Source organism: Microbispora sp. H10830, assembly GCF_014161375.1.
In the GTDB taxonomy this organism is placed as follows: Bacteria; Actinomycetota; Actinomycetes; order Streptosporangiales; family Streptosporangiaceae; genus Microbispora; species Microbispora catharanthi.
In genome coordinates, this window is record NZ_JABBWX010000021.1 from 57672 (window position 1) to 113300 (window position 55629).

Annotated in this window: 56 protein-coding genes and 1 riboswitch (2 of these 57 running past the window's edge); of the genes, 30 read left to right on the forward strand and 26 right to left on the reverse strand. The window is 72.1% G+C overall.

Translation table 11 applies throughout. From position 1 onward, the window contains the following. From HHX35_RS44135 to HHX35_RS37150, 4 genes are all read left to right on the forward strand, one after another. Positions 1-758 carry the 3' portion of a DUF6537 domain-containing protein gene (locus tag HHX35_RS44135; RefSeq protein WP_259405755.1) on the forward strand. It extends 517 nt beyond the left edge of the window, so only the last 758 of its 1275 coding nucleotides appear in the window; its start codon lies off the left edge, out of view; it ends in the stop codon at positions 756-758. Then, a complete protein-coding gene (locus HHX35_RS37140; RefSeq protein ID WP_182903292.1) occupies positions 755-1894 on the forward strand; it encodes an acyl-CoA dehydrogenase family protein in 1140 nt (379 codons plus the stop codon). Before HHX35_RS44135 ends, HHX35_RS37140 begins: the two co-directional genes overlap by 4 nt. 313 nt (positions 1895-2207) lie before the next feature. Next, a complete protein-coding gene (locus tag HHX35_RS37145) occupies positions 2208-3449 on the forward strand; it encodes an MFS transporter (protein WP_310739556.1) in 1242 nt (413 codons plus the stop codon). A 135-nt stretch (positions 3450-3584) separates the two neighbouring features. Then, positions 3585-4160, forward strand: a complete 576-nt coding sequence (locus tag HHX35_RS37150; RefSeq protein ID WP_310739557.1) for an NAD(P)H-dependent oxidoreductase — start codon at positions 3585-3587, stop codon at positions 4158-4160. A gap of 18 nt (positions 4161-4178) precedes the next feature. Here the strand turns inward: HHX35_RS37150 and HHX35_RS37155 are convergent, their stop codons facing one another. Genes HHX35_RS37155 through HHX35_RS37170 form a run of 4 tightly spaced genes read right to left on the reverse strand, consistent with a single transcriptional unit; the run spans position 4179 to position 7331 of the window. Continuing rightward, positions 4179-4904 carry a VOC family protein gene (locus HHX35_RS37155; RefSeq protein WP_182903295.1) on the reverse strand — a complete coding sequence of 242 codons (726 nt, stop codon included), beginning with the start codon at positions 4902-4904 and terminating at the stop codon, positions 4179-4181. Next, complete coding sequence (locus tag HHX35_RS37160) at positions 4904-5530, reverse strand: HAD-IA family hydrolase (protein ID WP_182903296.1); 627 nt, start codon at positions 5528-5530, stop codon at positions 4904-4906. The genes HHX35_RS37155 and HHX35_RS37160 overlap by 1 nt, the downstream gene beginning before the upstream one ends. 47 nt (positions 5531-5577) lie before the next feature. Further along, entirely contained in the window at positions 5578-6729 is a 1152-nt protein-coding gene (locus HHX35_RS37165; protein ID WP_182903297.1) for an FAD-dependent oxidoreductase, read from the reverse strand. Continuing rightward, positions 6726-7331 (reverse strand): TetR/AcrR family transcriptional regulator, encoded by a 606-nt coding sequence (locus HHX35_RS37170; RefSeq protein WP_182903298.1) that lies wholly within the window; start codon positions 7329-7331, stop codon positions 6726-6728. Before HHX35_RS37170 ends, HHX35_RS37165 begins: the two co-directional genes overlap by 4 nt. Positions 7332-7528: 197 nt before the next feature. On the opposite strand from HHX35_RS37170, the gene HHX35_RS37175 reads away from it, so the two are divergent. After that, positions 7529-8410 carry a DMT family transporter gene (locus tag HHX35_RS37175; RefSeq protein ID WP_220506322.1) on the forward strand — a complete coding sequence of 294 codons (882 nt, stop codon included), beginning with the start codon at positions 7529-7531 and terminating at the stop codon, positions 8408-8410. A 181-nt stretch (positions 8411-8591) separates the two neighbouring features. Beyond that, positions 8592-9263: a lytic polysaccharide monooxygenase auxiliary activity family 9 protein gene (locus HHX35_RS37180; RefSeq protein WP_205825434.1), complete on the forward strand. Its 672-nt coding sequence runs from the start codon at positions 8592-8594 to the stop codon at positions 9261-9263. Between the two features lie 121 nt (positions 9264-9384). On the opposite strand, the gene HHX35_RS37185 is transcribed toward HHX35_RS37180, so the two are convergent. Further along, positions 9385-10959, reverse strand: a complete 1575-nt coding sequence (locus HHX35_RS37185) for a M28 family metallopeptidase (protein WP_182903299.1) — start codon at positions 10957-10959, stop codon at positions 9385-9387. A gap of 194 nt (positions 10960-11153) precedes the next feature. Next, on the reverse strand, positions 11154-12002 hold the full coding sequence (locus tag HHX35_RS37190; protein WP_259405742.1) for a D-alanyl-D-alanine carboxypeptidase family protein: 849 nt from the start codon (positions 12000-12002) through the stop codon (positions 11154-11156). 279 nt (positions 12003-12281) lie between these two features. Between HHX35_RS37190 and HHX35_RS37195 the strand changes: the two genes are divergently transcribed. Beyond that, positions 12282-13436: a steroid 3-ketoacyl-CoA thiolase gene (locus tag HHX35_RS37195; RefSeq protein ID WP_182903301.1), complete on the forward strand. Its 1155-nt coding sequence runs from the start codon at positions 12282-12284 to the stop codon at positions 13434-13436. A 133-nt stretch (positions 13437-13569) separates the two neighbouring features. Here the strand turns inward: HHX35_RS37195 and HHX35_RS37200 are convergent, their stop codons facing one another. Beyond that, complete coding sequence (locus HHX35_RS37200) at positions 13570-14643, reverse strand: acyl-CoA dehydrogenase family protein (protein ID WP_182903302.1); 1074 nt, start codon at positions 14641-14643, stop codon at positions 13570-13572. 38 nt (positions 14644-14681) lie between these two features. Here HHX35_RS37200 and HHX35_RS37205 point away from each other — a divergent pair, with 38 nt between their 5' ends. The 3 genes from HHX35_RS37205 (at position 14682) to HHX35_RS37215 (ending at position 17835) form a co-directional block, all read left to right on the forward strand. Next, entirely contained in the window at positions 14682-15845 is a 1164-nt protein-coding gene (locus HHX35_RS37205) for an acyl-CoA dehydrogenase family protein (RefSeq protein ID WP_182903303.1), read from the forward strand. Between the two features lie 80 nt (positions 15846-15925). Beyond that, on the forward strand, positions 15926-17185 hold the full coding sequence (locus tag HHX35_RS37210; protein WP_182903304.1) for a C39 family peptidase: 1260 nt from the start codon (positions 15926-15928) through the stop codon (positions 17183-17185). 59 nt (positions 17186-17244) lie between these two features. Continuing rightward, positions 17245-17835, forward strand: coding sequence for a TetR/AcrR family transcriptional regulator (locus HHX35_RS37215; protein ID WP_139572162.1), 591 nt, complete (start codon positions 17245-17247; stop codon positions 17833-17835). Here HHX35_RS37215 and HHX35_RS37220 read toward each other — a convergent pair. After that, the gene (locus HHX35_RS37220; RefSeq protein WP_182903305.1) at positions 17821-19506 is read right to left on the reverse strand and encodes an alpha/beta-hydrolase family protein; all 1686 of its coding nucleotides are present in this window, start codon (positions 19504-19506) and stop codon (positions 17821-17823) included. The genes HHX35_RS37215 and HHX35_RS37220 overlap by 15 nt on opposite strands. Positions 19507-19653: 147 nt before the next feature. Here HHX35_RS37220 and HHX35_RS37225 point away from each other — a divergent pair, with 147 nt between their 5' ends. After that, positions 19654-20550, forward strand: coding sequence for an LLM class F420-dependent oxidoreductase (locus HHX35_RS37225; RefSeq protein WP_310739558.1), 897 nt, complete (start codon positions 19654-19656; stop codon positions 20548-20550). An 8-nt stretch (positions 20551-20558) separates the two neighbouring features. Beyond that, positions 20559-20996 carry a nuclear transport factor 2 family protein gene (locus HHX35_RS37230; RefSeq protein ID WP_182903306.1) on the forward strand — a complete coding sequence of 146 codons (438 nt, stop codon included), beginning with the start codon at positions 20559-20561 and terminating at the stop codon, positions 20994-20996. A 154-nt stretch (positions 20997-21150) separates the two neighbouring features. Here the strand turns inward: HHX35_RS37230 and HHX35_RS37235 are convergent, their stop codons facing one another. The 3 genes from HHX35_RS37235 to HHX35_RS37245 are packed head-to-tail and all read right to left on the reverse strand — an operon-like array spanning position 21151 to position 22809. Further along, complete coding sequence (locus HHX35_RS37235; protein WP_259405743.1) at positions 21151-21414, reverse strand: nuclear transport factor 2 family protein; 264 nt, start codon at positions 21412-21414, stop codon at positions 21151-21153. Beyond that, positions 21411-21935 (reverse strand): nuclear transport factor 2 family protein, encoded by a 525-nt coding sequence (locus HHX35_RS37240; protein WP_182903308.1) that lies wholly within the window; start codon positions 21933-21935, stop codon positions 21411-21413. The genes HHX35_RS37235 and HHX35_RS37240 overlap by 4 nt, the downstream gene beginning before the upstream one ends. Beyond that, complete coding sequence (locus HHX35_RS37245) at positions 21928-22809, reverse strand: LLM class F420-dependent oxidoreductase (RefSeq protein ID WP_182903309.1); 882 nt, start codon at positions 22807-22809, stop codon at positions 21928-21930. The genes HHX35_RS37240 and HHX35_RS37245 overlap by 8 nt, the downstream gene beginning before the upstream one ends. Positions 22810-23002: 193 nt before the next feature. Between HHX35_RS37245 and HHX35_RS37250 the strand changes: the two genes are divergently transcribed. Continuing rightward, positions 23003-23893: an IclR family transcriptional regulator gene (locus HHX35_RS37250; RefSeq protein ID WP_204053160.1), complete on the forward strand. Its 891-nt coding sequence runs from the start codon at positions 23003-23005 to the stop codon at positions 23891-23893. Positions 23894-23964: 71 nt separating this feature from the next. Here the strand turns inward: HHX35_RS37250 and HHX35_RS44900 are convergent, their stop codons facing one another. From HHX35_RS44900 to HHX35_RS37270, 4 genes are all read right to left on the reverse strand, one after another. After that, positions 23965-25515: a DUF222 domain-containing protein gene (locus HHX35_RS44900; RefSeq protein WP_182903310.1), complete on the reverse strand. Its 1551-nt coding sequence runs from the start codon at positions 25513-25515 to the stop codon at positions 23965-23967. Continuing rightward, complete coding sequence (locus HHX35_RS37260) at positions 25516-25884, reverse strand: hypothetical protein (RefSeq protein WP_182903311.1); 369 nt, start codon at positions 25882-25884, stop codon at positions 25516-25518. A 68-nt stretch (positions 25885-25952) separates the two neighbouring features. Then, complete coding sequence (locus HHX35_RS37265) at positions 25953-26216, reverse strand: VOC family protein (RefSeq protein ID WP_182903312.1); 264 nt, start codon at positions 26214-26216, stop codon at positions 25953-25955. Beyond that, entirely contained in the window at positions 26189-26761 is a 573-nt protein-coding gene (locus HHX35_RS37270) for a flavin reductase family protein (protein WP_182903313.1), read from the reverse strand. The genes HHX35_RS37265 and HHX35_RS37270 overlap by 28 nt, the downstream gene beginning before the upstream one ends. A gap of 231 nt (positions 26762-26992) precedes the next feature. Between HHX35_RS37270 and HHX35_RS37275 the strand changes: the two genes are divergently transcribed. The 7 genes from HHX35_RS37275 (at position 26993) to HHX35_RS37305 (ending at position 34658) form a co-directional block, all read left to right on the forward strand. Further along, entirely contained in the window at positions 26993-27859 is an 867-nt protein-coding gene (locus HHX35_RS37275; protein ID WP_182903314.1) for an alpha/beta fold hydrolase, read from the forward strand. Then, positions 27856-29529, forward strand: a complete 1674-nt coding sequence (locus HHX35_RS37280) for an FAD-binding protein (protein WP_310739560.1) — start codon at positions 27856-27858, stop codon at positions 29527-29529. The genes HHX35_RS37275 and HHX35_RS37280 overlap by 4 nt, the downstream gene beginning before the upstream one ends. Then, a complete protein-coding gene (locus tag HHX35_RS44905; protein ID WP_310739561.1) occupies positions 29526-30593 on the forward strand; it encodes a ferredoxin--NADP reductase in 1068 nt (355 codons plus the stop codon). The genes HHX35_RS37280 and HHX35_RS44905 overlap by 4 nt, the downstream gene beginning before the upstream one ends. A 130-nt stretch (positions 30594-30723) precedes the next feature. Beyond that, complete coding sequence (locus HHX35_RS37290; protein WP_182903316.1) at positions 30724-31527, forward strand: 2-keto-4-pentenoate hydratase; 804 nt, start codon at positions 30724-30726, stop codon at positions 31525-31527. 10 nt (positions 31528-31537) lie between these two features. Beyond that, positions 31538-32431 carry an acetaldehyde dehydrogenase (acetylating) gene (locus HHX35_RS37295; protein WP_182903317.1) on the forward strand — a complete coding sequence of 298 codons (894 nt, stop codon included), beginning with the start codon at positions 31538-31540 and terminating at the stop codon, positions 32429-32431. A gap of 11 nt (positions 32432-32442) precedes the next feature. Then, entirely contained in the window at positions 32443-33465 is a 1023-nt protein-coding gene (dmpG, locus tag HHX35_RS37300; protein ID WP_182903318.1) for a 4-hydroxy-2-oxovalerate aldolase, read from the forward strand. 8 nt (positions 33466-33473) lie between these two features. Beyond that, a complete protein-coding gene (locus tag HHX35_RS37305) occupies positions 33474-34658 on the forward strand; it encodes an acyl-CoA dehydrogenase family protein (RefSeq protein ID WP_182903319.1) in 1185 nt (394 codons plus the stop codon). A 45-nt stretch (positions 34659-34703) separates the two neighbouring features. Here HHX35_RS37305 and HHX35_RS37310 read toward each other — a convergent pair whose 3' ends face one another. Together HHX35_RS37310 and uppS are read right to left on the reverse strand one after the other, a co-directional pair. After that, positions 34704-36164: an oxygenase MpaB family protein gene (locus HHX35_RS37310; protein ID WP_220506323.1), complete on the reverse strand. Its 1461-nt coding sequence runs from the start codon at positions 36162-36164 to the stop codon at positions 34704-34706. Further along, the gene (gene uppS / locus HHX35_RS37315; RefSeq protein WP_182903321.1) at positions 36161-36886 is read right to left on the reverse strand and encodes a polyprenyl diphosphate synthase; all 726 of its coding nucleotides are present in this window, start codon (positions 36884-36886) and stop codon (positions 36161-36163) included. The genes HHX35_RS37310 and uppS overlap by 4 nt, the downstream gene beginning before the upstream one ends. Before the next feature lie 355 nt (positions 36887-37241). After that, a riboswitch (cyclic di-AMP (ydaO/yuaA leader) is annotated at positions 37242-37388 on the forward strand. 12 nt (positions 37389-37400) lie between these two features. On the opposite strand from uppS, the gene HHX35_RS37320 reads away from it, so the two are divergent. After that, entirely contained in the window at positions 37401-38123 is a 723-nt protein-coding gene (locus HHX35_RS37320) for a glycoside hydrolase family 25 protein (protein WP_182903322.1), read from the forward strand. A 60-nt stretch (positions 38124-38183) separates the two neighbouring features. On the opposite strand, the gene secD is transcribed toward HHX35_RS37320, so the two are convergent. Next, positions 38184-40430: a protein translocase subunit SecD gene (gene secD / locus HHX35_RS37325; RefSeq protein WP_182903323.1), complete on the reverse strand. Its 2247-nt coding sequence runs from the start codon at positions 40428-40430 to the stop codon at positions 38184-38186. Positions 40431-40463: 33 nt separating this feature from the next. Next, a complete protein-coding gene (locus tag HHX35_RS37330; protein WP_182903324.1) occupies positions 40464-40937 on the reverse strand; it encodes a hypothetical protein in 474 nt (157 codons plus the stop codon). A gap of 238 nt (positions 40938-41175) precedes the next feature. Between HHX35_RS37330 and HHX35_RS37335 the strand changes: the two genes are divergently transcribed. The 7 genes from HHX35_RS37335 (at position 41176) to HHX35_RS37365 (ending at position 46762) form a co-directional block, all read left to right on the forward strand. Further along, a complete protein-coding gene (locus HHX35_RS37335; RefSeq protein ID WP_182903325.1) occupies positions 41176-41547 on the forward strand; it encodes a hypothetical protein in 372 nt (123 codons plus the stop codon). Between the two features lie 339 nt (positions 41548-41886). After that, entirely contained in the window at positions 41887-42207 is a 321-nt protein-coding gene (locus HHX35_RS37340; RefSeq protein ID WP_182903326.1) for a TraR/DksA C4-type zinc finger protein, read from the forward strand. Further along, positions 42204-43034, forward strand: coding sequence for a rod shape-determining protein (locus tag HHX35_RS37345; RefSeq protein WP_182903327.1), 831 nt, complete (start codon positions 42204-42206; stop codon positions 43032-43034). Before HHX35_RS37340 ends, HHX35_RS37345 begins: the two co-directional genes overlap by 4 nt. Continuing rightward, the gene (locus HHX35_RS37350) at positions 43021-43359 is read left to right on the forward strand and encodes a TraR/DksA family transcriptional regulator (protein WP_182903328.1); all 339 of its coding nucleotides are present in this window, start codon (positions 43021-43023) and stop codon (positions 43357-43359) included. Before HHX35_RS37345 ends, HHX35_RS37350 begins: the two co-directional genes overlap by 14 nt. Positions 43360-43608: 249 nt before the next feature. After that, positions 43609-44523, forward strand: coding sequence for a VOC family protein (locus tag HHX35_RS44910; RefSeq protein WP_182903329.1), 915 nt, complete (start codon positions 43609-43611; stop codon positions 44521-44523). Between the two features lie 11 nt (positions 44524-44534). Continuing rightward, a complete protein-coding gene (locus HHX35_RS37360) occupies positions 44535-46016 on the forward strand; it encodes an FAD-dependent oxidoreductase (protein ID WP_182903330.1) in 1482 nt (493 codons plus the stop codon). Beyond that, positions 46016-46762 (forward strand): SDR family NAD(P)-dependent oxidoreductase, encoded by a 747-nt coding sequence (locus HHX35_RS37365; RefSeq protein ID WP_182903331.1) that lies wholly within the window; start codon positions 46016-46018, stop codon positions 46760-46762. Before HHX35_RS37360 ends, HHX35_RS37365 begins: the two co-directional genes overlap by 1 nt. 26 nt (positions 46763-46788) lie before the next feature. On the opposite strand, the gene HHX35_RS37370 is transcribed toward HHX35_RS37365, so the two are convergent. From HHX35_RS37370 to HHX35_RS37380, 3 genes are read right to left on the reverse strand one after another with little or no spacing between them, the layout of a single operon-like run. After that, entirely contained in the window at positions 46789-48567 is a 1779-nt protein-coding gene (locus tag HHX35_RS37370; protein WP_182903332.1) for an ABC transporter ATP-binding protein, read from the reverse strand. Next, entirely contained in the window at positions 48564-50306 is a 1743-nt protein-coding gene (locus HHX35_RS37375) for an ABC transporter ATP-binding protein (protein WP_182903333.1), read from the reverse strand. The genes HHX35_RS37370 and HHX35_RS37375 overlap by 4 nt, the downstream gene beginning before the upstream one ends. A gap of 1 nt (position 50307) precedes the next feature. After that, on the reverse strand, positions 50308-50898 hold the full coding sequence (locus HHX35_RS37380) for an NADPH-dependent FMN reductase (protein ID WP_182903334.1): 591 nt from the start codon (positions 50896-50898) through the stop codon (positions 50308-50310). Positions 50899-51010: 112 nt separating this feature from the next. Here HHX35_RS37380 and HHX35_RS37385 point away from each other — a divergent pair, with 112 nt between their 5' ends. Beyond that, a complete protein-coding gene (locus tag HHX35_RS37385) occupies positions 51011-51763 on the forward strand; it encodes a TetR/AcrR family transcriptional regulator (protein WP_182903335.1) in 753 nt (250 codons plus the stop codon). Between the two features lie 51 nt (positions 51764-51814). Here HHX35_RS37385 and HHX35_RS37390 read toward each other — a convergent pair whose 3' ends face one another. The 3 genes from HHX35_RS37390 to HHX35_RS37400 are packed head-to-tail and all read right to left on the reverse strand — an operon-like array spanning position 51815 to position 54029. Further along, on the reverse strand, positions 51815-52612 hold the full coding sequence (locus HHX35_RS37390) for an SDR family oxidoreductase (RefSeq protein WP_182903336.1): 798 nt from the start codon (positions 52610-52612) through the stop codon (positions 51815-51817). Next, positions 52609-52863 (reverse strand): ferredoxin, encoded by a 255-nt coding sequence (locus HHX35_RS37395; RefSeq protein WP_182903337.1) that lies wholly within the window; start codon positions 52861-52863, stop codon positions 52609-52611. Before HHX35_RS37395 ends, HHX35_RS37390 begins: the two co-directional genes overlap by 4 nt. Then, positions 52860-54029 carry a Rieske 2Fe-2S domain-containing protein gene (locus tag HHX35_RS37400; protein ID WP_310739563.1) on the reverse strand — a complete coding sequence of 390 codons (1170 nt, stop codon included), beginning with the start codon at positions 54027-54029 and terminating at the stop codon, positions 52860-52862. The genes HHX35_RS37395 and HHX35_RS37400 overlap by 4 nt, the downstream gene beginning before the upstream one ends. A gap of 172 nt (positions 54030-54201) precedes the next feature. On the opposite strand from HHX35_RS37400, the gene hsaA reads away from it, so the two are divergent. Then, positions 54202-55368: a 3-hydroxy-9,10-secoandrosta-1,3,5(10)-triene-9,17-dione monooxygenase oxygenase subunit gene (gene hsaA, locus HHX35_RS37405; protein ID WP_182903339.1), complete on the forward strand. Its 1167-nt coding sequence runs from the start codon at positions 54202-54204 to the stop codon at positions 55366-55368. 101 nt (positions 55369-55469) lie between these two features. Here hsaA and HHX35_RS37410 read toward each other — a convergent pair whose 3' ends face one another. Further along, positions 55470-55629: the end of an FAD-binding protein gene (locus tag HHX35_RS37410; protein WP_182903340.1), read on the reverse strand. The gene runs 1385 nt beyond the window's last position; the window shows 160 of its 1545 coding nt (coding positions 1386-1545); its start codon lies beyond the right edge, outside the window; its stop codon occupies positions 55470-55472.

The window sequence follows — 55629 nt, forward strand, 5'->3', positions numbered from 1 at the left end:
GGCGCGCCGCCGCGCTGGACCGCGAGGCCGTGTTCCGGGCCGCGATCCCTCCGGCCGTGCCCGCCGTCCCGATCGACGCCGCCGCCCTGCACGAGGCGGCGGGAACCGGGGCGATCGAGGAGACGCTCGCCGTACGCGTCGCCGATCTGACCGGCTACCAGAACGCGGCCTACGCCCGCTCGTACGCGCGGGAGGCGCGCCGGGTGGCCGAGCTGGCCGCCGAGCGGGCGGGGGAGGAAGCCGGGGCGCGCATCGGGCTCGCGTACGCCCGGGGGCTGCACAAGCTGATGGCGTACAAGGACGAGTACGAGGTCGCCCGGCTGCACCTCGACCCGGTGGAGCGGGCCCGGCGCGAGCGGGAGTTCGGCCCCGGCGCCGCCGTGTCGGTGCTGCTGCACCCGCCGCTGCTGCGGGCGATGGGCCTCAAGCGCAAGATCAGGCTGCGCCGGTCCGCCGGCGTCGTGTTCCGCGGGCTGCGGGCCGCCCGCGTGCTGCGCGGCACCGCGTTCGACGTGTTCGGGCACGCCGCCGTCCGCAGGGTGGAGCGTACGCTGGTCGTGGAGTACCGCGAGCTGGTGACGCGCGCGCTCGACCGGCTCACCCCGGCGACCGCCGCGGTCGTCGCCGAGATCGCCGCCCTGCCGGACCTGATCCGGGGGTACGAGGACATCAAGCTCGCCCGTGTCGCGGAGTTCCGCGACCGCGCCGCCACCCTGCTCGCCGAGCTGAACGAGCCCGCCCTCCAGGAGTCATCGTGACCGTCGACCGTCTGCTGCCCGGCCCGGACGCCCGGGACCTCATCGAGCTGACCCGTGAGATCGCCGACAAGGAACTCGCCCGCCGCGTCGACGAGCACGAGCGCGCGGAGACCTACCCCGAGGGGCTGTTCGCCACGCTCGGCGCCGCCGGGCTCCTCGGCCTGCCCTACCCGGAGGAGTACGGCGGAGGCGGGCAGCCGTACGAGGTGTATCTCCAGGTGATCGAGGAGCTGGCCGCGCGGTGGGCCGCGGTCGCGGTCGCGGTCAGCGTGCACACGCTGTCCTGTCTGCCCCTGGCGGTGTACGGCACGCCGGAGCAGCGGGAGCGCTGGCTGCCGGACATGCTCGCCGGGCGGCTGATCGGCGGCTACAGCCTGTCGGAGCCCCAGGCCGGGTCGGACGCCGCGGCTCTGGCCTGCAAGGCCGAGAAGACCGAGGGCGGCTACCGGATCACCGGCACCAAGGCGTGGATCACCCACGGCGGCCGGGCGGACTTCTACGCGCTGTTCGCCCGCACGGACTCCGGCTCGCGCGGCATCTCCTGCTTCCTCGCCCCTGGCGCCGCCGAGGGCCTGACCTTCGGCCGCCCCGAGGAGAAGATGGGCCTGCACGCCGTCCCCACCACGACCGCCCACTGGGACGGCGTGCTGATCGACGCCGAGCGGCTCATCGGCGCGGAGGGCCAGGGCCTGCCCATCGCCTTCGGCGCACTCGACTCCGGCAGGCTGGGCATCGCCGCCTGCGCCGTCGGCCTCGCCCAGGCCGCGCTCGACGAGGCCGTCGCGTACGCCAAGGAGCGCGAGGCGTTCGGCAAGAGGATCATCGACCATCAGGGGCTCGGCTTCCTGCTCGCCGACATGGCCGCGGGCGTGGACTGCGCCAGGGCGACGTATCTCGACGCGGCCCGCCGCCGCGACGCCGGCCTGCCGTACAGCAGGCAGGCCAGCGTCGCCAAACTCGTCGCGACCGACACCGCGATGCGGGTCACCACCGACGCGGTCCAGGTCTTCGGCGGATACGGCTACACGCGCGAGTTCCGCGTCGAGCGCTACATGCGCGAGGCCAAGATCATGCAGATCTTCGAGGGCACCAACCAGATCCAGCGCCTGGTCATCAGCAGGCACTTGGCCAAATAGCCCCTGACATGCTCGAACCCCGCTCCCCTCTGCTGGGAAGCGGGGTTCTCTGTCTCGGGGCCGGGCCCTAGACGCTCACTGTTCCGGTCGCTGTTCCGTAAGGACGTCGGAACCGACGAGAGACGACGAGAGCCGGCCACAGTCGTAATGCCTGCTCGGGCTCGGCCCTGACCCGGCGGCGAGCAGAAGTCCTGGACGAAGTGATCCTAACTGTACGACGGGGAGACGCCATGGCATAGTAACCACCAAACGTCTTTAGGGGGTTGCCGATATGGATGACGTGCTCGACGCGCGGGTACCGCAAAGGGAGCCGGTGCGGCGGACGACACGGGCCGCCACACCTGACCGCAGCACTCGCAACACCGCGGTCCTGGTGGCCTTCACCGCCATCACGAACCTGGCCGACGGCGTCACCAAGGTCGTCCTGCCGCTGGCGGCGATCCCGCTCACCGATTCGCCCGCACAGGTGGCGGGGGTCGGCCTCACCCTCACCCTCCCGTGGCTGCTGATCGCACTGCACGTGGGCGTACTGGTGGACCGCTTCGACCGCCGCCGCCTGCTGTGGCTGGCCGACGGCGCCCGGATCCTCGTCGTCGCCGTCCTCCTGACCCTCGCCCTGCGCGACGCGGTGACCCTCCCCGCCCTCTACATCGCGGGTCTCGTCCTGGGCGTCGCCGAGGTCGTCGCCCTCACCTCCGCCGCGACGCTCGTCCCCTCCGCGGTCGTCCCGGCCGCGCAGGAGCGGGCGAACGCCTGGCTGGCAGGCGCGGAAACCGTGTGCAACGAGTTCTGCGGGCCCTTCGTGGGCGGGCTCCTGGTCACCGCCGGCACCGGTGTGGCGCTGGGCTGGACCGGCGCCGGCTATCTGATCGGCACGCTGATCCTGGTCCTCCTCGTCGGCCGTTTCCGGCCGCGCCAGGACGACGCGCGGCCGACCGGCTCGGTCAACCAGCGCATCGCGGAAGGCATCCGTTTCCTGTGGCGGCAGCGCGTGCTGCGGCTGATGGCGCTCGCGCTGACCGTTCTTTGTGCGTGCTGGGGGGCATGGCTCGCCCTCATGCCCCTGGTCGCCACCTCGCTCATGCACCTCGACGCCCGGGAGTACGGCATCCTGGTCAGCGCGCTCGGCGTGGGCGGCCTGGTCGGAGCGCTCACGGTCACCGGCGTCAACCGGCTGCTCGGCCGCCGCTGGTCGATGTTCGCCGACCTCGTCGGCACCGTGGCCATGGTGGCCGCCCCGGTCTTCTCCACGAACCTGTGGGTGGTGGCCACCGGCGCCTTCCTCGGCGGCATGGGCGGCATCCTGTGGTCGGTGAACGCGCGCACCATCAGCCAGCGCCTCGTCGACAGCTCCATGCTCGGCCGGTACCACGCCGCGGCCAGGCTCTTCAGCTGGGGCGCCATGCCGCTGGGGGCCGGGCTGGTGGGCCTCCTCGCCGAGTGGTTCGGCATGCGGACGGCCTTCACGGTCTTCGCCGTGGCCGCCCTGCTGATCATCATTCCGTTCCTGCGGACCATGACATCCGAGGCGTTGTCGGAGGCCGACACCGCGTGACCGACACCGCGTGACCGGCATCGCCGGCACCCGATACGCGGCGGGTTGTGAAGGGGCATGCCGAGTCGGTCGCCGTCTCGATCACGGCGTACTGTTGAGCGGGTTATTTCCGCTTATGACTGTTTTGGGGGAATTGTGGCAAAGCCCGTTCTGCAGATCGTCATCGCGAGCACCCGCCCGGGCCGCGCGGGGCTACCGGTCGCGGAGTGGTTCCACGAGCGCGCGGTGGCCCAGGACGCCTTCGAGGTCGAGCTCGTCGACCTGGCCGAGGTGAACCTGCCGTTCATGGACGAGCCCAACCACCCCCGGCTCCGGCAGTACGTCCACCAGCACACCAAGGAGTGGAGCGCCACCATCGAGCGCGGCGACGCGTTCGTGTTCGTCACGCCGGAGTACAACTACGGCTTCAACGCCGTGCTGAAGAACGCCATCGACTACCTGCACCAGGAGTGGCAGTACAAGCCGGTCGGGTTCGTCAGCTACGGCGGCGTCGCGGCGGGCACGCGGGCGGTGCAGATGCTCAAGCAGGTCGTCACCACGCTGAAGATGGTGCCGGTGTTCGAGGCGGTCTCCATCCCCTTCGTCGCCCAGCTCCTCGACGAGGAGGGCCGGCTGCAGCCCAACGACGTGATGAACACGGCGGCGGACACGATGGTGGCCGAACTGGCCCGGCTCGCCACCGCGCTGCGGCACCTGCGCCCCGCAGCCTGATAACTGCCGCCTGATCACTCAGGAGAGCAGGGTGCCGGTCTCCGGATCCCGCTCGGTGAGGCAGTAGACGCCGCCGGCCGGGTCGCGCATGACGATCCAGTGCCGCCCCCGCGTCACGACCTCCGCGCCGTGCCGCTCGTGCAGTGCGCGAGCGGCTTCGGGATCGGCACAGGCCAGGTCGACGTGGGCCGACCGGCCGGGCCCCTCGCCGAGCCGCTGCAGGAGAATCCGCACCGGCGTCCCCGGCATCGTCAGCGCCGTGAACTCGGGCACCGATCCCCGGCGCGGGGGCCACCCGGTCAGCGCCGCCCAGAACGCCGTCTCCTCCTCGTACGCGTCGGGCGCGATGTCGAGGCTGACCTGGTCGAGGCGGGTGCCGGCGAACACGGGCGGCCGCCGCGCCGCACCTTCCCACGCGACGAGGCAGAACGCCCTGCCCTCGGGGGAGTGCAGCACGGCCCAGTCGCCGTGGTCGGCCGCGACGGCGGCGCCGAGCGCCTCGGCCCCGGCGACGGCGGCCCGGACGTCGTCCACCTCGAGATCGAGATGGGCGCCGCCTTCGCCGCCCACCGCCTGGAGCTTCACGCAGGCGTCGCCGGACTCGGGCAGCAGCGTGGCGAACTCCCCGTCGTCGCCTCGGCGGGGAGACAGACGCGTGCCGGTGATGGCGGTCCAGAACGCCGCGGCATCCTCGAACCGCTCGCGCGGCCGGTCCACGAAGGCAAGCACTCGCCGCACCGCCATCAGAAAGCCTCCTCGAACAGCGGGAACAGCGCCGTCTCCAGGTCCGCCGGGGCGCGGAAGACGACCCCGGTCATGCCGAGCACTTTTGCCGCGTCGACGTTCTCGGCCCGGTCGTCGACGAACAGGCACCGCCCCGGCGGCACGCCCGCGTGCCGGGCGGCGATCTCGAAGATCCGCGGATCGGGCTTGGCCACCCCCACGTCGTAACTGCTCACGACGTGGTCGAAGGCGTCGTGCAGCTCCAGCTCGCGCAGGTGGGCGGCCAGTTCCGAGGTGGCGTTGCTGACGAGCACGACGGGGACGCGGGCCCGCGCCCGCGTGAGCAGCGCGAGCACCTCCTCGTCCGCCCAGGTGCGGGCGGCCAGCCAGTCGGCGGTCAGCGCGCTCGCCCGCGCGGCCGAGCCCACCAGCCCGGCGAGGACGGGAACGGCCGAGGCCAGCCACTCCTCGCGGGTCACCAGCCCGGTCAGGGCCGGCACCACCAGCGCCGACTCGCCGGTCACCCGGGCCACGGTCCCCGGTTCCACCCCGTACGTCCGCTCGATCTCCGCCTGCTGCTCAAGATCCTGGAATTTCAGGACGCCGTCGAAGTCGCACAGCACCGCGTCGAATGCTCTGGTCGCCACGGTCCGAGCCTACGACCGTCACCCGCCGGGCCGGGAGGACCTCCGGGTCAGGTGATGAGGCGGTGACCGCCGGGGCTGAAGGAGTTCATGAAAAGCCGGTCGGCTCCGGGGAGGGAGGCCAGCCGCAGCAGCCAGTCGCGGGCCGTGATGCGCAGGCGGCTGGACGGCGCCATCCAGGGGAGGAAGCGGCGGCCGAACGCCTGGACGTCGGTGGCGACCGGCCGCATGCGTGCGGCGTACCGGTCGAGCGCGGGGGACAGGTCGCCTGAGGAGGCCGCGCGAAGCTCGCCGGCGAGCACCCACGCCGCGGCCACCGCGAGGGACGCGCCGTGCCCGGCGAACAGGGAGACCGCCTGGCAGGCGTCGCCGAGCAGGACCACGCGGCCGCTGCTCCACTGGGGGGCCTCGACCTGTGTCACCTGGTCGTAGTACAGCTCCGGCGGCTCCGGGCACCTGGGGAGCACCTCGGGCAGGATCCAGCCGAGGTGCTCGAAGTGCCGGCGCAGCGAGGCGGCCGGGTCGGCGGGAACGGCGGGGTCGGGCTCGTGACGCAGGAACAGCAGGGCGAGCCGGTTGCCGCCCACCGCGTAGGCCCCGGCCATCAGATGCGGCACGGTCAGCATCCGGTAGCGCGGGCCGACCCGCCGGCTGAGATCCTCATCCTCGACCACGTACGCGGCCACGTGGTGGCCGAGATAGCGGAGGAAGCGCTCCTCGGGACCGAAGACCAGCTCCCTGACCCGTGAGTGCACGCCGTCGGCGCCGACCAGCAGGTCGGCCTCGTGCCGGGTGCCGTCGGTCAGTTCCACCTCGACGCCCCCGGCGTCCTGCCTGACGGCCGCGACCGTCGTGCCGTACCGGACCGGCGCGCGGACCTGCTCGGCGAGCACGTGGGCGAGGTCGCCCCGCAGCAGGCTGACCACCTCGGCGAATCCCGCCTTGACGGCGAGACGGCTGGTCTGCCGTCCGGAGCCGTCGACGTAGCCGATCTCGTCGACGGGGTGACGGACCTCCTCCAGCCGGGGGCGCAGCCCCATCCGCCCGGCCGCCTCCAGCCCGGGGCCGTAGAAGTCGATCATGTATCCGCCCTCGCGGAACGCCGGGGCGCGCTCGACCAGTTCGACGTCCCAGCCGGCGCGTTCCAGGTGCCACGCCAGGGCCGTTCCGGCTATCCCGGCACCGCAGACGATCGCTCTCATGTTCCTCCACCTTCTTCGTGTCCGTCCGTACGCACCATCGCCCGCAGCGGCCCGGCCAGAGCGGTGAGGTCGAGGTCGGGGTCGAGCCCGCGGTGCAGCACCAGGCCGTCCACCGCCGCGACGAGGACCGCGGCGGCCGCCTCGGCGTCACCGGGGCGGCCGGCGTAGTGGCCGCGTTCGCGCAGCCAGGCGGCGACGCGGGCGCGGGAGTCGGCGACGATCTCGTGCAGCCGGTCGCGGAGATCGGGCAGCCGGGCGGCCGCCAGGTACATCTCGACGATCAGCAGGGAGGCGGGGTCGGTTCCCGTGTAGCGGGACAGCTCGCCCAGCAGCCACTCGACGCCGGTCTCGGGATCGGGCTGCTCGGCCAGCCGTCCGGTCAGCTCATCCAGCATCGCGCGCGCGATCCCGGTCGAAGCCGCGATCAGCAGATCGGGCAGCGACGCGAAGTGGTAGTGGACGACTCCGGGGGCGACCCCGGCCCGCTCGGCCACCATCCGCGTGCTGACGCCGCCCCAGCCGACCTCGGCGATCAGGGCCGCCGCCGCGCCGAGCAGCCGTTGCCGCGTGGTCCTGCCCCGGTCCGCGGACGCCTCCGCCATCTCTCTCGTGCTCCGTTCAGTTCTCGTACGACCGACTTGGGCGTTTGCCTTGGGCGGCCGACTTGGACGATTGCCCAAAACCATACCACCGGACATGAGGCCGCCGTCGCGGGGGATGGGCGGATACATGGGAGACCCGGCCGCCGAGGGGAGTGACCGATCATGATGCCGAGGGCTCCGGGGGGCGGGGTGCCGCCGTGATCGTCACGGTGGTTCTCGGTCTCGCGGCCGCGGCCCTCCTCGGCCTGGGCTGGGTCGCGCAGCAGCACGTCGCGTACACCGAACCGCTGGGCGAGATGCTGCACGTGCGCCTGCTGTTCGACCTGGCACGCAAGCCGGTGTGGCTGGCCGGGATCGCCGCCATGGTCGGCGGGCAGGTCCTCGGGGCGCTGGCCCTGAGACGTGCCGACGTGGCCTCCGTGGAGCCGCTTCTGGCGACCAACCTGATCTTCGCCCTCGCCGCGGCGGCCCTGTTCTATCAGGAGCGCCTGGGCCCGGGGGAGTGGCTGGGCGCGGTGCTGGTCAGCGGCGGTGTGGCCGCCTTCCTCGTGGCGGGCCGTCCCCAGGGCGGCGGGATGCCGGCGTCGGGCTCCGTGGTGTGGATCGCCGTGCTGGTCGTGGCGGGAGTGGCCGCGGGCATGGTCGCCGTGGCGCTGCGGGCGCCCCTGCAGACCAAGGCGATGCTGCTCGCCGCGGCCGCGGGGGCGTTGTACGGCCTGCAGGACGCGCTGACCCGCGGGTCCCTGCTGACTCTGGCGCATGGACCGGCGGCGCTGTTCACCTCGTGGGAGCCCTACCTGCTGCCCGTGATCGCGGCGACCGGCATCCTGCTCAACCAGAGCGCTTTCGACGCCGCGCCGCTGCGGATCTCGCTGCCCGCCACCACCGCGACCGAGCCGATCGTCGGCATCGTCCTGGGAGTCGTGATCTTCAATGAGCGCCTGCGTGTCGATCCCCCGGCTCTCGCGGGGGAGGTCGGCGGCCTGGTGGCGCTCGTGGTGGGCATCGTCATCCTCGGCCGCTCGCCGTTCCTGGCGAAGTCGGAGCAGGGGCCGCAGGCCCCTCGCGACCGCGGGTGAATGAAACGTGCACGGTGATCCAGTCCTCCGGAGGAGGAATCCGCAGGTGAGGAATTTCCGCCTCATGACCATCGTTGGTCGGGTAGCCGAACAAAGATCGGTCAACTATCGTCACTGACGAAGTCTGGGAGCGCTCCCCATCTGGCCCGGAATCCCCCCACCGGAAGATGGAGACCCAACAGTGCACGCGCATTCACATCCCCGGATCCGCCGCTGGGCCCTGCGTATCACGGCCCTGCTGACCGCGTCGGTCGCCTGCCTGGTCACCTGGGCGGGCGCCGCCTCCGCCCACGGCTCGATCGTGGACCCGGCCTCCCGCAACTACGGCTGCTGGCAGCGCTGGGGGAGTGACTTCCAGAACCCGGCGATGGCCCAGCAGGACCCGATGTGCTGGCAGGCGTGGCAGGCCGACACCACCGCCATGTGGAACTGGAACGGCCTCTACCGCATGAACCTCGGCGGCAACTTCCAGGCCGCGATCCCCGACGGCCAGCTGTGCAGCGGCGGCCACGCGGAGAACGGCCGCTACAGCGCCATGGACGTCCCCGGCGCGTGGAAGGCGACCGACGTCCGCAACAACTTCACGATCAAGCTGTGGGACCAGGCCGGCCACGGCGCCGACTACCTGCTCGTCTACGTCACCAAGCCGGGCTTCGACCCGACCCGGCAGGCGGTCGGCTGGAACGACCTGCAGTTGCTCACCAAGACCGGCAAATACGCCCCCGGCCAGTACTACTCGGTCAACCTCAGCACGTCTGGCCGCAGCGGCCGGGCCGTGGTCTACACGATCTGGCAGGCCTCGCACATGGACCAGACGTTCTTCTTCTGCAGCGACGTCAACTTCACGGGCTGACGACCCCGTGAAACGGGCCCCGCCGGACGACGTCCGGCGGGGCCCGCGTGCGGCTACCGCGTTCGGATCAGCGCGGGGATCACTGTGCGGGGATCACTGTGCGGGGATCACTGGGCGGGGATCACTGGGCGGGCACGCCGTGCGCCTCGCCCACGTGGGTCGCGGCGGACCCGGCGGCGACCGCGGTGGTGCGCGCGGCGGCCGCGGCGGTGCGGTTGTCCGGACCGGGCAGGTTCCGGCTGAAGGCGTAGACGGCCGCGGCGGTGGCGATCGCGCCGGTGTTCAGCGCGAGGGCCTTGTCGTCGATGTTGGCGATGGTGTCGCAGGCCTGGTGATAGCAGGAGTCGTACGCCTGGCCGGCGGTGCCGCCGAACATCGCCTGCTCCTCGGGTGTCTTGACGCCCTCGGCGCCGGTGAACGTCCCGCCGGACGGGATCCCGGCGTCGATGAACGGCCCGTAGTCCGACCGTCCGTCGAAGTCGGTGCCGTTGTGGCCCTGACGGAGCGTGTCGAAGTACTTCTCGAAGAGCCTCTCGATCTCGCCGGAGCCATCGGGACCGGGACCGGCGCCGGTGGCGTCGGAGTCGTCACCGTCATAGATCTTCAGGGCGTAGTTCGGGGAGGCGACCATGTCGAAGTTCAGGTACAGCTTGATCTTCGCCAGGTCGGCCGGGGACAGGCTCGCGACGTAGTGCTCGGAGCCGAGCAGGCCCAGCTCCTCCGCGCTCCAGAAGGAGAAACGCAGCTTGTTCCTGGTCGGGATCTTGCCGAACGCGGTGGCGACCTCCAGGATCGCGGCGCTGCCGGAGCCGTTGTCGTTGATGCCGGGCCCCGCCAGCACGCTGTCCAGGTGCGCGCCGAGCTGCACCACCTTGTTCGGGTCGCCCCACCGCGAGTCGGCGACGACGTTGTGGGTCTTACGGATCTCGCTGGTGGTGTCGGTCTTCACGTGCACTGTGGTTCCGGCGGCCGACAGTTCCTGGCCGACCGCGAAGCTCACGCCCACGGCGGGGATGTGCACGGTGGGCTCGCCCAGCGTGCCCTGAAGGGTATCGGTGCGCCCGGGCTGGCCCTCGTTCATGATGATCACCGCGGACGCGCCCGCGGCCTGCGCGTTCTCGGCCTTCACCTGGAAGGTGCAGGTGCCGCGCTGCACCAGCGCGACGGCGCCCGCCGGGAAGCCGGCGAAGTCGGCGGCCTCGCAGCCGGAGGTCGACGTGTTGGGCGTGGGGCCGGGAGGCAGCACGAGGTCGACGTTCTGGACGGCCGCGGTGACGTCTCCCGACCCGGAGTAGGTCATCGTGGCGAAGTCGCCGACGCTGCTGCCGTCCGGCGGGGTGGGCGCGTACGTCTTGGGGGAGGGCGCGGTCCGCTGCAGGACCGCGACGGAGTTCTCCTTGAAGAACGGGAAGTCGAACTCCTGCAGGGTCACCGTGTAGCCGGCCTTCTTCAGCACCCCGGCGACGTAGTCGCGGGAGGCCGCGAAACCGGGAGTGCCGGCGGCGCGGGTGCCGCCGTTGGCGTTCGCGATGTCCTGCAGCTTACTCAGGTGCTTCTTCACCGCCGACGCGACCACCGTCTGCGCGATGTGGGCGGGGTCGGGGTCGGCGTTCGCCGGCGCGGCCGGCAGGAGGGGAAGTACGAGGGCGGACGCCGCGGTGGCGACGGCGGCCCGCATGCCGAGCGAGGCACGCATTGGGCTCTCCTTCGGGTCCAATGACGGTCCGAACGGTCCAGCAGTCAGGCCCCCCGATGGACACTGATCGGGAACCTAACGGGGTTTGACCGATCCGGGAAGGCTCTGTTTTCTGGCCCGCGGGGGTATTGCGCGGGCCCGCCTCGCCGTATGCAGAGCCGTATGCCGAGCCGTATGCCGGGTTGTACGCAGGCTCAGCGGCCGGAGTCGGTCGCCCAGTCGAGCAGCGTCTCGGCGGTGTCCCAGCGGCGGTTGGCGACGTCCTCGCCGAGGATGATCCCGATCAGCCGGTGGCCGTCCCGGTCGGCCGCGAACGCCAGGCAGAACCCGGCGGCGTTCGTGGAGCCGGTCTTCACACCGATCGCGCCCGGCAGGCCGAGCATGTGGTTGGTGTTGTACCAGTCGTACCGGCCGTCCTCGGTCGAGTGCCGGCTGGTCGAGGTGACCTTCTTGAAGACCGGGTTCCGCAGCGCGATCTCCGCGAGCCTGGCCTGGTCGCGTGCCGTGGAGTAACCGTCGCCGTGGGACGTCGGGAGTCCGTCGGCGTTGACGTACAGGGTGTCGTTCAGGCCGAGTTCGCGTGCGGCGGCGTTCATCTTGTCCACGAAACCGGGCACGCCGGGGCCGTACACGCGGGCCAGGGCGTGCGCCGCGTCCGCGCCCGAGGGGAGCAGCAGGGCGTACAGCAGTTCGCGGACCGGCAGGGTGTCGCCGGCCTCCAGGTCGGCCGTCGAGCCGTCGTTGTCCCAGGCGTACTCGAGGTCCTGCCGCTTGATCGTGACCTGGTCGTCGAGGTTCGCATCCCGCAGGACGATGTAGGCGGTCATCATCTTGGTCAGGCTGGCGACCGGCAGACGCTCACCGGCCTGCTTGTCCAGCAGGTCCTGCCCGGTCGTGGCGTCCCACAGATAGACGGCCCGCCCGTGCACGTGCGGCGCCGCGTACGCGTGCGCGGAAAGGTGCTGCGCCAGGCCGGGAGCCGCCAGGGCGGGAGACGCGAGAACCGGCGACGCCACCCCCGTGACCAGGGCAAAGGCCGCCATGGAGACACCAAGAGAAAGCTTCCGAGCGAACATGCGAATCAGCGTGCCATGACTATTCGGGCTTTTCGGACGAAACTTCGCAAAATATCGGCAAAGCGCCTGGGCTTATGTGACATATGAAGTTTTGTGTGGCATGTCGGGTAATCGGCCGTGACCTGCCCAGGGTGCGCCGCCGGTTCCGCTGACCGGGATCGCGCTTGGCCGAGACGGCGGGGGGAGGGACACCATGAGCCCCAGACCCCGATCAACCCAGATTCCGACCCGCGAACGGGAGAGCGCATGGGAACTCCGGTCATCGTCGACGCCGCGCGTACGCCGTTCGGGCGCCGGGGCGGATGGCTCTCCGGGCTGCACGCCGCCGAGTTGCTCGGCGTGGCGCAGCGCGGGGCGCTGGAGCGCCTCGGCCTCGACCCGCACCTGGTCGAGCAGGTCGTCGGCGGCTGCGTCACCCAGGCAGGGGAGCAGTCCGGCAGCGTCACCCGTACGGCCTGGCTGCACGCGGGCCTGCCGGAGGAGACCGGGGCCACCACCATCGACAGCCAGTGCGGGTCGGCGCAGCAGGCGGTGCACCTGATCGCCGCGCAGATCGCGGCGGGCGTGATCGACGTCGGCATGGCCTGCGGCATCGAGGTCATGTCCCGGGTGCCGCTGATGGCCAACGTCGGCGAGGGCGCCGGCCGGCCCCGGCCCGACTCCTGGGACCGCGACATGCCCGCCCAGTACGTGGCCGCCGACCGGATCGCCCGCCGCCGGGGCTTCACCCGCGAGGGACTCGACGCCTTCGGGCTCCGCTCCCAGGAGCGGGCCGCGCGGGCGTGGGCGGAGGGCAGGTTCGACGGGCAGATCATCCCGGTGACCCTGCCCGCCGACCCTCCCGGCGGTGACGGGCCCGCGACCGTCACGAGGGACCAGGGGTTGCGCGAGACCAGCACGGAGGCACTGGCCGGTCTCAAGCCGATCCTGGAGGGCGGCCTGCACACCGCGGGCACCGCCTCTCAGATCTCCGACGGCGCGAGCGCGGCCGTGCTGATGGACGAGGAGCGGGCCCGTGAGCTCGGGATGCGCCCGCGCGCCCGCATCGTGGCCCAGTGCCTGGTCGGCGCGGAGCCCGAGTTCCTGCTCGACGGCCCGGTCAGGGCGGCGGAGAAGCTGCTCGCCCGCACCGGCATGAAGATCGCCGACATCGACCTTTTCGAGGTCAACGAGGCGTTCGCCTCGGTCCCCATGTCGTTCGCGCAGGTCCACGGCGTCGATCAGGACCGGCTCAACGTCAACGGCGGCGCGATCGCGATCGGTCATCCCGTCGGGGCGACCGGCATCCGCCTCATCGCCGCCGCGATCGGCGAACTGGAGCGGCGCGACCACGAGACGGCGATGGTCGCCATCTGCGCAGGCGGCGCGCTGGCCACCGGCGCGATCATCCAGCGGGTCTGACCGAGCCCCCGGTCGAGCCCCGGTCGAGCCCCCGGTCGAGCCCCGGTCGCGACGCGAAGACGCGCCCCGCGCTGCCCTCCATTCCGCTACGCGTGCCGGCTGTCTCAAGCGCCTCTGACGACGGCCGGCCCGGTCAGCCGCCGAGTACGGCGGGGGCGAGGCGGGCGCGGTGCCAGGCGGCGTCGCCGAACAGCTTCGCCGCCGAGTGGGCCCGCTTGAAGTACAGATGCGCCTCGTGCTCCCAGGTGAAGCCGATGCCGCCGTGCAGCTGGATGGTCTCGGCCGCAACCGTGGAGAACGCCTCGGCGCAGTACGCCTGCGCCGCCGCGGCCCGCACCGGCAGGTCGGCGGCGTCCTCGGCGAGCGCGCGGGCCGCGTCGTAGCTGACCGACCTGGCCGACTCGACCAGCACGTACAGGTCGGCCAGGCGGTGCTTGACCGCCTGGAACGAGCCGATCGGGCGGCCGAACTGCTCCCTGGTCTTCACGTACTCCAGCGTGATCTCCAGGCAGCGCGACGCCCCGCCGAGCTGTTCGGCGCTCAGCGCGGTCGCGGCAACGGCGAGCAGGCGCTCCAGCACGCGGGGCCCGTCGGCGGTGAGGAGCCGCGCCGGGGCGCCGTCGAAGACCACGCGCGCCTGCGGCCGGGTCCGGTCCAGCGTCACCAACGGCTCGACCCGGACGCCTGGGGCGCCGGGCTCGATCGTGTACACGCCGAGACCGCCCTCGGGGGTGGCGGCGGGCACGATGAACAGGTCGGCGCGTGCGCCATCGAGCACATGTTCCTTGACGCCCGTGAGCCGGCCGTCCGCCACGCGGGCGCGGATCGCCCCCGGGTTCCACGTCCCGCTCTCGGCCCAGGCCAGCGCGGCGACGCGGCCGCCGCCGGCGATGCCGGGCAGGTCGGCGGTCGCGCCGCACGCCAGCAGCGCGTCGGAGGCGAGGACGGCCGAGCCGAGGTAGGGCACCGCGGCGAGCGCGCGGCCCAGCTCCTCGCACACCACGTGGGTCTCTGCGTACGAGAAGCCCGCCCCGCCGTGCTCCTCGGGGACGGCCAGGCCGAAGGCCCCCACCTGGTCAGCGAGCAGCCGCCAGACGGTCTCGTCGTACTCCGGCGTCGCGTCGGGCGCCGGGCGGGCCGGGGGATTGCGCTCGAGCAGGGCGCGGACGGTGCGCCGCAGCTCCTCCTGCTCCTCGGTGATGAACATAGCAGTCATTCTAACAACTGTTTGGTAGAGTGTCAGGTGTGAACAGGAGCGAGACGTTCAGGGCAGAGGTGCGGGCCTGGCTGGAGGGCAACCTGTCGGGCGAGTTCGCCGGCGCCCGGGGGCTGGGCGGGCCCGGCCGCGAGCACGAGGCGTTCGACGTGCGGCTGGCCTGGGAGCGGCACATGGCCGAGGCCGGCTGGACCTGTCTGGGCTGGCCCGAGCAGTACGGCGGGCGGGGCGCGAGCGTCGAGGAACAGGTCGTCTTCCACGAAGAGTACGCGCTGGCCGGCGCGCCCGCCCGGGTCGGCCACATCGGCGAGAACCTGCTCGGCCCGACGATCATCGCGTTCGGCACCGGCGAACAGCGCGCCCGCTTCCTGCCCCCGATCGTGGCCGCGCGGGAGCTGTGGTGCCAGGGCTACTCCGAGCCGAACGCCGGCTCCGACCTGGCCAACGTGCAGACCCGCGCAGAGCTGGACGGCGATCGCTGGCGGGTCACCGGCCAGAAGGTGTGGACTTCCCTGGCCATGGAGGCCGACTGGTGCTTCGTGGTCTGCCGCACCGAGCCGGGCTCGGCGCGTCACCGCGGCCTGTCCTACCTGCTCGTGCCCATGCGGCAGGACGGGGTGGAGATCCGGCCCATCGTCCAGATGACCGGGACGAGCGAGTTCAACGAGGTGTTCTTCGACGGCGCGGTGACGGACGCCGCGAACATCGTGGGCGCGCCCGGCGACGGCTGGAAGATCGCCATGGCGACGCTCGGCTTCGAGCGCGGCGTGGCCACGCTCGGCCAGCAGGTGGGCTTCCGCCGCGAACTGGAGGCGATCATCGCGCTGGCCCGCAGGACGGGCGCGGTCGACGACCCCCTGCTGCGCGACCGGCTCGTCCGCTCCTGGATCGGGCTGGAGGTCATGCGGCTCAACGCCGTCCGCACGATGGCCGGCATCGCGGCGGGCGCGCCGGGCCCGGAGTCGTCCATCTCCAAGCTGGTGTGGGGCGTGTGGCACCGCGAGCTCGGCGAGCTGGCCATGGACGTGCTCGGCGCGGCCGGCATGGTCGCCGACGGCCCGCCGTACGACCTGAGCGACGAGCAGCGGCTCTACCTGTTCTCCCGGTCCGACACCATCTACGCGGGCTCGAACGAGATCCAGCGCACCGTCATCGGCGAGCGCGTGCTGGGCCTGCCCCGCGAACCCCGGTAGCGGATACGTATTCCTGCCGATGTGCCGGACGGGCCGCGGTCTCTACCGTCGAGGGCGCCGACGAGACCCCGAGGTGAGCCATGCGCGTGCTGACCGCGTTCCTGTCCGCCCTTCTGATGACCTCCTCCCTCACTGTGACCTCCACGGCCGCCGAGGCCGTCACCAAACCCCCGCCGTCCGCCGTCGACGTCGTCTACCAGCGGGCCCACTTCGGCCCTGGCGTGCGGGAGGGCGTCAAGGCGGGCAACACCCTGTCCTTCGCCGCCCCCGTGGGCACGATCTCCTACAGCGACGCACTCGGCACCAAGACCTGGGAGTACGCCCGGTGGACCGCCCCCGAGCGGCCCATCGGATTCGCCGCCACCGAGCTGGTGGCCTCCTGGAACGCCGACGTGCCCGCCGGCAGCTGGCTGCAGGTCGAGATGCGCGGCCGCCACGCCGCCGGGCAGACGAAGTGGTACGTGCTCGGCCGCTGGGCGTACGGCGACGAGGACATCCGCCGCACGTCGCTGTCCGGGCAGCGGGACGCCGACGGCACCGTCTCGGTCGACACGTTCGTGGCCGCGGCGGGCAAGGCGATCACCTCCTACCAGCTGCGCGTCACGCTGTACCGCGCGCCGGGCTCGGCTGTGAAGCCGGTCGTGCGCGAGCTCGGCGCGATGGCCTCCGCCGTGCCCGACCGGGCGACCGTCCCGGTCAGCCCCGGCGGCATCGCCTGGGGCGTCGAGCTGCCGGTGCCCCGCCGCTCGCAGAACGTCCACGAGGGCCACTACCCCGAGTGGGACGGCGGGGGAGAGGCGTGGTGCAGCCCGACCTCGACCACGATGGTCCTCGGCTACTGGGGCAAGTGGCCCAGCAAGCAGGACACCGCCTGGGTGGACCCCTCCGACCCCAACCCCGAGGTCGACTACGCCGCCCGGTACACCTACGACTACGCGTACGAGGGGGCGGGCAACTGGCCGTTCAACGCGGCCTACGCGGGACGGTACGGGCTGGAGGGATTCGTCACCCGGCTCCGCTCGCTGACCGAGCTCGAGCGGCTGATCCGGGCCGGCATCCCGGTCGTCACCTCGCAGTCGTTCAAGGCCGAGGAACTGCCGGGCGCGGGATACAGCACCAACGGCCACCTCATGGTCATCATCGGCTTCACCGCCGACGGCGACGTGATCGCCAACGACCCCGCCTCGCCGGACAACGACGCGGTGCGCCACGTCTACCCGCGGGCCAACTTCGAGAACGTCTGGCTGCGCAGCACCGGCAGCGGCGGGATCGTGTACGTCGTCCACCCGAAGAACCACCCCCTGCCGCCCACCACGCAGGGGCTGCCGGCCAACTGGTAAAGGTCACGCCGGGCCCGGCGGTGTACGGCCGCGGGCCCGGCCCTCCTATAGTCAGTCAGGTGACTGACTCGACCAGTGCCCGGGTGAGGGCCGCGAGCGCCAAGCGGCAGCGGCTCATGGCCGCCGCCGCGCAGGTGGTGCACCGGCAGGGCGCAGAACGCACCACCATCGCCGACATCGCCCGCGCCGCCGACGTCCCGGTCGGCAACGTGTACTACTACTTCAAGACCAAGGACGAGCTCGTCGCCGCCGCGCTGGCCGAGCACGCCCGCTACCTGCGGGATCTCACCGAACGGCTGGAGCGCCTGCCGGACCCCCGGGAGCGGCTCAAGGGACTCGTGGAGATGTGGGTCGGTCAGCGCGACCTCGCGGCCCGGTACGGCTGCCCGACCGGCACGCTCGCCGCCGAGCTGGACAAGCGAGACGAGGGCGGCCTGGACACGGAGGCGGGCAGGGTCATCCGGCTGCTGCTCGACTGGGTCGAGGGACAGTTCCGCGAGCTCGGCCTGCCCGAGCCCGACGGCCTCGCCCTGACCCTGGTGGGCGCCTACCAGGGCATGTCGCTGCTGGCCAACGCCCTGCGCGACCCCGAGATCATGACGCGCGAGGGGGCCCGGCTGATCGGCTGGCTCGACTCACTGCCCGCCTGACCCTGCCACATGTTTCGCGAGCAGGATGGTCAGCGCCGCGGTCCGCGCGTCGTCCCACCCGTCCGGCGGTGCGATCCGCGCCCAGGCGGCGATCACCTCGCCGTCGTAGTCGTGCCCGTGCCCCGGCGGCGCGTCGAGGGAGAACACCAGATCGGCGGTGATCTGCCAGAACGTCACAAACGGATACCACCGGATCCAGGGCAGGACGTCGTCGCCGCGCCGCTCCTCCAGCCAGTCGGGACGGCCGAGGACGAGCCGGGGCGTCCACCACACGATCGGGTCGGAAGGATGCTGGAGGTAGACGACCCGCGGCGCGTTCCACGGTGACGCGGGGAAATCCAGGTCCGAGGGGCGGTTGGCGAAGCGCACGGTCTCGCCGTCCCGGTAGACGGGAAGCGCCTCCCTGCTGCCCGGGTCGCGGCCGTCGACGAGCCGCCGCCACAGCGCGCTGCTGTCCGGAGGCCCGACGAACAGCGCGCCGTCGGTGCGCTCACGCAGGTCCCGGTCGCCGCCGAACGCCGATTCCGCGCCGAACGCCCCCAGGCTCTCCCCGAAGACCAGCAGCTTGGGCCGGTGGCCGGCGGGCAGCACCGACCAGCGGGCGTACACCTGGTCGAAGAGCTCGCGCCCGGCCGCCCTGGCCCGCTCCCGGTCCGCCAGGAACGACAACCAGCTCGGCAGGTAGGAGTACTGCATGGAGACCAGGGCGGTGTCGCCGCCGTACATGAACTCCAGGGCGGTGGCGGCCTGCGGGTCCACCCAGCCGGTGCCGGTCGTCGTGATCACGCAGAGCACCTTGCGGCCGAACGCGCCGGTCCGCTCCAGTTCCCGTACGGCCAGGGCGGCCCTTTCGCGTGTGGTCTCGGCGGAGTCGAGCCCCGCGTAGACCCGGATCGGGGAGACGGCGGGCCGCCCGCTGAAGCGGCTCAGCTCGCCCACCGTCGGCGCGTCCGCGGCGAAGGCGCGGCCCTCCAGGCCGAGGGACGCCCAGGAGACGAGCGAGGAGGGGCTGCCCGACAGCGTGGCGGCCACCGGCGGGGTGACGCCGGGGGCGGTCTCGGTGTTGATCGCGGCGAAGCTGTGGTCGGCCCCCTTGAGCAGGGCCTCGGTGAGGATCCCGTCGGTCAGGAAGACGGCCAGCACGCCCACCCCGAGCCCCGCGGCGAACTGCGCGGCCGTCGCGGGGAACCACCGCCCCAGGAGGCGGCCCAGCGCCCGCGCCGCGATCCGTAGCGCCCGGGCGGCGGCCAGCAGGGCGAGGAACAGGGCCGCCGCGATCAGCGGGACGCCGAGATAGTTGAGCCGCTCCGGCGGGTCCAGCCCCATCAGCACGTAGATGTCCCGCTGCGCGCGCACACCCAGGACCAGCGAGGCGGCGCCGAGACCGCAGCCGAACGTCGCGACCAGGCGCCGGACCCGCCGCCGTCCCTTGCGGTTCCATGCCGCGCGCCACTTCGCCGGGAGCCGTGCCGCGGCCGGGCGTACGAGTGCGCCGGCGAACACCCCCGCGAGGTATCCGGTGGCGGTGAGCACGCCCGCGATGATCCCCTGCAGCGTCCAGGGCCGGGGCAGCAACGACGGCGTGAGGGACAGGGAGAAGAAGGTGGCGGCGAGGACGATCCCGGCCGTGTCCAGCGGCGCGTTGAGACGCAGCCGCCGTCTTTCCCCCATCAGGTCCCCGATCCCCGCACCGTTCGCTGGCCTATGGAGCAGGCAGGCTATCAAGGTCACGAACGGGTCACGGCGCGGGTGTGGGGCACGTCCCGGTCATCGGGAGCGGTCCGATCCGGCCCCGGGCCGCGCCGATAGCGTCCCCGCGTGAGCGGAGCGATGAAATACGCCGTGCTGGCCCCCGTGGCGGCGAATACGACCGCCGACCCCGAGTGGATCGCCGGCTTTGCCCGGCATGCCGAGGCATGCGGGTTCGAGTCCGTCGTGGTGGTCGAGCACACGGTCGTGATGAGCCGCTACGCCAGCGTCTATCCCTATGACGACTCGGGCCGGATGGAGCTGCCGGACGACTGCGACATCCCCGATCCGCTCGACCTGCTCGCCTTCCTGGCCGGCCGTACGAGCGAGATCGGGCTGGCCACCGGCGTCCTGGTGCTGCCCAACCATCATCCGGTCGTGCTGGCCAAGCGCCTGGCGACCGTGGACGCGCTGTCCGGAGGCCGCCTGCGGGTGTGCGTGGGCATGGGATGGATGAAGGAGGAGATCGAGGCCTGCGGCACCGACTTCGCCACTCGTGGCCGCCGGGCCGACGAGCAGATCCGCGTGATGCGCGCGCTGTGGGCTGGCGGCGGCCCGGACGGAGCCGGCCATCACGGCGAGTTCTTCGACTTCGACGGCGCGATGACCTACCCCAAGCCGGTCCGCGGCGCGGTGCCCCTCCACATCGGCGGGCACAGCGTCGCCGCGGCCCGCCGCGCCGGACGCCTGGGCGACGGCTTCCAGCCGCTGGGCGTCGTGGGCGACGACCTGCGCCGGCTGCTCGGCGTGATGCGCGCCGAGGCGGAGGCGGGCGGCCGCGACCCCGGGGCGCTGGAGCTCACCCTCGGCCACATGGTCTCCCGCATCACCCCGGAGAAGGCCGCCTCGCTGGCCTCGCTGGGCGCGAACCGCATCCTGCTGTCGCCCACGCCGACGGCCGACCTCGGGGCGGCGACGGACGAGCTGTCGGCCTGCGCCGCCCGCCTCGGGCTGACGCCGCGATGAACGTGGATATGGCCGATGCCGTCCTGCTGGCCGACCTCGTGGCGCGGTACGCGTTGTATGCCGACGAACGCGACATCCCGCGTCTGACCGGCCTGTTCACCCCGGACGGCGTGCTCGTGCTGCCGGACCTGCCGCGAGCTCTCGGCCCGGTTCTCACGCGTACCGGCCACGAGGAGATCGCCGCCGCGATGACCGCGCTGGAAAGCCTCACCATGACCTTCCACACGCTCGCCGGGCAGGTCGTCGACCCAGGGCCGGAGCCCGGCACCGCCACGGGCGCGGTGGCCTGCGTGGCCCACCACCTGTCCGTACGCGACTCCGTACGCGACTCCGTACGCGACGACGGGCCGTCCGACCTGGTCTGGCACCTGCGGTACGCCGACACCTACCGGCGGCACGACGGCCCGGCGATCCAGGCGCGCTCCTCGGCGCCGCGCGCGCCGTAGGAGGCGGCGAACGCGTCGGGAACGTCGACGCGGGGTGAGGTGGTCATCGATTCTCCTTCGAAGTCAACCGTGGATGAGCGAAGGAGAACCGAGGAGGAGCCCGATCATCGGGCAGGCGTCAAAGCATGCCTCCACCCTATCGAGCGACGGGGGTTCAGCCGGGCTGGAGAACCCCGAAGTCGCCGACCGCCATCGTCATGTCGAACACCCGGGACGCGAGCAGCCAGCCCTCGGGCGTTCGTTCCCAGTGGTCGTCGTATTCCCCGAAGCACTCGTAGAAGCGGCCCTCGTGCGCCCCGGCGCCCTGGTGGTACACCCGCGCGTACGTCAACGACCTGGCGCGGTCGCCGTCGATCTCGACGCGGTGGTTGCCCAGCAGGTGCTGGGAGGGGCCGCGCCGCCGGTCGTCGTCCGTCATGCCCGCTCTTCGTTCGGTACAGGAGTGGAGACGCCGCTCGCGAGCAGGGCGGGGGACTCGGGGCGGCCGTCCAGCACCCGGGCGGTGCGGTTGACGATCCGCCATCCGGTGTCCGCGCGGCGCAGCGTCCAGTGGTTGGCCGTCGCGCGGCGAAGCACGAACCCGCCGTCCTCGTGCGTGACCATCAGGGAGTAGGAGACCGCGGTCGCGTCGTCGCCCGCGACGGTCACACGCGGCGGACCGACGAAGTGCGCGCAGCCGCCCGCGATCCAGCGCTGGTGGGCGTCGGAGCGCACCATCGCCGCGATCTGATCCTGCCCGCGCATGAGCAGTTCGTCCACGTCGTACACGCCGTCCGTGTCCCACAGGCCGGCGACGGCGTCCGCGCTGCCGCTGTCCACCAGCGGGCCGTAGGAGAGGATGAGCCGGGTCACCTCCCGCTCGTCCTCCAGGGCGCGGGTGCGCTCCTCCAGGCGGGCCAGCCGCCGTCCGAGGTCGGTCCCGGTCGTCGTGTCAGCCATCGGTCCTCCCGAAGTCGGCGCCCATCGCGGTGGCGAGGTCGTGCAGCGCCTCCAACTGCTCCCGGTAGTGGTCCGCGGAGGTCGCGGCGACGGTGACGCCGGCGACGGTCGCGCCCGCGTCGCGTACCCGCTCCAGCGCGCGGCGCGCGGTGTCCGGGGCCGCCTGGGGATCCACCGGCCGGCCCGCCGCCAGCACGATGTCGAAGGCGTCCGGCAGGTCCGCCTCGCGGACCATCGACGCGAGTGTCTCCAGGGGCAGTCCGAACGGCACCCACCCGTCGCCGTACGTCGCGGCGCGGCGCAACGAGCGCGGGGTGCGCCCGCCGATCCACAGCGGCACCCGGGGCTGCACGGCGTGCGGCTCCACCACGAACCCGGAGAAGTCGTAGAACTCGCCGTGGAACTCCGGCTCCCGCTGCGACAGCGCGGCGCGCAGCGCCGCGATCGCCTCGTCGGCCCGCGCCCCCCGGCCCTCGAACGGCACGCCGAGCAGGTCGAACTCCTCCTTGAGGCTGCCGACGCCGAGGCCCAATGTGAGCCGCCCGCCGCTGACGCGGTCGAGCGTGCCGTACCGCTTGGCGATCGCGAGGGGGTGGTGGTAGCCCAGCACCAGCACCTGCGTGACCAGCCGGATCCGCCGGGTGCGCGCCGCGAGGTAGCCGAAGATCGCCAGCGGATCCCAGTAGACGGCGCCGCGCTCGGCGGCGACGCCGGCCGGGACGGCCACGTGCTCGCTGCAGGTGAGGTGGTGGTAGCCCAGCCGGTCGGCGGTCTCCGCGATCCGGGCCAGGTCGTCCATGCCGGCCTCGCGTTCCCACTCGGAGTGGACTCCGGGCAGCCGGACCACGACTGGACTGACGATGCCGATCCACACCGGCGCACCTCCACATCAGCGACATGCTTCGCAGAAAACTTTCTAGTGGAGGCCGTTACCCGAGCCGCCGCTCGTCCCGCTGACCGGAACCGGACACAAGGGAGCAGACCGGGATGCCTCTTCCCCCCTTCCCAGGGGCGTGATGCGTTGCTACATTCCGAAGCAAGAATTCATTTCAGTTTCGGGAGGTGTGATGACCGCTCTCCGTGCCGAGCACGAGGCGACGGCGCCCGCTCGACGAGAGCTGCCGCCGTCGATGGTCGAACGGATGACGCTGATCATGGACGCGTTCACCGGTCGCTCCACCCGTCTCACGCTCGAGGACGTGGCCCGCTGCACACACCTTCCGCGCTCGACGGCTCATCGCATCCTCGACCAGCTCGTACGGCTGAACTGGCTGGACCACACGTCGTTCGGCTACAGCCTGGGCAAGCGGGCGCTCGGGCTCGGCGGCCGGGACGGCAGCCACGGCGAGATCCGGGAGGCCGCCGCGCCGCTGCTGCACAACCTGCAGATCAGGACCGGTATGGTCGTCCACCTCGCCGTGCTCGACGGCGCCGAGGTGTTCTACCTCGACAAGGTCGGCGGCCGGTTCGCCCTGTCGGTTCCGTCGCGCGTCGGCGGCCGGGCGCCGGCCCACTGCACCGCGCTCGGCAAGGCGATCCTCGCCTGGCTGGAGCCCGAGCAGGTCGAGGCGCTCATCGACGGGCACATCAGCCGTCTGACCAACCGGACGATCGGCGACATCGGCACGCTGCACCAGGAGCTCAACCGCATCCGGCAGCGCCGCGGGCTCGCCTTCGAGCGGGGGGAGTGCTTCCCCGACATCTCCTGCGTCGCCGCGGCCGTGCGCGGTCATGAGGGGCCAGTGGCCAGCATCTCCCTGGTGGGTGACGCCCGTACGCCGCTGGAGAAGGTGGCCCCGCTCGTGGTCGACGCCGCGCGGCAGGTCTCGCTCGCCCTCTTCCCCGATCTTGACTCCCAGCGCAGGTCCCGGGCCGTCCACCGCGTGCCGGACCGCACCTGGTCCCCGGAGACCATGAACCGCCTGCTCGCCGTCGGCCAGAACGGCGACTGGCTCTGAACCGGCCCACGGCATCCTCCCGTCGTGGCCGGAATGATCGGAGTGACTGACCGAATTCGGCTTGACCGCATCTAGATCCGCAGCCGTCTGGTGTGGGCCGGGTGGTAGGTGAAGGTCCAGCGGTCGGTGCCGATCTTGCGGCGGGTGTAGCGGTCGGGGTGGCGGTAGCGGTCGCGGTTGTGGAACTGGCAGGCGGGGCCGAGCAGTTTGAGGTCGGTGTGGCCGCCGGTGCTCCAGTTGTTGGCGTGGTCGATCTGGCACAGGGTGGCGGGGAGTGGGCAGCCGTCGATCCAGCAGGTGGCGTAGCGGGCGAACACGGCTCTACGTTGGGCGGGGGTGGCCAGGCGGACCTTGCGGCCCATGTCCAGCACCTGCCCCTCGGCGTCCATGACCAGGCGGACCAGGGTGCTGGTGCGGGCAAGGCGGTGCACGCTGGAGACCGGCAGCATCTGCCCGGTCGCCAGCAACACCCCCGGCGCCGCCCCCAACACCGCGCCCAGCAACGACCCCAGCGACGCTCCCGGTGATACTCCCTGCGCTGTCCTGAGCAGCGTCTCCGGCGCTGTTCCCGGTGGCGTCCCCGGCATTTCGCCCGAGGACCACCCTGGCTCGCCGCTACAGCCGCATGCGCCCTGGTCATCCGCCGCGTCCTCGGGCGTGGCCTGCGCATGCCGGCAGTCCCCCGCAGGCCGATGCCCGGCGTGGGCGTGATGCGCAGCGGCATCCTCGGGAGGAGGATCCGGCCGCGCTGCGTGCGGAGGCACCGTGTGGGGAGGCTCCGCGGCTTCATCGGAACCGGCATCGGCCTCTGCCTCCGCGTCTACCTCCGCGTCTGCTTCGGCCTCGGTAATACCAGGGTCGGTGTCTTCGAAGTCGCCGGGCTCGTCGGTGCTTCCGCTGTCGTTCACGTCGGCGGGGTGGTCGGTGCCGGGGGTGGCGGGCTGAGGATCAGCGGGTTGAGGGGTGGCGGATTCGGGGTCGGTCGGGAGGGATTCGGCGGTGACCAGGACCAGGAGCTCACCGGCGATCTTCTGCTCCAGCAACGCGATGAACGCATCCGCCTGCCGGACCCGCAATGGCCGATCATCTCCCTCCGCGCGCGGTTTGGCGTAGGCGTCCAGCAACGCCCGCAGCCGGGCGGCCGCCTCACGGGGCAGGTAGAACTCCCCCTCCAGCCCGCCACCCCTGGTGGGGCGGACCCTCAGGAACCGCCGCCCGAAGTCGGCTCGCTCGTCGCGTTCTTCCGCGTCGGGGTCCAGCACCGCCCGCAGATAGCGCCCGGCTTTGGCCACCTCCGCCGCGCCCGCCCTACCCGCCAACTCCAGCAAAATCGGCTCAGCCAGGCCGGCGTGCTCATCGCTCAACTGCGCGGTGGCCATGCAGATCGCCTCCACCACCCCCGCCGCCAACCCACCCTCAGCGAACCGCTCCCGCACCCGCGGCAGACGCGCCAACTCCACCGCCAGCGTGAGCAGACGGCCGGCACCGGGCACGCTCATGCCTCCGGCGGCGCGTAGCCAGCTGCGGGTCGAGGCATGCCCATGCCGCCTGGCCTGCCCCGCACCATGCACCCGCCCCACCCGATCCGCCAACGCGCACGTGATCCGATCCCGCGCGAACACCTACTCCTCAGCCTCGGCAAGACAGACATCCACATCGTCCGGAAGCGCCGCCAACGCCAACGCCTGCGCCGACTCACGCAACGACGCCACCAACAGCCAGGACGAGCGACGCCGCTCACCATCCGCCCGGCGATCACCTGTGGCTTCGTCCGAGGCGCTATCGGTATCCGAGCCCGAGGCGCGGCCACCGGCAGGGCCGTCGTTTGCTTCGGAGGGGTCGTCTGGGGCCCACAGAGGGGAGTCCGCGGTCAGCCGGTCACGCCAATTCTCTGAAGAGGTTTCCGAATCAGGGAGGGATTCGGCATGGGCTGCAGACAGGTCCACCATCACTCCCTCCATCAATTCGAAAACCTGTATGAATTTTCTCATCGCGCAGGTCGTCGAGCAACCGCACGGAGCGATTAGCTGGAGTTACAGGCGGGGAGGCGAGGGTGAGGTCAGGGCCAGGTCCTGGCGGTTGCGGCGAAGACAGCCGGGTCGCTCGCCACGGGAAGGACGCAGACCAGTTGGCCGCCGGGGACACGCAGCACATGGCAATCCAGCCAACGCGCCACCTGCATGGCGCCGAGAGCGGCCAGCCGCGCGGTCTCGGCCTCGACGTCGTCGGTCTCGATGTCCAGGTGATATCGGGGTGCGCCGTCGATCGCCTGTACGGCGGCGGGGAGGCCGGTGCTCAGCCCCAGTGGTCGCCCCAGCCCCACAGATTGGGACCGAGGGCGGTGGCCTGGTCGTCCTGCTCCACGCCGAACCGGCCGCGGAAGAACAGCATCGGGCGCTGCTCGATGTCGACGGTTTCGAGCTCGCGCACGTGGCCGATGATCACGTCGTGGTCGCCGGCGACGTGCACGTCGCGCACCTCGCCGTGGACGCGCAGCAGCACCTGCCGCAACGCCGGAGTGCCCCATCGCGACAGGTCCCAGTCGAGTCCCGCGAACTTGGCGCCATTACTGGAGCCGAACCGGCCGCAAAGGTCGACCTGGTCCTCGCCGAGGACGTTCACGCAGAAGCGGCCCGACCTCCTGATCCGCGGCCAGGCGCGGCCCTTGTGGTCGGCGCAGAAGAGGATCAGCGGCGGTTCGAGGGACACCGACGCGAACGACTGGCAGGCGAAGCCCACCGGTTCGCCGTCGTCGAGGCCCGTGACCACGGTCACGCCGGTCGCGAACATGCCCAGCGCGCGCCGGAACTCGGCCGGCGTCGGCGGCGCCACCTCGGTGAACTCGGGGTCGGCGGGTGCAGCGGTCATTGACTCACCTCGCGTGCGTGTCGGTGCCTCAGGTAACGAACTTACAAACCCCCTCGTGGGCGGATCGCACGGGGATCCCGGTCAATGGAAGCCGCGTACGGGCGGGTCACGGTCCGAGCAGGTCACCGGGGCCGCCCGCCCCGGTCTCGCTCATCGGGATGATCGCCCTGTTCGCGGCGTCTGTCCAGTTAGCGTCGCGGAATCCGACACTCCTGCGATTCGGGACGGACGATGACGGAGCTGACCTACGAGTCGACCCTGCGGGAACTCGCGACCGATCAGGGCGTGCTGCGCTACCACGAGGCCGGACAGGGCCCGCCGCTGCTGCTTCTGCACGGCTCGGGCCCCGGGGTCACCGGCTGGCGCAACTACCGCGGCAACCTGGCGACGTTCGCCGAGCACTTCCGCTGCCTGGTGCTGGAATTCCCCGGATTCGGGGTCAGCGACCCGACCGACCAGCATCCGATGGCGGCCGCGAACGGCGCGGTGATCCGCTTCCTCGACGGGCTCGGGCTCCAGCAGGTCGACGTGATCGGGAACTCGATGGGCGGGATCGTGGGCACGCAGGTGGCGCTCGCCCACCCCGACCGGATCCGCCGCCTCGTGACCATCGGCGGCATGGGCCGCAACATCTTCAGCCCCTCGCCGGGCGAGGGCATCAAGCTCCTGATGGAGTTCACCGAGGAGCCCACCCGCGAGCGGCTCATCCAGTGGCTGCACTCCATGGTGTACGACCCGGCCCTCGTCACCGAGGAGCTGATCGAGGAGCGCTGGGCGCCGGCCACCGAGCCGGAGACGCTCGCCGCCGCGCGGCGGATGTACGGCAAGGCCGCCTTCGCCGCCGGTCAGAAGGCCGCCGCGAAGTCGGACGCCCCGCCCTACTGGGCCATGCTGCACAAGCTGAAGGCCAGGACGCTGATCACCTGGGGCCGCGACGACCGGGTCAGCCCCGTCGACATGGCGCTCCTGCCGATGCGGACGATCCCGGACGTCGAGGTCCATGTGTTCCCCAACTGCGGCCACTGGGTGATGATCGAGCAGAAAGCCGCATGGGAGAGCGTCGTGCTGGCCTTCCTCACCAGGAAGGACGAGCGGTGACCAGCTGGGATGAGGAGTTCGACCTCGTCGTCGTCGGCAGCGGCGGCGGAGGCATGGCCGCCGCGCTGACCGCGCACGACAGCGGGCTGTCGTGCGTCGTGGTCGAGAAGGGTGCCAAGTTCGGCGGCAGCACCGGCATCTCCGGCGGCGGGATCTGGATCCCCAACAACCCGACCCTGCGGGCCAGGGGGCACGACGACAGCCGCGAGTCGATCCGCCGCTACCTCGACCTGCTGACCGGGGGCCGTGTCCCGGCCGCCCGGCTCGACGCGTACGTCGACAACGGCCCGGCGGCGATGGAACTGCTCGGAAAGAGCAGGTGGATGCGGTTCTTCTGGGTGAAGGGCTACGCCGACTACCACCCGGAGTACGAGGGAGGCCGGCCACTCGGCCGGTCGATCGAGGCCCTGCCGTTCGACACCCGCAAGCTCGGCGAGGACGAGAAGTATCAGCGGCCGAACAACATGAAGGGCCCGCTCGGCCTGTGGATCACCGCGAAGGACTATCACGACCTGGCCATGGTCAAGCGCACCTGGCGTGGCCGCTGGGCCTCGGTCGTCGCGGCCTGGCGGGTGTCGTCGAACGTGATCCGCCGCCGTCACATGGCCACCGGCGGGCGCGCCCTGGTCGCGCGGCTGCGGATGGCGCTCAAGGACGCGGGCGTTCCACTCTGGCTGAAGACGCCGATGACCGATCTCGTCACCGACGACAACGGTGTGGTCACCGGCATCGTGGCCCGGCGCGAGGGCAGGACGATCCGCGTCCGCGGCCGGTACGGCGTGCTGCTGGCGACCGGCGGCTTCGACCACAACGCGCAGTTGCGTGAGAGGTATCTGCCGGAGGGCGCCAAGCCCGACTTCGGCATGGGCGCCAAGGAGAACACCGGTGACGGCATCCTGGCCGGTGAGCGCGTCGGCGCCGCCCTCGACCTGATGGACGACGCCTGGTGGATGCCGGCCGTACGGCATCCAGCGGGGGCGACGATCCCGCTGGTGTCCGAGCGGGCCATCCCGCCGTCGGTCATCGTGTCGGGGGACGGGCGGCGGTTCACCAACGAGTCCGCGCCGTACGTGAACTTCGTGCACGAGCAACTGGCCGGCGGACACGTCCCGGCCTGGTTCGTGATGGACGCCAAGGCGCGGGCGCGCTATCCGTTCGCGCAGATCCTGCCGGGCATGCCGATTCCGCAGGAGTTCTACGACCAGGGCATCGCGTGCCGCGCCGGCACGATCGCGCAACTGGCGGAGAGGATCGGCGTCCCGGCGGACGCGCTGGCCGAGACCGTCGAGCGGTTCAACGGCTTCGCCCGCACGGGCAAGGACCTGGACTTCGGCCGCGGCGACAGCGCCTACGACCGCTACTACGGCGACCCCACGCTGAAGAACCCCAACATCGACGTGCTCGACATGGCGCCCTACTACGCGTTCCGCCTCGAGGTCGGCGACCTCGGCACCAAGGGCGGCCTGGTGTGCGACGAGCACAGCCGGGTGCTGCGGCCCGACGGCGCGCCCATCGAGGGCCTGTACGCCACGGGCAACACCTCGGCGTCGGTGATGGGCAACGAGTACGCCGGCCCGGGGGCCACGATCGGCCCGTCCATCGTCTTCGGCTACATCGCCGCGCGGCAGGCGGCCCTGCGGGCGCGTACGACGAGCACGGCCAGGACGTGACCGCAGTGGCAGAGGCGACCGCGGCCGAGACGACGCAGCCGGGACCGCTCAGGGTGCGGGTGGTGGAGGTGATCCGCGAGACCGCCGACGCCCACTCGCTCGTGCTGGAACCCGCCGGGGGAGACGCGGCCAGGCTCGCCTACAAACCCGGCCAGTTCCTGACCATCCGGGTGCCCACCACGCGGCCCGAGGGTGCGGCGCGCTGCTACTCGCTCAGCAGTTCACCGGTGTGCGACGACAAGCTCAAGGTGACGGTGAAGCGCACGCGGGGCGGCTACGGGTCCAACTGGATCTGCGACAACGTCGCGGAGGGCGACGTGCTTGAGGTGCTGCGGCCCTCGGGGTTGTTCACCCCCGCCTCGCTCGACGAGGACCTGCTGCTGCTCGCGGGCGGCAGCGGCGTCACGCCGGTGATGTCGATACTCAAGTCGTGCCTGCGCGGCGGGACCGGCGCGGTCGTGCTCGTCTACGCCAATCGGGACGAGAGCTCGGTGATCTTCCGGGACGAGCTGGTCGCGCTGGCCGCCGAGCACGGCGACCGGCTGACGGTCGTCCACTGGCTGGAGTCGGTGCAGGGCCTGCCGACCGCGGCGGGCCTGGCCGGCCTGACCCGGCCGTACGCCGGCCGGGAGGCGTTCGTCTGCGGCCCCGGGCCGTTCATGGACCTGGCCGTCGACGTCCTGACCCGGCACGGGACGCCGCCGGAGCGCGTCCACGTCGAGAAGTTCGAGTCGCTGGCCACCGACCCGTTCGCGGAGACCGAGGTGGTGCTCGACTCGGCGGGCCCCACCAGCACGGTCGAGGTCGAACTCGACGGCGAGACGCGGACCCTGGCCTGGCCGCGAGGCAACAAGCTGCTCGACGTGCTGCTGCGGGCCGGCCTGGACGCGCCGTTCTCCTGCCGCGAGGGCTCGTGCAGCGCGTGCGCCTGTGTGCTGCTGGAGGGTGAGGTCGAGCTGGAGCACAACACGGTGCTCGACAGGCAGGACCTCGCCGACGGCCTGATCCTGGCCTGCCAGGCGATCCCGCTGAGCGACCGGCTCAAGGTCACCTACGACGGCTGAGCCATGTCGGCTTCGGCGCCTCCGGCACCGGTGCCGGGCCGCCCCGCTCCCACTCAGCGGGAGACGGGCGGGCGGCGCGGCGGCCGTGACGCGACCCTTTGACCATCAGTAGGACACGAGGGAGGACCCGATGCTGGACGAGGCGCTGCGAGCGGGCGCGGCCGGGCGGCTGCGGGCGGCCGAGCGGGACCGGGCGCCGATCGAGCCTCTGACCGACACCTACCCGGACATCGACGTCGTGGACGCCTACGAGATCCAGCTCGCGAACATCCGCAGGCGTCTGGCCGCCGGGGCCCGCGTGTACGGGCACAAGGTGGGCCTGTCCTCCCCGGTCATGCAGCGGATGATGGGCGTGGACGAGCCCGACTACGGCCACCTGCTCGACGACATGGTGCTGTCGCAGGACGAGCCGATCGAGGCGGGGCGATACTGCTACCCCCGCGTCGAGGTCGAGATCGGCTACGTCCTCGGAGCGAGCCTGCCCGGCGCGGGCTGCACCGAGGAGGACGTGCTCGCCGCGACCGAGTACGTCGTGCCGAGCATCGAGCTGATCGACAGCCGCATCACGGACTGGCGGATCCGGCTGGCCGACACGATCGCCGACAACGCGTCCTCGGCCGGGGTGATCCTCGGCGCCGCCCGGGTGAGCCCGAGAGGCCTCGATCTCGCCGACATCGAGGCCGTGCTCTACTCCGGTGACGGCCCCTTCGACGACAGCACCGAGATCACCCGGGGTAACACGAGCGCGGTGCTCGGGAACCCCACCACCGCAGTGGCCTGGCTGGCCAGGAAGGTCGCCTCGTTCGGGGTCAAGCTCGAGGCCGGGCACGTCGTCCTCCCCGGGTCCTGCACCAGGGCCGTGGACGTGCGCCCCGGCGACGTCTTCCGCGCCGAGTTCGCCGGGCTCGGCTCCGTGTCCGCTCGCTTCGAATAAGAGGACTTCCATGGGTAAGGCGACCGCCGCGATCGTCGGCTCGGGCAACATCGGGACCGACCTGATGTACAAGCTGCTGCGCTCGGCGCACATCGAGCCGCGCTGGATGATCGGCGTGGACCCCGGCAGCCCCGGGCTGAAGCGGGCCGCCGACAAGGGGCTGATCACCTCGGCCGAGGGCGTGGACTGGCTCCTGGCGCAGGACGAGCGGCCCGACATCGTCTTCGAGGCGACCTCGGCGTACGTGCACAGGGAGAACGCGCCGAAATATCGCGAGCTGGGCATCCAGGCGGTCGACCTGACCCCGGCCGCGCTCGGGCCCGCCGTGGTGCCCGCGGTCAACCTCGGCGCCCACCTCGACGCCCCGAACGTCAGCCTGATCACCTGCGGCGGCCAGGCGACGATCCCGATCGTCCACGCCGTCTCGCGGGTCGCCGAGGTCGCGTACGCGGAGATCGTGGCCAGCGTGGCCTCTCCGTCGGCCGGTCCCGGCACCCGCGCCAACATCGACGAGTTCACCAAGACGACCGCGCGCGGTATCGAGACGATCGGCGGCGCCGCGAAGGGCAAGGCCATCATCATCCTCAACCCGGCCGAGCCGCCGATGCTCATGCAGGACACGATCTTCTGCGCGATCCCCGTCGACGCCGACCGGGACGCCGTCGCGGCCTCGATCAAGGAGATCGCCGCCGAGGTCGCGTCGTACGTGCCCGGATACCGGCTGCGGACCGAGCCCCAATTCGACGACCCGACGGCGGTCAGCGGCGGGCTCGCCCGCGTCGCGGTGTTCGTCGAGGTCGAGGGCGCGGGCGACTTCCTGCCGCCCTACTCCGGCAACCTCGACATCATGACGGCCGCCGCCACCAAGGTCGGCGAGGGCTTCGCGCAGCGCATCCACGCATAAGGAGATCGACCATGCCCTACAGCGCCGACCTCGACATCAGGGTCACCGACTCGTGTCTGCGGGACGGCTCGCACGCCAAGCAGCACCAGTTCACCGTCGAGCACGTACGGTTGATCGTGGCCGCGCTGGACGACGCGGGCGTGCCGGTCATCGAGGTGACGCACGGCGACGGGCTCGGCGGCTCGTCGTTCAACTACGGATTCAGCCACACTCCCGAGCAGGAGCTGATCAAGGCGGCGGTGGCCACGGCCAGGCGCGCGAAGATCGCGTTCCTGATGCTGCCCGGTGTCGGCGTCAAGGACGACATCCGCGAGGCCGCCGACAACGGCGCGAGTATCTGCAGGATCGCCACCCACTGCACCGAGGCCGACGTCTCGATCCAGCACTTCGGGCTGGCCAGGGAGCTCGGCCTGGAGACGGTCGGGTTCCTGATGATGTCGCACAGCCGGCCGCCTGAGGTCCTGGCCGAGCAGGCCCGGATCATGGCCGACGCCGGCTGCCAGTGCGTGTACGTCGTCGACTCGGCCGGCGCGCTGATCATGGAGCAGACGAGCGACAGGATCGCCGCGCTCGTGGCCGAGCTGGGGGACGACGCCCATGTCGGCTTCCACGGCCACGAGAACCTCGGGCTCGGGGTGGCCAACTCGATCCTCGCCGTACGGGCCGGGGCGAAGCAGATCGACGGCTCGGTGCGGCGGTTCGGCGCCGGCGCCGGCAACACGCCGCTGGAGGCCTTCGCCGCCGTCACCGACAAGCTCGGCATCCGCACCGGCATCGACACCCTCAAGATCATCGACGCCGCCGAGGACGTGGTCCGCCCGATCATGGACGGCGAGTGCCTGCTCGACCGGCTGACCCTGACGATGGGCTACGCGGGCGTCTACTCCAGCTTCCTCAAGCACGCCGACCGTCAGGCGAGGAAGTACGGCGTGTCCGGCGCCGAGATCCTCATGGAGGCCGGACGCCGCAAGCTCATCGGCGGACAGGAAGACCAGCTCATCGAAATCGCAGTCGCCCTCGCGGCGAAGAAGTGAGAAAAGCAATGGCCAACCCGGTACTCGAAGCGATCACACAGCGGGCCGACGAGATCAGCGCGCTCGGCCCCTCGAACGAGGCGCTGTGCCGGCTGGACGACCACGCGGCCAAGGTGCTGCGGGAGGCGGGCGTGATCCGGATGCTCCAGCCGAAGATCCACGGCGGCTTCGAGTTCCACCCGCGTGACTACGCCGAGACGATCATGAAGATCGCCGGCCTCGACGGATCGACCGGCTGGGTGGCGGGCGTCGTGGGCGTGCATCCCTGGGAGATGGCGTTCGCCGACCCCCGCGTCCAGCAGGAGATCTGGGGCGAGAACCAGGACACCTGGATCGCCTCGCCGTACGCGCCGATGGGCATCGCCCGGCCGGTCGACGGAGGCTACGTCTTCAACGGCCGCTGGCAGTTCTCCTCGGGCACCGACCACTGCGACTGGATCTTCCTCGGCGGCATGCTCGGCGACGCCGAGGGCAAGATGGCCCAGCCTCCGGTCTCGCTGCACCTCATCCTGCCCAGGTCCGACTACGAGATCGTCGAGGACTCCTGGAACGTCGTCGGCCTGCGCGGCACCGGCAGCAAGGACATCATCGTCAAGGACGCGTTCGTCCCCGACTACCGGGTCATCCCGTACAACAAGGTCGTGGACGGCAGCCAGGCCAAGGAGGCCGGGCTGACCAACCCGCTCTACCACCTGCCGTTCTCCGCGGCGTTCCCGCTCGGCATCACCGCCTCGGTCATCGGGATCGCCGAGGGCGCGCTCGCGCACCACATGGCGTACCAGAAGGGCCGCGTGCAGATCACCGGCACCAGGATCAAGGACGACCCGTACGTCCTGTACGCGATCAGCGAGGCGGCGGCCGAGATCGCGGCGGCGCGGGCGGCCCTGCTCGACAACGCCTCGCGGATGTACGACATCGTGGCCTCCGGCCGCGAGGTGACCTTCGACGAGCGGGCCGTGGGCCGCCGCACCCAGGTCCAGGCGGCCTGGCGCGCGGTGCGCGCGATGGATGAGATCGTGGCGCGGTCGGGCGGCAACGCGATGCGCGTGGACAACCCGATCCAGCGCTTCTGGCGGGACGCCCACGTCGGGCTGGCCCACGCGATCCACGTGCCCGGCTCGGTCTTCCACGTCTCCGCGCTGACGCAGATCGGCATCGAGCCGCCGCACGGGCCGATGCGCTCGATGATCTGACGTCGGTCGCGCTTCGCGCCGGCCGGCGCGCCGGAGGCGATGCCGTCAGGACTGGGCGAACATCTGGTCGTAGACGCCTGAGTGCCGGCGGCCCGCCATGAAGCCCAGGAACCGGCGGACGAACTCGCCCCGGGTCAGTCGCTCGCCGGCGTCGCCGCCCGGATCGTGGTCGAACGCCGTGCGGAAGAGCGCCCGGTGCTCCGCCGCGTCGATGACCTGGTCGTCGTCGGTGTCGGTGACGTCGAACAGGACCTCGGCGATCCTGATGAGGGCGGAGCCGGCCATGGCGGCGGTGGCCGCGGCGTATTCGTGGCCGGTGATGCGTCCGTCGCCGTCGGTGTCCAGCTCTTTCTGCAGCTCGCGCCACCAGCCGGCGAAGGCGGCGAACAGCCGGTCCTCGTCCTGGGTGTCCAGGTCGAGGCGGGTGGCGATCTCCCGGGCCATCGCGGCGAGGTCGGGCCAGTCGAGGTGGCCGTCGCCGGTCTGGTCCAGGACCTCGGAGAAGAACCGCGAGGCGGAGCGCACCGTCGAGTCGCCGGCGGTCGCCGTCTCCGGATCGGGCGTGAGGAGGCGCAGGAGCGCCCCCGCCTTCGACACACCACGGCGAAGCCCTTCCAGCACGGGCGGCCCGGCCGGCGCGTCGCCGTTCCGCTGCGGGGCGTACGCCGGGTCGAGCATGGTCATGACCGTGTCGAGCCGCGTCCACGCCTCCGGCAGCAGGCGCGTCGCGAGCCTGGTGGACAGGTAGGCGGCGTGCATCAGCGTGCGCGTGCCCGGCAACTCGGCGAGCCCCAGTCGCGCGCGGAGCGACTCGGGCAGCGACGCCACGACGATCGCGGTGGCCGCGGGACCGGCGAGCGCCCTGCCCGCCGCCCACACGGCCGGTCGGTCGCGGAGCAGCGGGGGAGCGGGCACCTGCGCGAACAGGCGGTCGAGGATGACGTGGACCGCCTCGGTGTTCTCCAGCCGCTCCTCGACGACGGACGCGTAGTAGCGCCAGAACTCGCGCAGCGTGGGCGGAAGCTTGCCGCCGTAGGGGTCCATCAGGGCGAGGAACGACTGGAACTCGGCGTACAGCCGGTCCAAGGCGGGGCCGTCGAGGGACTCGCCGCTCAACCGGCACATCGTGACCGCGGACTCGAACAGCGTCGCCACCACCCAGGCGCGCGCCTCGGAATCCGCGGCGTTGAACGGGCGGCCCTCGGCGTCGGTGCCGGTGATGCGCGCGTGCAGGCGGTTGAGCCGGGCCGCCTCCCGCTGCCGCACGCGTATGTCGGGGTCGACCATCCGCTGTGCGCTGAGCACGGTGTTGCGCAGCCGACGCCACGGGTGCGCGACGAAGGTCGAGTTGGTGATCAGCGCGGCGCCGATCTGCGGGTGCGCGGCCTCCAGGACGATGGCCCGGGTCGCCACCAGCCCCCAGCGCGTCTGGCGGGTCAACTGGTAGAGCATCGATCCCGGGCCGAGCGGATCGGCGTCGGTTCCGGCGGCTGCGGCGTCGCTCATTGACATCCCTTTCCTCTCGGGGCCGGTGCCTGTACGGCGCCGAACCGGCGGTCGCGCCGTCGGTAGACCTCCAGGCATTCCCAGAAGTGCCCGGCCCGGAAGTCCGGCCACAGCACCCGGGGGAAGACCCATTCGGCGTACGCCACCTGCCAGAGCATGAAGTTGGAGATCCGCTGTTCTCCGGAGGTGCGGATGACGAGGTCCACCTCGGGCATGTCGGGGTGGGGCAGACGGCGGGCGAAACTCTCCTCGGTGACCTGCTCGGCCGGCACCCCGTCGCGGATCAGCGACCGGGCGGCCTCGACGATGTCGCGGCGGCCGCCGTGGTCGAAGGCGACCGTCAACGTCATCCGGCGGTTGTCGCGGGTCAGCGCCATCAGGTCGGCGATGTCCCGGGCCAGCGCGGGCGGGATCCGCGGGTCGGTGACCCCGAGGAACCGGCAGCGGATCCCGCGTGTGTGCAGTGACAGGGCGTGTTTGCGGATGGCGCGCCGCACCAGCCGCAGCAGGATGTCGACCTCGGCGGCCGGGCGCCGCCAGTTCTCGGTGGAGAAGGCGTACAGGCTCAACCACTCGACGCCGGCCGTGTGCGCCGCCTCGATGACATCGATCACCGCGGTCTCGGCCGCCCGATGCCCCTCGGTGCGGGGCAGCGACCGCTGCGCGGCCCACCGGCCGTTCCCGTCCATGACGCACGCCACGTGACGAGGGATGCCTCTCACCCGGCCGTGAGAGCTGCTGCGCGGGCGGCGAGGACGCGGCGGAAGACTCCCATGCAAACCCTTTCCGAGACCGTCGCGGGGTCTCCGGACCCCCTCGGCGACGACCCTTTCACACTGCGTAAGAGAGTGACTACTTACCGTTGGTAATCACAGCCCTTACTTCGTGGGGATTCGGTCGCGCGCCGCCGTCCCGGGCGGCGGGGCGGCCCGAGGCGGCAACGGCCCAGGTAAAGACGCGTTTTGTCCTGTTTACACCATTCTGGTGGTGTGTGTACCTTTAGGGCACACGGCATGGGTACCGGCCATACTTCCACCGCCATTTCCCTTGCCGTGTCGTTGCCCGGACCGCGCGGTGATCGCGCGGCCGCCGAATCCACGTCATGTGGAGCCGGGGACCCACTCTCTCTTCGGGGTGAATCGGTGCGCAGCCCCCAGATGCGCCCGTAGGGCACTTCCTGCCCGAACCCGTCAGCTAACCCGGTAGGCGGCATGGAAGCAAGGAGTCAACCCCGTCATGTCCACCCATCGGCTCTCCCTCGGGAGCCGGCCCTCCCGCCGGCGCCTGCGCTCCGCCCTCGCGGCGGCGACCCTCGCGGTCTCGGCCGCCACCGCCACCGTCACGGCGGCCGTCGTCCTGCCCGCCCCGGCCTACGCGAACCCGCACACGTACGGCCAGGACGTCTCCGGCTACGAGGCCGACCACGACTGGATGAACAGCCGCGCGCAGTTCGGCTTCATCAAGGCCACCGAGGGGACCTCCTGGGTCGACTCGTCCTTCCCCCGCCACTGGCGGGAACTGGCCAAGAAGGGCATCGTCCGCGGCGTCTACCACTTCGGCCATCCCTCCAACGACCCCATCGCCGAGGCGGACCACTTCCTCGAGGTGGTGAACTCGCAGCCGAGCAAGCCCGGCGACATCCTGGTCCTCGACCTGGAGGCCACCGACGGCGAGTCCGTCGAGCAGGTCAACAAGTGGGCCAAGACCTGGCTGGAGTACGTGACGGCCAAGACCGGCACCAGGCCGATGTTCTACAGCGGCTGGAACTTCGCCGAGAAGTACGGCAGCGGCCTCGGCCAGTACCCCCTGTGGGTGGCCCACTACAGCAAGGCCCCGGGCGACATCACGCCGCCCGCCGACTGGAAGTCCTGGGCGATCCACCAGTACACCGACTCGCCCATCGACCAGAACGTCTCCGCGCTGACGCCCGCCCAGTTGCGCGCGCTCGGACGGCCGTGACCGCGCGGGCCCAGGGGCGGGACGTCCCGCCCCTGGGCCCATGGCGGCCGACCGGATCGGTCAGACCACCGCGCCGGAGCCGTCGCGCCGCGCGGGCCTGGCACGCGGGGCGGCGGGGACCGGGGGCGGCTGGGAGTTGCGCCTCTCCAGCGCGATCGCCGCCGGCCCGGCCACGAACGACGACGACAGCGTCCCCACGATGATGCCGATCAGCAGGGCGACCGCGAAGTCGCGCAGCGAGTCGCCGCCGAACACCGCCAGCGCCGCCAGGATGAACAGCGCACCGAGCCCGGTGTTGACGGTGCGCGGCACGGTCTGCAGGATCGCGGTGTTCACCACCCGGCCGAACGGCTCCCCGCGCCGCACCGGCCACAGCTCGCGCACCCGGTCGAAGAGCACGACCTTGTCGTTGACCGAATAGCCGATGATCGTGAGCATCGCGGCCAGGAACACTCCGTCGATCGGCTTGCCCATCCAGGCGAACGCTCCGACGACGACGGCCGCGTCCACGAACAGCGCCGCCACCGCCGCCGTGCCGAACGTCCACCGGAACCGGAACGCCAGGTAGACGAGCTGCGCGGCGAGCGCGACGCCGAGCGCGATGAGTGCGTTGCGGCGCAGTTCCTCGCCGAGGCTCGGCCCGATGAGCTCGTCACGCTGCTTGGCGACCTCGCCCACGCGCCGGTCGAGCGCCTCCTCCATACGGACCACGTCGTCGGCGCTGATCTGCCCGGTGCGCACCGAGATCGCGTCGTCCGACCGCTGCACGACGGCCGAGGGGAACCCGGCGTCCGCCACCGCCTGCCTCGCCGTGGCGACGTCGACCGGCCTGCTCGTGCCGAACTCCACGATCCGGCCGCCGGTGAACTCGACGCCGTAGTCGAGCCCGCGGGTGACCAGTCCGGCGCCCGCCAGCACGAGCAGCCCGGCCGCGACGGCGAGCCACAGCCGCCTGCCGCGCATCAGGTCCGGGTCGCGCCGGGTCAGCCAGGTCCTGACCCGGCCGACAGAGCCGATGCCGGACGCCCGGGGGCCGATCCTGTCGATCAGGGCGGCGGTGAGCACCCGGGTGATCAGCATCGCCGAGACCAGCGAGGCGAGCACGCCGATCGCCAGTGTCACGCCGAAGCCCTTCACCGGCCCGGAGGCGAGCCAGAACAGCAGCCCCGCGGCGAGCAGGGTGGTGATGTTGGAGTCGGCGATCGCGCTCCAGGCGTTCTTGAAGCCCCGGTCGAGGGCCGCCTTGAGGCCCCGGCGGGGCGCCTCGCCGTACTCCTCCCTGGCCCGTTCGAAAACCAGCACGTTGGCGTCCACCGCCATGCCGATCGCCAGGACGAACCCGGCCAGGCCGGGCAGTGTGAGCGTTGCTCCCATGGCCACGAGCCCGGCGTACGAGATCAGGCCGTAGCAGGCGAGCGCGACCGCGGCGAGCACGCCCACCAGCCGGTAGACGACGCCGATGAACACCGCGGTCAGGATCACCCCGACGAGGCCGGCCTTGGCGCTCGCCGCGATGGCGTCGGCGCCGAGGGTCGGGCCGACCGTCCGCTGCTCGACCAGATCCAGCGGCACCGGAAGCGAGCCGCCCTTGATCAGCACCGCCAGGTTCTGCGCCTCCTGCGGGGTGAACGACCCGGTGATCTGCGTGGTGCCGCCGGGGATCCCCGCGTCGCAGGCCACCGAGTCGGCCACCTGCGGCGAGGAGATGATCTCGTCGTCGAGGACGATGGCGACGCGGCGCTTGTGGTCGCCGACCGGCGCGCAGGCCGCCTTCCCGGTCAGCTCCCGCCAGGGGCCGGGCTCCTTGAAATCGATCGTGACGAACCAGCCGGGACCCATCTGGGGGTCGCTGCGCGCGGCGGCGTCGGTGACGCCGGCCCCGCTGAGGGCGACCGGGCCGAGCTTCAGCTTCTGGCCGCTCTCGTCGGCGACCGCGTCCTTGTCGCCGTCCTCGGCGGGACCGAGCACCGGGTGGAAGTTGAGCTGAGCGGTCTTGCCGATGACCGCGGCGGCCTCGCGCGGATCGAGCACGCCGGGCAGTTCGACGATGATCCGCCTTTCGCCGGAGCGGACCAGGGTGGGATCGACGACTCCGAGGGCGTCCGCCCTGCGCCGGAGCACGTCGAGGGCACGGTCGGTGGCGTCGGCGTCCGCCTTGACCGTGGGGGAGTCCTTCGTCTCGAAGACGAGCTGGGTGCCGCCGCGCAGGTCGAGGCCGAGGCGCGGGGCCATGGTGAGGGCGAGCAGAAGTGAGGTCGCGATGACGGCGAGCGCCGCCACCGCACGCCACAGGGGCGCACGGGACATGAAGCCTCCACAGGCGTACGAGCGGGAAAGGTCTCAGTACGCGGTGGAGGGAGGAGCGCGGGCGGTGGCGGCCCGGCGCGGGCACTGGGCGGGCGGGCCGTCGTGGTGCGGCCCGGCCCGGGTGACCCGGGTGCCGCCGCGCGGCGCCGCCGGGTTGGGCAGCACGACCGGCCCGCCGGACACGCCGGGGCCGCTCGCGCCCGCCTGAACCCGGGGCGGGTCGCCCTGGGCCGGCCGCGTCGCGTGCGCGGGAGGGCAGATCCGCGGGTCCGTGAGCCTGGCGCCGTCGCGCGCCGGAGACCAGGCGCGGGCCGCCTGCCGTAGGCCGCCCGCCTCCGCCGCCGGGCGGTCCGCGGCGTGGTGAGGGCCGGCGTCGGCATGGGCGATGTGGAGGCGGGCGGCGCGATACGGCGTCCCCAGCGCGGACGCGGACGCCGGCACGCCGCCGGAGGTCAGGAAGATCGCGTGCAGCAGGAGCAGCACCGCGGCGGTCAGCCTGCGTCGCACGTCATCCCTCCCTCCCACGAACCCGGGTCTTGCGGCCACCGTAGCGAGTTCCGCGCGCGGGCGCCGCGTGCCCTACCCGGCGAAAGGGGGAACGGAAAACGCACCCGGGCGGACGGGAACGTCTCCGGGATGCGGGTACGCACAACAAATGGCGGAAATCGGGCAGGGACCGATAGGGAGAAACGGGCAACGGGAAACGCGGATGACCGTTTCGCGAAGGTGGGTTATGGTCGGTCTCATGGCGACCTCACGACGTGGCACGTGCGGGTCCACCGCCTTCACGTTGGTGGTGGGCCTGCTGATGCTTGGCCTCGCGCTGGTCGCCTCCACGCCCGCCTGGTATGGCGGCGATCCCGCCCAGCGCACGCCGCAGGCCGCCGCCGAGGTGTGGACGCCGGGGGCGTGGACGCCGCAGTCGGCGACTCTGCCCACGGGCGCCGCCGGTCCCGAGCATCTGCCGTTCCCGTCCCGGCCGCGCAACGCGGCGGTGGCGCCGGCGGCTCCTGTCTCCGCACCGGTGCACGCCCGGCATCACGAGGACATCGTCCTCAGCCCGCAACAGACCGGGCATCGCACCGCCGGCTCGCGCAGCCCGCCACAGGCCCGGTGACCCGAGCTCGTTCGGAGCGCGCCGGAACCGCGACACCGTCCCGGTCCTCGTCGTCGCGCGCCTGACCCGTCCCCGGCCACGCCGGCCCGGCGCGTCAGGCGACCGGCGACGTGACCGGTGACGCGGTGACCGCTTTCGCGCACCCGCACCCTGCCGTCCCGCCCCAGCCGCCCGGGCCGGCGGTCGTCGCGTGCCCCGGCTTCGCGGGGCCGCCTTCCGAGCCTTCGACCACCATCACGCGGGCCCGCCCGCGTACTCGTCTCTCGCACCGGCATCGGTGCGTCGGTGGCGCGCGTGCTCGCGCGCCGACCTCATCCCTCACCTGGAGTGATGCCGCTTATGGCAGAGATCAGGTCGCCGCGACTCCTCATGGAGGAGTGCCGGCGGTACACGGCGCAGCTGTCCGAGCTGCGCATGCTGCTCGAGGAGCGGCTCCACGCCGCCCGGACCGAGCTGGCCCGGACCCGTCCGTCCGCCGCGCGCGTACGGCAGGCGCGTCTCGACGTCGCCGCGATCGAGGCGGCGCTGGAGCGGATGGATCGGGGCCTCTACGGCACCTGCACCCGATGTGAGGCGTTCCTGCCGCTCGACCGGCTCCGGCTCGCGCCGCACGTGCAGCAGTGCGCCTCCTGCGCCGGTGAGACCCGGTTGACGGCATGACGGTCATGGCCGGCATGACCGGTGCCGGCGGGAGGAGAGGCGGGGGAACGGCCCTGGCCCTCGACCTCGGCACCGCGCGGACCCGGCTGCTGCTGTCCGGCAGCACGGCGATCAAGGAGCGGCCGTCGGCGTGCGGCGATCCGGGGGCGCGCCGTTGGCCGGTGCGGCACGGCATGGTCGCCGACATGCCGGGTTGCGCCCGGCTGGTCCGCACGGCGCTGGGCGACGCCGTGTCCGAGCGGCACCCGCCGCTGGAACGCGTCCTGGTCGGCGTGCCCGTCGCGGCCTCGCGACTCGACCGGCGGGCCGCGTACGCGGCGGTCAGCAGCGCCGCCCGCTGCCGGGTGACGATCGTCGAGGAGCCGCTGGCCGCGGCGGTCGGCTGCGGCGTGGACATCGCCGACCCGAGGCCCCGGCTCCTGCTCGACGCGGGGGCGGGGATCGCCGAGGCCGTCGTCATCCGCGCCGGCGAGATCGCCGACGCGGGCGCCGTACAGGTCGCGATGGGCGACCCGGCGGAGGGCACCGGCTGCCCGCCGTACGCGCGGGAACGCGTCGTGGCGATGGTCGCCGACCTGATCGCGCGCGTTCCCGCCGCCCTGCGGGCGACCGCCCGGCAGCAGGGCCTGGTGATCACGGGCGGCGGCGCCCGCGACCCGGAGCTGGCCCGCAAGCTCTGCGCGGAGCTGCGGATCACCGTCAGCCCCGCGGCCGATCCCGCCAACGCGACCGTCAGAGGACTGGCCTGCCTGCTGCCCACGGTCGAGCACCGCACTTCCGGCACCTCTGCCATCGGACGAAAGGACGTCGACGATGACCACCAGTGACGAGTTCACCGCCATCAGCGAGCCGCAGACGCAGGCGATGCGCGCCGACCTGGAGGAGCAGCTCCAGTGGCGTGAGGTGCAGCTGCGCGACCTGCGGGCCGCCGTCGACGGCGGCAACGACGACACCGCCAGGCTCGCCCTGCTGGCCGACGTCGCCGCCACCGAGCGGGCGGTCGCCGAGCTGCGCAAGGTGCTGGAGCGGATCGAGGAGGGAAGCTACGGCCGGTGCGCCGACTGCACCGCGGCCATCCCGTTCGGCCGCCTGAAGATCCGGCCCATGGCCCGTTACTGCATCGCCTGCCAGCGGCGGCACGAGGCCCGCTGACGCCCGGTGCGCCCGCTCCGCCACCGCCCGCAGGGAGCGGAGCGGGTGCAGGGGAGCGGAGCGGGCGCGCCCGCGCGCCGTCGCCCGGCCGATGCCCCGGCTCGCTCCCGTCCCAGGGCGACCTGCCGTACGACCGTGCGGCCGGCCTGGGACTCTCACTCAGCGGGAGGGGCGGGGCGGCGGGGCGTGGGGTCTGTCACGGTGGGATCGACGCTCGGCCCCCCGACCGGCAGATTGGATTGAGCACAAGTGACGCAGATCCGAGGACTCGGCTACCTCAAGGTCCAGACGCGTGACATCGGGCGCTGGCGCGAACTCCTCATCGACGGGCTCGGCTTCGCCGAGGGGTCCGGTGCGGACCCGGACGGTCTGTACCTGCGCATGGACGAGCGCCGTGCGCGCCTCGTCGTGCTGCCCGGCGACAGCGACCGGGTGCTCGCGGTCGGCTGGGAGGTGCGCGACCAGTTCGCGCTCGCCGCCGTCGGCCGTGCCGTCGAGGCGTCCGGCACACCGGTGAAGGTGCTGGCGGAGGAGGAGTCCGCCGAGCGCGACGCCGAGGCGGTCATCGCCTTCACCGACCCCGCGGGCGTTCCCGTCGAGGTTTTCTTCGGTCCCGTGCTCGACCACAGCCCGGTCGTGACCGGACTGGGCCAGCGCTTCGTGACCGGCGCGCAGGGGATGGGCCACGTCGTGGTGCCGACCACCGCGATGGACGAGACGGTCTCCTTCTACACCGAGGTGCTCGGCTTCCTGCCCCGGGGCGCCATCAAGATGGGCGGCGGGAAGCCGCCGTACCGCCGGGTGCGCTTCATGGGCGTCAACCAGCGCCACCACAGCCTCGCGGTCTGTCCCGCCGGGTACGCCGGCGACCCTGGTCTGGTGCACCTGATGGTCGAGGTGGACAGCCTGGACGCGGTGGGCATGGCGCTCGACCGGGTGCGCGGGTCGGGCTTCTCGATCTCCTCCACCCTCGGCCGGCACACCAACGACAAGATGGTCTCCTTCTACGTCCGCGCTCCCGGCGGCTGGGACATCGAGTACGGCACCGAGGGCATGCTCGTCGACGAGACGTACTACACGGCCGAGGAGATCACCGCCGACAGCTACTGGGGTCACGACTGGTCGGGCTCGGAGCCGCTGGCCACCTTCGTGCCGAAGAAGTGAGCGGGCAGCCGATGACTCCCCGGCCGTCGGTCGAGCCCGTGCCCGCGGCCTCCGTCGCCGCGTTCGACCACGAGTGCGACGTGCTCGTCGTCGGTTTCGGCTGCGCCGGCGCGGCCGCCGCGTACGAGGCCGCCACGGCCGGCGCGGACGTGCTGGTGCTGGAGCGCGCGGGCGGGCCGGGCGGCTCGTCCGCGATGTCCGGCGGCGAGCTGTACCTCGGCGGCGGCACCGCGATCCAGCGGGCCTGCGGGTTCGAGGACGACCCGGGCAACATGTTCGCCTACCTCACGGCGGCGCTCGGCCCGCACGCCGACGAGGAGAAGCTGCGGCTCTACTGCGAGGGCGGCGTCGAGCACTTCGAGTGGTTCCGGGCCAGGGGCGTGCCGTTCAACGAGTCGTTCTTCGACGCGCCGAGCTGGATGCCCCCGACGACCGACGGCCTGATGTGGCTGGGGGAGAACGCCTGGCCGTACACCACCGTGGCGCGGCCGGTGCCGCGCGGCCACCGCCCGGCCGTCGAGAGCTGGGGCGGCCGGCTGCTGATGGAGAAGCTGGTGGAGGCGGCGCGGGCGGCCGGAGCCGCCTGCCACGCCGACACCCGCGCCACCAACCTCGTGGTCGACGGCGACGGCCGGGTCGCCGGGGTGGTGGCCCGCCGGTACGGCGAGCAGGTGACCTACCGCGCCCGCAGGGGAGTGGTGCTGACGACCGGCGGGTTCGTCGACAACGAGGAGATGCTCGCCGACCACGCCCCCGTGCTGCTCGGGCACGGCAAGGTCAGCGACGGCCTGGACGACGGCGGCGGCATCCGCATGGCCACCGCGCTCGGCGCGGCCACCCGCCGCATGGGAGAGGTCGAGATCGCGATGACCGCGCTGCCCGCGATGCTGGTGCGCGGCATGCTCGTCAACGGGCTCGGCCGGCGCTTCATCAACGAGGACGTCTACCCCGGCCTGTTCAGCGTCGCCGCCGTACGGCACCAGCCCGGGCCGTACTGGGCGATCGTCGACGAGGAGGGCTACGAGGACATCCCCGCGCGGGACCTGTGGGGCGTGCGCCCGGTCTTCGTGGCCGAGACCCTCGCCGAGCTGGAGGAGTCGCTCGGCGTGCCGCCGGGCGCGCTGGAGGACACCGTCGCGGTGTACAACCGGCACGCCGAGCGCGGCGAGGACCCCTACTTCCACAAGGACCCGAAGTGGCTGCGCCCGCTGAAGGGCCCGTTCGCCGCCGCCGATCCGCGCATGGGATTCGGCATGGGCGACCGCGACAGCGCGGGCAAGGGGACCGGCGCCGCCGGCTTCACGCTCGGAGGCCTGCGCACGACCGTGGACGGCGAGGTGCTGAACCAGTCCGGCCGGCCGATCCCCGGCCTGTACGCCGCGGGACGCGCCTCCTCCGGCATCCACGGCGAGGGATACGTCAGCGGCACCTCTCTCGGCGACGGCACCTTCTTCGGCCGCCGCGCCGGCCGCGCAGTCGCCAAGGAGGCGTGATGAACCGGTTCGACGGCAAGAACGTGCTGCTCACCGGGGCGGCGTCGGGCATCGGGCGGGCGACCGCCGTACGGCTGCTGGCCGAGGGCGCCACGGTGTTCGCGGTGGACCGGGACGAGGACGGGCTCGAGGAGACCGGAAAACTGGCGGGCACGGACCGGTTCGTCCCCTATCAGGCGGATCTGGCGAGGGAGGAGGCGGTGGTGCCGGCCGCCGCCGCGGCCGTCGCCCGCCTCGGCCGGGTGGACGTGCTCGCCAACGTCGCCGGAGTGCTGCGGGTCACCCCGATGGAGTCGGTGCGGCTGGACGACTACCGGGACATCTTCGCGGTCAACGTGTTCGCCCCGGTCATGCTCTGCAGGGAGGTGCTGCCGCACATCCCGGACCGCACCGGGGTCATCGTGAACGTCACCTCGACCGCGGCGACGAAGGCGCACCCGTGGATGACCGGCTACGCCGCGTCGAAGGGGGCGCTGCTGTCGTTCTCGATCAGCCTCGCCGCCGAGCTGGCGTCGCGGCGGATCCGCGTCGTCCCGGTCTCGCCCGGCGGGGTCGCCACGCCGCTGACGGCCAACCGGGAGACGTTCGCCGGCGTGGACACGTCCTGGTACGCGCGCACCTATCCCCTCTGGGGCAGGCCGGGCCGCCCGGAGGACGTCGCCGGGACGATCGCGTACGTGGCCTCGGCGGACGGCGCCTACCTCAACGGCGTCGAGGTCCGCGTGGACGGCGGCTCGCACAGCTGACCGCCGTCCCGTCCTGTCGTGCCTGGTCAGGGCTGGGCCCCGGTGAGTTGGGCCCCGGAGAGTTGCGCACGGTACAAGCGGGCGTAGGCGCCTTCCGCCGCCAGCAGCTCGTCGTGCGTGCCCTGCTCGACGATCCGCCCGTCGTCCATCACGAGGATCAGGTCGGCGTTCCTGATGGTCGACAGCCGGTGCGCGATGACGAACCCGGTGCGCCCGTCCCGCAGCGAGGTCATGGCCCGCTGCACCAGCACCTCCGTACGGGTGTCGAGCGCGCTGGTGGCCTCGTCGAGCACCAGGATCGGGGGATCGGCCAGGAACGCGCGGGCGATGGTGACGAGCTGGCGCTCGCCCGCGCTCAGCCCCTCGCCGTCGTCGTCGACCACCGTGTCGTACCCGTCGGGCAGCGTGCGCACGAGGTGGTCGACGCCGGTGGCCCTGGACACCTCGACGATCCGCTCGCGCGGCACGTCGCCGGCGCCGTAGGCGATGTTGTCGGCGATCGTGCCGTGCCGCAGCCAGGTGTCCTGCAGCACCATGCCGATCCTGGCGCGCAGCTCCTGCCTGGGCACCCGGGCGATGTCCACCCCGTCCACCGTGATCCGCCCACCTGTGACGTCGTAGAAGCGCATGAGCAGGTTGATCAGCGTGGTCTTGCCCGCGCCGGTCGGGCCCACGATCGCGACGGTCTGCCCCGGCTCCGCGACCAGGGACAGGTCCTCGATGAGGGGACGATCCGGCGCGTACCGGAACGAGACGTTCTCGAACGTCACCCGCCCTGTGGCCGTGGCCGGAAGGCGGACGGGGTCGGCGACGGGCTCCTCCTCGTCCTCGTCGAGCAGCTCGAAGATCCGCCCGGCCGAGGCGAGCACCGACTGCAGGAGGGTGGACATCGACGTGACCTGGTTGACCGGCTGCCCGAACTGCAGGCAGTACTGGATGAACGCCTGCACGTCGCCGACCGACAGCGCGCCGGCCGCCACCCGCAGGCCGCCGATCACCGCGACGAGCACATAGTTGAGGTTCATGACGAGCGACATCGACGGGCCGATCAGGCTGGACAGCAGCTGCGCCCGGAACCCCGCGCGGAACACGGCGTCGTTGCGCTCGCCGAACTCCCGTACGGCCTGGCGCCGCCGGCCGAAGACCCTGATCAGGGCGTGCCCGGTGTAGGTCTCCTCGACGTGGGCGTTGAGCCGGCCCGTGGCGGCGAACTGCTCGGCGAATCTCGGCTGCGCCCGCCTGCCGACCGCCCTGGCGGCCACGACGGACAGCGGCACCATGACCACCGAGACCAGGGCGAGCAGCGGCGAGGTCCACACCATCATCACCAGCACGCCGACGAGCGAGAGCAGCGCGGTGACCGCCACGCTGAGCACCTGCTGCAGCGTCTGGCCGACGTTGTCGACGTCGTTGGTGGCGCGTGAGAGCACATCGCCCCGCTGCCGCCCGTCGAAGTAGGCCAGCGGCAGCCGCGCGAGCTTGGCCTGGGTCCGCTCCCGCAGCCGGAAGACCAGCCGCTGCGCGATGGTCGCGGTCGTCCGCTGCTGGGCGAAGGAGAGGAGGAACGCGGCCAGATAGCAGGCGAGGGCGCCCAGCAGGACCCGGCCGGTCGCGGCGAAGTCCACCCGGCGGTGCCCGGACACGGCCGACAGCACCAGGTCGGTGGCCGCGCCGAGCAGCCGGGGGACCGCCACGGTCAGGGCCACGGCCGCCGCCGCGCAGGCCAGGGCGGCCACAGCGAGCGGGAGTTCGGGGCGGGCCGTCTCCATCAGACGCCGGACGGCGCCTCGTTTACGGGCTGTCATGCGGCCACCTCCTGGCCTGTCTGGGAGAACACGATCTCTCGGTAGGCGGGGCACGAGGCCATCAGCTCCTCGTGGGTTCCGGATCCGGCGACGCGGCCCTCGTCGAGCACCACCAGCCGGTCGGCGTGCCGCGTCGAGGAGATCCGCTGCGCGACCAGGACGACGGCGACGTCGCGGGTCTCCCGCGCCAGCGCGTCGGCGAGCCCCCGCTCGGTGACCGGGTCGAGCGCGGAGAACGGGTCGTCCAGCAGCAGCACCCGGGGACGGGCGACCAGGGCCCGCGCCACCGTCAGGCGCTGCCGCTGGCCGCCGGACAGCGCCGCGCCCCCCTGCCCGAGCGGCGTGTCCAGGCCCTCCGGCAGCGCCTCCACGAAGTCGCGCGCCTGTGCGACCTCCAGTGCGTGCCACAACTCGGCGTCCGTCGCCTCGGGCCTGCCGTACCGGAGGTTGCCGGCGATGGTGCCGGAGAACAGGTAGGGCCGTTGCGGCACCAGCCCGACGACTCCGGCCGTCTCCTCCGGGGGCAGCGACGCGACGTCCGTCCCGTCGAGGAGCACCCGCCCGCCGGTCGGATCGAGCAGCCGGGCCACGAGGGTGAGCAGGGTCGTCTTGCCCGAGCCGGTGGAGCCGACGACCGCGACGGTCTCGCCCGGGCGGACGAGGAGGTTCACCCCCCGCAGCACCGGCTCTTCGGCCCCCGGATAGCGCATGTGCGCGTCGCGGACCTCGACCTCGCCCTTCCACATCCGGCCCCGCCAGGTCGGATCGATGCCGGCCGGCGACGCGTCCGGTTCCGTCCCGGTCTCCAGCACCTCGCGCACCCGGAGGGCGGAGACCCGGGCGCGCGGCGCGGCCAGGACGGTGAAGGTAGCGAGCAGGGCGGAGCCCAGGATCACGGCGAGGTAGTTGAGGAACGCCACCAGCGAGCCCACCTGCGTGACGCCGTCGTCGACGAGGTGCCCGCCGTACCAGACCACCGCCACGCCGCACAGGTTGCCGATCAGCATCCCGGCGGGATACATCACGGTCGTCAGCCGCGCGGCGCGTACGGCGAAGCCCATCAGCGCGCCGTTGGCCTCGGCGAACCTGGCGCGTTCACGATCCTCGGCGGCGAACGCCCGGACGACCCGGACTCCGGCGATCTGCTCGCGCACCAGCCGGTTGACCTGGTCGACGCCGCGCTGCGTCGCCTGCGACAGCGGGGTGAGCCGGTGCAGGATCACCCACAGGACGGCCGACAGCGCGGGCAGCGCGACCAGCAGCAGCGTGGACAGGCGCAGGTCCTGCCGCAGCGCCATGACCACCCCGCCGAGGAAGATCATGGGCGTGGCGGCCAGGCCGGTCAGCCCCATGAAGACCAGCGTCTGCACCTGCTGCACGTCGCCGACCGTGCGGGTGATCAGGGACGGCACCCCGAAGCGGCCCACCTCGCGAGAGGAGAACGACTGGACCTTCGCGTAGACGGCCGCGCGCAGGTCGTGACCGACGGCGGCGGCGGTCCTGGCGGCGAGGGCTCCCACCACGGCCGAGCACAGGACCTGTGCCAGCGTCCCGGCCACCATGACGCCGCCCAGACGCAGGATCAGCCCGGTGTCGCCGCGCAGCACGCCGTCGTCGATGAGCGTGGCGTTGAACGTGGGCAGCAGGAGGGCGGCGAGCGCCTGCGTGATCTGGAGCACGGCGATCAGGGAGACGGTGCCGCGACGGGAACGCAGGCTGGAGCGGAGCAGGGAGCCCATCTCAGCCCCCGTACGGACGTGCCGCCCGCGCGTCGCGCAGGGCCCGGCCGAACCAGACGAGCTCGTCGAGCATGACCTTGGCGGCGCCCTCCGGGCCCGCGGGGTCCTTCGGCCAGTTCCCCTCCGCGTCGAACAGCGTCCAGGGGCTCTGGAAGGCGACGGAGTCGCGGATCGTCACCGCGTGCAGCTCGGCGAAGACCAGCCGGAGCTGCTCGACGGCCCGCAGGCCGCTGGACATGCCGCCGTAGCAGACGAACCCGACGGGCTTGGCCGCCCACTCCCGGTGGTAGCTGTCGATCATCAGTTTGAGCGCGGCGGGGAAGCTGCGGTTGTACTCCGGGGTCACGACGACGAAGGCGTCCGCCGCCTCCACCCGGGGCCGCAGCCCGGCCACCTCCTCGGGCTTGTCGCCGCCGAAGTGCCCGCGCAGCCCGTCGGGGAGCCGGGTCTCGGCCAGGTCGATCACGTCGAGCGCGACGTCGTCGCGCCGCTCCGCCTGACCGGCGAACCAGTTCGCGACGAGGGGCGCCACCCTCCCGTCCCGGACGCTACCGATGATCATCGCCACATTGAGCCGGTTTTCCCCGGACATGGTTCCTCCACGAGGTGAGTACGCCGTACGCAACGAGTACACCGTACGCGCAGAGGCGTACGATGTACAAGTCCGAGTACGATGTACACACCGAACTGGGAGGAGCACCACGATGGCCGGGAAGAAAGCGGACGACCCCGCCGACGACACAGGGGACGGCGTCCAGGAATCCATCTGGCAGCGGATGCAGCGCCCCGCCCGGCCTCCCCGCGCGGCGCTGACCCACGCGCAGATCGGCGCGGCGGCCGTGGAGATCGCCGACGCCGAGGGGCTCGACGCGGTCTCGATGCGCCGGCTGGCCGAGCGGCTCGGCGTCGCCACCATGGGCCTCTACCGCTACGTGCGCGGCAAGGACGACGTGATCGAGCTGATGGTGGACGCGGTCTACGCCGAGGAGGCGCGGGCCGGAGAGGGCAGCGACTGGCGGGAGGTCCTGCGCGTGTCCGCCATGCGGCTGCGCGCCCTCACCCTGCGCCATCCCTGGCTGGTCGAGACCACGGCCCATTCCGGGCCGCTGACCCCCAATTTCGTCGCGCGCACCGACCGGCTCCTCGCGTCGCTGGACGGCCTCGGCCTCGACGCCGACACGGCGATGACCGTCATCGGAACGGTCACCGCGTTCGTCACTGGAGCGACCACCGCCCGGATCAGGATGGCCAGGCTGATGCGCAAGGAGGGCGCGGAGAAGATGGACGACCTGCGCAGCCTCTACTCGTCGCGGATGAGGTGGCTGCTGGAGTCGGGCCGCTATCCCGCGTTCGAGCGCTACATCCGCCAGGGCGTCAGGAAGGACGACGACGACTGGCAGTTCGAGCTGGGGCTGGACAGCGTCCTCGACGGCATCGCGGCCCGGCTGAAGATCTGACACGAGAAAGGCGGTCACCCGGAAGGGTGACCGCCTGTCGTCGCGGAGCGCTCAGGAGCTGGGCGGGGGGATCATCCGCTTCGTCGCCTGGTGGGCCCTGCGCACCATCTCGGCCCGGGGGAAGCCGCTCCGCTTGCGGGCCGTCTCCTCGTTGCCGCCCGCGATCCAGACCGGGCCGTCGGCGAGGTGCTCCAGGCCCTCGCGCGCCACGTCGGCGGGCTCGGCCACGTTGAGCCCGGGCAGGTCCATCCGCAGCCCCGCCCGCTCCATCGCCGGAGTGCGGGTGACGCCGAGGACGAGTTCGAGCACGTGCACGCCGTGCTCGCCCAGCTCCAGCCAGAGACCTTCGGCGAAGACGCGGCTGAACGCCTTGACCGCCGAGTAGACGCTGATCTGCGCCTGGCCCATGTATCCGGCGAGCGAGCCGACCAGGATGATGCCGCCGCGGCGCCGCTCCCGCATCAGCGCGCCGAAGTGATGGGTGAGCGCGAGCTGGGCGGTGATGTTGAGGTCGACGACTCCCCGCACCCGGTCGAGGTCGCCGGTCACGAACTCGTGGCCGTAGCTGTTGGCGCCCGCGTTGAAGATCAGCAGGCCCACCTCGACGTCGTCGGTCACCGAGCGGACGGCCTTGACCGCGCCCGGGTCGGTCAGGTCGAGCTCCAGCGTACGCACCTCGACGCCCTTGGCCCTGACCTGCTCGGCCGTCTCGGCCAGCGGCCCGGGCTTGCGGGCGACGAGCACGAGGTTGAGCCCGGCGTCGGCGAGCCGATGGGCGAACGACGCGCCCACTCCCTCGGATCCGCCCGCGACGACGGCCCAGGGGCCGTACACATTCTTGTCGATCACGGTTCCTCCGGTACGGCGATCTCGCCGTCGAGGGCGGCCTGGACGATGGAGTCCCGCAGCGCCGCGCAGCCGGGGAAGATCCCTGGTCCGGCGGTGCGGCGCTCCTGGCAGGTGCCGGCCGCGTCGGCGTTCCACTGGACGCTGGTCTGGTGCCAGCTCGCCTTGCGCACCTCCACGCCGGCGCCGCACCGCCTGCAGGTCAGCGGCTGCATGGGCGCGTCGAGCAGCCGGTTGTCGGGGCGGATCGTCATGCGGGCCGGCCCGTGCTCGCCGGAAGCTCCGCGGCCTTGCGGGCGAGGTTCTCCTCGACCTCCTTCTTCCACGCCTCGACCGGGCGGGTGGTGTCGAGCTCGAACTCGAAGCGCTCCACCATCTCCGGCCTCACGTCGGCGACGTCCACGTAGAACTGCTCGTACCAGCGGCGCAGCTGGTAGACCGGCCCGTCCTCCTCGCACAGCAGCGGGTTGTCGATGCGGGCCTTGTTCTTCCAGATCTGCACGTCCTGGTCGAAGCCCTTGAGGATGAAGGAGCTCATCCTCCTGGCCATCTCGTCGGCCGCGGGCCCGGAGAGCTTGTCGGTGCGCTGCACGATGATCCCCGAGTGCAGCACGAACGAGGTCGCGTCGATGGGGTAGTGGGCGTTGATCAGGACCGAGTTGATGTCCATGGTGTCGTAGTGGTACGTCAGATCGTCGATCATGAAGGACGGCCCGTGGTACGACGCCACCGAGTCGTTGCCGAGCAGCCTCGGCTCGCCGTCCTTGGCGGGCGGGCGGGTGTCCTGGCGGCCGCTGCCCTTCATGATCTGCGTGGCGACGTGGCCCTCGAAGATGTTCTTGAAGTACGTCGGGAACGAGTAGTGGACGTAGAAGAAGTGCGCCATGTCGACGACGTTGTCCACGACCTCGCGGCAGTTGGTGTTCACGATGGTCTCGGTCCAGACCCAGTCGGTCCAGTCGTCCCGCGTCGCGCCCTCGATCCTGGGGATCGTGACCTCCGGCGGCGGCGGGTTGCCCTCCGGGTCGTTCCACACGAACAACAGGCCGTCCTGGTCCATGGTGATCCAGGCCGCGGTGCGGGCGCGCAGCGGGACCCGGCGCGAGTAGGGGATCTTCTTGCAGCGGCCGTCGCCGCCCCAGCGCCAGTCGTGGAACGGGCAGGCGATCTCGTCGCCCTTGATCGTGCCCTGCGACAGATCCCCGCCCATGTGCCGGCAGTAGGCGTCGAGCACGTTGATCCTGCCGTCGCCGCTCTGGAAGACCACGAGCTTCTGGCCGAAGGCGTCGACCGTGTGCGGCTTGCCGTCCTTGAACTTCTCCGACAGCCCCAGGCAGTGCCAGCCCCGGGCGAACCGAGTGGGCACCGCCTCCGCCTCGATTCTGCGGATGTCGTCGTTCCCGGCTTCTACTGCAGTCACCTTGATCCGACCCTTCAGGACACACGTTCTCTCAGTCCGCCAACGTAGGAGCTGTGGCGGCCCGCCGGATGGCGAGTCCCATTGGCCGGGAGTGTCCTGACATGCGGTCATCGGCTCCACGCACCATCATGGACGGCATCTGACCGACGAGCGTGACACGGAGGACTCCCAGATGAGCAACGAGGTCCTGGACGCGGTTCGGGCGCTGCTGCCGAAGATCGCCGAACGGGCCCGGTCCACCGACGAGGACCGGCGGGTCCCTGCGGAGTCGATCAGGGAGCTGGTCCAGGCCGGAGTCTTCCGGATGCTGCAGCCCAAGAGGTACGGCGGCATCGAAGGTGATCCGGTGGGCTTCTACGAGGTGGTCCGGGAGATCTCGGCGGTGTGCGGGTCCACCGGCTGGACCGTCGCCGTGCTCGGCGTGCACCCCTGGCAGCTCGCCCTGTTCGAGGAGGCCGCCCAGGACGAGGTGTGGGGGAGCGACCCGGACGCGCTGATCTCCTCGTCGTACGCGCCGGTCGGACGGCTCATTCCCGTCGAGGGCGGCTATCGGCTGTCCGGCCGGTGGCGGTTCTCCTCGGGCTGCGAGCACGCGTCGTGGGCGATGGTGGGCGGCCTGGTCCTCGGCGATCAGGGCAGGCCGGTGGACTTCATGACCGTGCTGGTGCCCCGCTCCGACTACCTCATCGCGGACGTGTGGGACGTCATCGGGCTGCGCGGCACGGGCAGCAATGACCTCATCGTCGAGGACGCCTTCGTGCCCGCGCACCGCGTGATGCGCAACTACGAGATGGCGCAGCTGCGCGGCCCCGGCCAGAAGGTGAACACCGGCCCGCTCTTCCGCATCCCGTTCGGCACCGTGTTCACCACCACGATCACCGCCCCGGTCATCGGGATGGCCGCCGGCTGCTACCGGTCGTACGTGACCGCGATGCGCGACCGCGTACGGCTCAGCCTGGGCGGTGGCCGGTTCGCGGAGGACCAGTTCGCGCAGGTCGCCGTCGCCCGGGCGGCGTCGGAGATCGACGCGGCGATCCTGCAGACCGACCGCAACGTGCGGGAGGTGTACGAGCACGCGGTGCGGGGCGAGACGATCCCGGCCGAGCTGCGGCTGCGGGTGCGCAGGGACCAGGTGCGCGCCACCGAGCGGGCGCTGGAGGCGATCGACATCCTGTTCAAGACCGCCGGGGGCAACTCCCTCAGCCGGGGCAACCCGATCGAGCGAGCCTGGCGCGACGCCCACGCGGGCAGCGTCCACGTGGCCAACGACGTCGAGCGGGCCCTCGCGATGTACGGCAAGGGCGAGTTCGGCCTGGCCGTCGAGGACAACCTGATCTGACGGACGGGTGAGGGGCCCGGACGCGCCGCGTCCGGGCCCCTTTCACAACCGTCAGCAGGTGGACGCGGGTGTTCCCCCGGCGAGGATCTTCCTGGGCCAACTCAGCGGGCCAGGTCCTTCACGGCCCGGTAGGCGAAGACCATGGCCGAGCCGATCGGGACACCGGGGCCGGGATAACGGCGCCCGGAGAACGAGGCGCTGGTGTTGCCCGCGGCGTACAGGCCGGGGATCGGTCGCCCGGCCCCGTCGAGCACCCGTCCG

Bases quoted from the DNA above. Each gene is read 5' to 3' on its own strand.
- HHX35_RS37155 (WP_182903295.1), bottom strand. From the start codon at position 4,904: ATGGCGGTGCGGCGAGTGCTTGCCTTCGTGGACCGGCCGCGCGAGCGG.
- HHX35_RS37165 (WP_182903297.1), bottom strand. From the start codon at position 6,729: ATGAGAGCGATCGTCTGCGGTGCCGGGATAGCCGGAACGGCCCTGGCG.
- HHX35_RS37170 (WP_182903298.1), bottom strand. From the start codon at position 7,331: ATGGCGGAGGCGTCCGCGGACCGGGGCAGGACCACGCGGCAACGGCTG.
- HHX35_RS37185 (WP_182903299.1), bottom strand. From the start codon at position 10,959: ATGCGTGCCTCGCTCGGCATGCGGGCCGCCGTCGCCACCGCGGCGTCC.
- HHX35_RS37190 (WP_259405742.1), bottom strand. From the start codon at position 12,002: ATGGCGGCCTTTGCCCTGGTCACGGGGGTGGCGTCGCCGGTTCTCGCG.
- HHX35_RS37195 (WP_182903301.1), top strand. From the start codon at position 12,282: ATGGGAACTCCGGTCATCGTCGACGCCGCGCGTACGCCGTTCGGGCGC.
- HHX35_RS37200 (WP_182903302.1), bottom strand. From the start codon at position 14,643: ATGTTCATCACCGAGGAGCAGGAGGAGCTGCGGCGCACCGTCCGCGCC.
- HHX35_RS37210 (WP_182903304.1), top strand. From the start codon at position 15,926: ATGCGCGTGCTGACCGCGTTCCTGTCCGCCCTTCTGATGACCTCCTCC.
- HHX35_RS37220 (WP_182903305.1), bottom strand. From the start codon at position 19,506: ATGGGGGAAAGACGGCGGCTGCGTCTCAACGCGCCGCTGGACACGGCC.
- HHX35_RS37230 (WP_182903306.1), top strand. From the start codon at position 20,559: ATGGCCGATGCCGTCCTGCTGGCCGACCTCGTGGCGCGGTACGCGTTG.
- HHX35_RS37235 (WP_259405743.1), bottom strand. From the start codon at position 21,414: ATGACGGACGACGACCGGCGGCGCGGCCCCTCCCAGCACCTGCTGGGC.
- HHX35_RS37240 (WP_182903308.1), bottom strand. From the start codon at position 21,935: ATGGCTGACACGACGACCGGGACCGACCTCGGACGGCGGCTGGCCCGC.
- HHX35_RS37250 (WP_204053160.1), top strand. From the start codon at position 23,003: ATGACCGCTCTCCGTGCCGAGCACGAGGCGACGGCGCCCGCTCGACGA.
- HHX35_RS37260 (WP_182903311.1), bottom strand. From the start codon at position 25,884: ATGAGAAAATTCATACAGGTTTTCGAATTGATGGAGGGAGTGATGGTG.
- HHX35_RS37270 (WP_182903313.1), bottom strand. From the start codon at position 26,761: ATGACCGCTGCACCCGCCGACCCCGAGTTCACCGAGGTGGCGCCGCCG.
- HHX35_RS37275 (WP_182903314.1), top strand. From the start codon at position 26,993: ATGACGGAGCTGACCTACGAGTCGACCCTGCGGGAACTCGCGACCGAT.
- HHX35_RS37290 (WP_182903316.1), top strand. From the start codon at position 30,724: ATGCTGGACGAGGCGCTGCGAGCGGGCGCGGCCGGGCGGCTGCGGGCG.
- HHX35_RS37295 (WP_182903317.1), top strand. From the start codon at position 31,538: ATGGGTAAGGCGACCGCCGCGATCGTCGGCTCGGGCAACATCGGGACC.
- dmpG (WP_182903318.1), top strand. From the start codon at position 32,443: ATGCCCTACAGCGCCGACCTCGACATCAGGGTCACCGACTCGTGTCTG.
- HHX35_RS37305 (WP_182903319.1), top strand. From the start codon at position 33,474: ATGGCCAACCCGGTACTCGAAGCGATCACACAGCGGGCCGACGAGATC.
- HHX35_RS37310 (WP_220506323.1), bottom strand. From the start codon at position 36,164: ATGAGCGACGCCGCAGCCGCCGGAACCGACGCCGATCCGCTCGGCCCG.
- HHX35_RS37320 (WP_182903322.1), top strand. From the start codon at position 37,401: ATGTCCACCCATCGGCTCTCCCTCGGGAGCCGGCCCTCCCGCCGGCGC.
- secD (WP_182903323.1), bottom strand. From the start codon at position 40,430: ATGTCCCGTGCGCCCCTGTGGCGTGCGGTGGCGGCGCTCGCCGTCATC.
- HHX35_RS37335 (WP_182903325.1), top strand. From the start codon at position 41,176: ATGGCGACCTCACGACGTGGCACGTGCGGGTCCACCGCCTTCACGTTG.
- HHX35_RS37340 (WP_182903326.1), top strand. From the start codon at position 41,887: ATGGCAGAGATCAGGTCGCCGCGACTCCTCATGGAGGAGTGCCGGCGG.
- HHX35_RS37345 (WP_182903327.1), top strand. From the start codon at position 42,204: ATGACGGTCATGGCCGGCATGACCGGTGCCGGCGGGAGGAGAGGCGGG.
- HHX35_RS37350 (WP_182903328.1), top strand. From the start codon at position 43,021: ATGACCACCAGTGACGAGTTCACCGCCATCAGCGAGCCGCAGACGCAG.
- HHX35_RS37360 (WP_182903330.1), top strand. From the start codon at position 44,535: ATGACTCCCCGGCCGTCGGTCGAGCCCGTGCCCGCGGCCTCCGTCGCC.
- HHX35_RS37365 (WP_182903331.1), top strand. From the start codon at position 46,016: ATGAACCGGTTCGACGGCAAGAACGTGCTGCTCACCGGGGCGGCGTCG.
- HHX35_RS37370 (WP_182903332.1), bottom strand. From the start codon at position 48,567: ATGACAGCCCGTAAACGAGGCGCCGTCCGGCGTCTGATGGAGACGGCC.
- HHX35_RS37375 (WP_182903333.1), bottom strand. From the start codon at position 50,306: ATGGGCTCCCTGCTCCGCTCCAGCCTGCGTTCCCGTCGCGGCACCGTC.
- HHX35_RS37380 (WP_182903334.1), bottom strand. From the start codon at position 50,898: ATGTCCGGGGAAAACCGGCTCAATGTGGCGATGATCATCGGTAGCGTC.
- HHX35_RS37385 (WP_182903335.1), top strand. From the start codon at position 51,011: ATGGCCGGGAAGAAAGCGGACGACCCCGCCGACGACACAGGGGACGGC.
- HHX35_RS37395 (WP_182903337.1), bottom strand. From the start codon at position 52,863: ATGACGATCCGCCCCGACAACCGGCTGCTCGACGCGCCCATGCAGCCG.
- hsaA (WP_182903339.1), top strand. From the start codon at position 54,202: ATGAGCAACGAGGTCCTGGACGCGGTTCGGGCGCTGCTGCCGAAGATC.